Annotated in this window: 49 protein-coding genes and 1 pseudogene (1 of these 50 only partly in view); 13 read left to right on the top strand and 37 right to left on the bottom strand. The window is 55.3% G+C overall.

The genetic code is table 11. The annotated features are described in order from the left end of the window. The 6 genes from ACR3EJ_RS19065 to ACR3EJ_RS19090 all read right to left on the bottom strand — a co-directional run. Nucleotides 1–1148, bottom strand: partial view of an aromatic ring-hydroxylating dioxygenase subunit alpha gene (locus ACR3EJ_RS19065; RefSeq protein ID WP_170542791.1) — the 5' portion only. The gene continues 52 nt to the left of window position 1, outside the view; the window shows 1148 of its 1200 coding nt (coding positions 1–1148); its start codon is at nt 1146–1148; its stop codon lies off the left edge, out of view. Nucleotides 1149–1156: 8 nt separating this feature from the next. After that, entirely contained in the window at nt 1157–3223 is a 2067-nt protein-coding gene (locus tag ACR3EJ_RS19070; RefSeq protein ID WP_170542789.1) for an oxidoreductase, read from the bottom strand. A gap of 93 nt (nt 3224–3316) precedes the next feature. Then, on the bottom strand, nt 3317–4372 hold the full coding sequence (locus ACR3EJ_RS19075) for an extracellular solute-binding protein (protein ID WP_170542787.1): 1056 nt from the start codon (nt 4370–4372) through the stop codon (nt 3317–3319). Continuing rightward, on the bottom strand, nt 4369–5484 hold the full coding sequence (locus ACR3EJ_RS19080) for an ABC transporter ATP-binding protein (protein WP_170542786.1): 1116 nt from the start codon (nt 5482–5484) through the stop codon (nt 4369–4371). Before ACR3EJ_RS19080 ends, ACR3EJ_RS19075 begins: the two co-directional genes overlap by 4 nt. A 20-nt stretch (nt 5485–5504) precedes the next feature. Continuing rightward, a complete protein-coding gene (locus ACR3EJ_RS19085) occupies nt 5505–6299 on the bottom strand; it encodes an ABC transporter permease (RefSeq protein ID WP_170542784.1) in 795 nt (264 codons plus the stop codon). Next, nucleotides 6296–7159, bottom strand: coding sequence for an ABC transporter permease (locus tag ACR3EJ_RS19090; protein WP_170542782.1), 864 nt, complete (start codon nt 7157–7159; stop codon nt 6296–6298). Before ACR3EJ_RS19090 ends, ACR3EJ_RS19085 begins: the two co-directional genes overlap by 4 nt. 189 nt (nt 7160–7348) lie before the next feature. Between ACR3EJ_RS19090 and ACR3EJ_RS19095 the strand changes: the two genes are divergently transcribed. Beyond that, nucleotides 7349–7990 carry a TetR family transcriptional regulator C-terminal domain-containing protein gene (locus ACR3EJ_RS19095; RefSeq protein ID WP_170542780.1) on the top strand — a complete coding sequence of 214 codons (642 nt, stop codon included), beginning with the start codon at nt 7349–7351 and terminating at the stop codon, nt 7988–7990. A gap of 284 nt (nt 7991–8274) precedes the next feature. Here the strand turns inward: ACR3EJ_RS19095 and ACR3EJ_RS19100 are convergent, their stop codons facing one another. From ACR3EJ_RS19100 to urtA, 6 genes are all read right to left on the bottom strand, one after another. After that, on the bottom strand, nt 8275–10317 hold the full coding sequence (locus tag ACR3EJ_RS19100; protein WP_480423268.1) for an amidohydrolase: 2043 nt from the start codon (nt 10315–10317) through the stop codon (nt 8275–8277). A 585-nt stretch (nt 10318–10902) separates the two neighbouring features. Further along, complete coding sequence (urtE, locus tag ACR3EJ_RS19105; protein ID WP_170542778.1) at nt 10903–11598, bottom strand: urea ABC transporter ATP-binding subunit UrtE; 696 nt, start codon at nt 11596–11598, stop codon at nt 10903–10905. Between the two features lie 3 nt (nt 11599–11601). Beyond that, complete coding sequence (gene urtD, locus ACR3EJ_RS19110; RefSeq protein ID WP_170542777.1) at nt 11602–12342, bottom strand: urea ABC transporter ATP-binding protein UrtD; 741 nt, start codon at nt 12340–12342, stop codon at nt 11602–11604. Then, a complete protein-coding gene (gene urtC / locus ACR3EJ_RS19115; protein WP_170703663.1) occupies nt 12339–13568 on the bottom strand; it encodes an urea ABC transporter permease subunit UrtC in 1230 nt (409 codons plus the stop codon). The genes urtD and urtC overlap by 4 nt, the downstream gene beginning before the upstream one ends. Nucleotides 13569–13571: 3 nt before the next feature. Beyond that, nucleotides 13572–15524, bottom strand: coding sequence for an urea ABC transporter permease subunit UrtB (urtB, locus tag ACR3EJ_RS19120; protein ID WP_170542774.1), 1953 nt, complete (start codon nt 15522–15524; stop codon nt 13572–13574). A 61-nt stretch (nt 15525–15585) separates the two neighbouring features. Next, a complete protein-coding gene (gene urtA, locus ACR3EJ_RS19125; RefSeq protein WP_170542772.1) occupies nt 15586–16866 on the bottom strand; it encodes an urea ABC transporter substrate-binding protein in 1281 nt (426 codons plus the stop codon). Nucleotides 16867–17262: 396 nt separating this feature from the next. Here urtA and ACR3EJ_RS19130 point away from each other — a divergent pair, with 396 nt between their 5' ends. The 10 genes from ACR3EJ_RS19130 to ACR3EJ_RS19175 all read left to right on the top strand — a co-directional run bounded on the left by ACR3EJ_RS19130 (nt 17263) and on the right by ACR3EJ_RS19175 (nt 23527). Continuing rightward, complete coding sequence (locus ACR3EJ_RS19130) at nt 17263–18078, top strand: urease accessory protein UreD (protein ID WP_480423270.1); 816 nt, start codon at nt 17263–17265, stop codon at nt 18076–18078. Nucleotide 18079: 1 nt separating this feature from the next. Beyond that, nucleotides 18080–18382 carry an urease subunit gamma gene (locus tag ACR3EJ_RS19135; RefSeq protein ID WP_010437457.1) on the top strand — a complete coding sequence of 101 codons (303 nt, stop codon included), beginning with the start codon at nt 18080–18082 and terminating at the stop codon, nt 18380–18382. A gap of 18 nt (nt 18383–18400) precedes the next feature. Continuing rightward, the gene (locus tag ACR3EJ_RS19140) at nt 18401–18562 is read left to right on the top strand and encodes a hypothetical protein (protein WP_010437456.1); all 162 of its coding nucleotides are present in this window, start codon (nt 18401–18403) and stop codon (nt 18560–18562) included. Then, entirely contained in the window at nt 18559–18891 is a 333-nt protein-coding gene (locus tag ACR3EJ_RS19145; protein WP_010437454.1) for an urease subunit beta, read from the top strand. The genes ACR3EJ_RS19140 and ACR3EJ_RS19145 overlap by 4 nt, the downstream gene beginning before the upstream one ends. Beyond that, the gene (ureC, locus tag ACR3EJ_RS19150; protein WP_170542770.1) at nt 18866–20626 is read left to right on the top strand and encodes an urease subunit alpha; all 1761 of its coding nucleotides are present in this window, start codon (nt 18866–18868) and stop codon (nt 20624–20626) included. The genes ACR3EJ_RS19145 and ureC overlap by 26 nt, the downstream gene beginning before the upstream one ends. A 121-nt stretch (nt 20627–20747) precedes the next feature. Beyond that, nucleotides 20748–20972, top strand: coding sequence for a hypothetical protein (locus tag ACR3EJ_RS19155; RefSeq protein WP_170542768.1), 225 nt, complete (start codon nt 20748–20750; stop codon nt 20970–20972). A gap of 28 nt (nt 20973–21000) precedes the next feature. After that, nucleotides 21001–21453, top strand: coding sequence for an urease accessory protein UreE (ureE, locus tag ACR3EJ_RS19160; protein WP_170542766.1), 453 nt, complete (start codon nt 21001–21003; stop codon nt 21451–21453). Further along, nucleotides 21437–22090 carry an urease accessory protein UreF gene (locus ACR3EJ_RS19165; protein ID WP_170542764.1) on the top strand — a complete coding sequence of 218 codons (654 nt, stop codon included), beginning with the start codon at nt 21437–21439 and terminating at the stop codon, nt 22088–22090. Before ureE ends, ACR3EJ_RS19165 begins: the two co-directional genes overlap by 17 nt. Further along, complete coding sequence (ureG, locus tag ACR3EJ_RS19170) at nt 22087–22716, top strand: urease accessory protein UreG (RefSeq protein WP_170542762.1); 630 nt, start codon at nt 22087–22089, stop codon at nt 22714–22716. Before ACR3EJ_RS19165 ends, ureG begins: the two co-directional genes overlap by 4 nt. A gap of 529 nt (nt 22717–23245) precedes the next feature. Beyond that, nucleotides 23246–23527, top strand: a complete 282-nt coding sequence (locus tag ACR3EJ_RS19175; protein ID WP_170542760.1) for an HlyU family transcriptional regulator — start codon at nt 23246–23248, stop codon at nt 23525–23527. 663 nt (nt 23528–24190) lie between these two features. On the opposite strand, the gene ACR3EJ_RS19180 is transcribed toward ACR3EJ_RS19175, so the two are convergent. From ACR3EJ_RS19180 to ACR3EJ_RS19215, 8 genes are read right to left on the bottom strand one after another with little or no spacing between them, the layout of a single operon-like run. Next, the gene (locus ACR3EJ_RS19180) at nt 24191–25129 is read right to left on the bottom strand and encodes an acetamidase/formamidase family protein (protein WP_170542758.1); all 939 of its coding nucleotides are present in this window, start codon (nt 25127–25129) and stop codon (nt 24191–24193) included. 3 nt (nt 25130–25132) lie between these two features. Next, entirely contained in the window at nt 25133–26161 is a 1029-nt protein-coding gene (locus ACR3EJ_RS19185; RefSeq protein ID WP_170542756.1) for a branched-chain amino acid ABC transporter permease, read from the bottom strand. Further along, on the bottom strand, nt 26158–27054 hold the full coding sequence (locus tag ACR3EJ_RS19190) for a branched-chain amino acid ABC transporter permease (protein WP_170542754.1): 897 nt from the start codon (nt 27052–27054) through the stop codon (nt 26158–26160). The genes ACR3EJ_RS19185 and ACR3EJ_RS19190 overlap by 4 nt, the downstream gene beginning before the upstream one ends. A 1-nt stretch (nt 27055) precedes the next feature. Continuing rightward, nucleotides 27056–27760 carry an ABC transporter ATP-binding protein gene (locus tag ACR3EJ_RS19195; RefSeq protein ID WP_170542752.1) on the bottom strand — a complete coding sequence of 235 codons (705 nt, stop codon included), beginning with the start codon at nt 27758–27760 and terminating at the stop codon, nt 27056–27058. A 41-nt stretch (nt 27761–27801) separates the two neighbouring features. Beyond that, a complete protein-coding gene (locus ACR3EJ_RS19200; RefSeq protein ID WP_170542751.1) occupies nt 27802–28956 on the bottom strand; it encodes an ABC transporter substrate-binding protein in 1155 nt (384 codons plus the stop codon). 29 nt (nt 28957–28985) lie between these two features. Further along, entirely contained in the window at nt 28986–29696 is a 711-nt protein-coding gene (locus tag ACR3EJ_RS19205; protein WP_170542749.1) for an ABC transporter ATP-binding protein, read from the bottom strand. Further along, nucleotides 29689–30330, bottom strand: a complete 642-nt coding sequence (locus ACR3EJ_RS19210; protein ID WP_010437438.1) for a cysteine hydrolase family protein — start codon at nt 30328–30330, stop codon at nt 29689–29691. The genes ACR3EJ_RS19205 and ACR3EJ_RS19210 overlap by 8 nt, the downstream gene beginning before the upstream one ends. Continuing rightward, complete coding sequence (locus ACR3EJ_RS19215) at nt 30327–31100, bottom strand: N-formylglutamate amidohydrolase (protein ID WP_170542748.1); 774 nt, start codon at nt 31098–31100, stop codon at nt 30327–30329. Before ACR3EJ_RS19215 ends, ACR3EJ_RS19210 begins: the two co-directional genes overlap by 4 nt. Nucleotides 31101–31168: 68 nt before the next feature. Here ACR3EJ_RS19215 and ACR3EJ_RS19220 point away from each other — a divergent pair, with 68 nt between their 5' ends. Together ACR3EJ_RS19220 and ACR3EJ_RS19225 are read left to right on the top strand one after the other, a co-directional pair. Continuing rightward, a complete protein-coding gene (locus ACR3EJ_RS19220) occupies nt 31169–32047 on the top strand; it encodes a MurR/RpiR family transcriptional regulator (RefSeq protein ID WP_170542747.1) in 879 nt (292 codons plus the stop codon). Beyond that, complete coding sequence (locus ACR3EJ_RS19225; RefSeq protein WP_375543899.1) at nt 32044–33357, top strand: type I glutamate--ammonia ligase; 1314 nt, start codon at nt 32044–32046, stop codon at nt 33355–33357. Before ACR3EJ_RS19220 ends, ACR3EJ_RS19225 begins: the two co-directional genes overlap by 4 nt. 239 nt (nt 33358–33596) lie before the next feature. On the opposite strand, the pseudogene ACR3EJ_RS19230 reads toward ACR3EJ_RS19225, so the two are convergent. The 17 genes and pseudogenes from ACR3EJ_RS19230 to ACR3EJ_RS19310 all read right to left on the bottom strand — a co-directional run. Then, a pseudogene (locus ACR3EJ_RS19230) lies at nt 33597–33752 on the bottom strand (IS6 family transposase); the annotation flags it as partial. A 130-nt stretch (nt 33753–33882) separates the two neighbouring features. Then, entirely contained in the window at nt 33883–34824 is a 942-nt protein-coding gene (locus ACR3EJ_RS19235) for an ABC transporter permease (RefSeq protein WP_170542746.1), read from the bottom strand. Beyond that, nucleotides 34821–35864, bottom strand: coding sequence for an ABC transporter permease (locus ACR3EJ_RS19240; RefSeq protein ID WP_170542745.1), 1044 nt, complete (start codon nt 35862–35864; stop codon nt 34821–34823). The genes ACR3EJ_RS19235 and ACR3EJ_RS19240 overlap by 4 nt, the downstream gene beginning before the upstream one ends. Continuing rightward, a complete protein-coding gene (locus ACR3EJ_RS19245) occupies nt 35854–37374 on the bottom strand; it encodes an ABC transporter ATP-binding protein (RefSeq protein ID WP_170542743.1) in 1521 nt (506 codons plus the stop codon). The genes ACR3EJ_RS19240 and ACR3EJ_RS19245 overlap by 11 nt, the downstream gene beginning before the upstream one ends. Then, nucleotides 37371–38768, bottom strand: a complete 1398-nt coding sequence (locus ACR3EJ_RS19250) for an amidase (RefSeq protein WP_170542741.1) — start codon at nt 38766–38768, stop codon at nt 37371–37373. The genes ACR3EJ_RS19245 and ACR3EJ_RS19250 overlap by 4 nt, the downstream gene beginning before the upstream one ends. Beyond that, on the bottom strand, nt 38746–39729 hold the full coding sequence (locus ACR3EJ_RS19255; protein WP_170472737.1) for a BMP family protein: 984 nt from the start codon (nt 39727–39729) through the stop codon (nt 38746–38748). The genes ACR3EJ_RS19250 and ACR3EJ_RS19255 overlap by 23 nt, the downstream gene beginning before the upstream one ends. Nucleotides 39730–39768: 39 nt before the next feature. Next, a complete protein-coding gene (locus ACR3EJ_RS19260) occupies nt 39769–41070 on the bottom strand; it encodes an amidohydrolase family protein (protein WP_170542740.1) in 1302 nt (433 codons plus the stop codon). A gap of 337 nt (nt 41071–41407) precedes the next feature. Then, complete coding sequence (locus ACR3EJ_RS19265; protein WP_170472731.1) at nt 41408–42721, bottom strand: TRAP transporter large permease; 1314 nt, start codon at nt 42719–42721, stop codon at nt 41408–41410. Continuing rightward, complete coding sequence (locus ACR3EJ_RS19270; protein WP_170542738.1) at nt 42718–43227, bottom strand: TRAP transporter small permease; 510 nt, start codon at nt 43225–43227, stop codon at nt 42718–42720. Before ACR3EJ_RS19270 ends, ACR3EJ_RS19265 begins: the two co-directional genes overlap by 4 nt. Nucleotides 43228–43285: 58 nt before the next feature. Then, a complete protein-coding gene (locus tag ACR3EJ_RS19275) occupies nt 43286–44299 on the bottom strand; it encodes a TRAP transporter substrate-binding protein (protein ID WP_170542737.1) in 1014 nt (337 codons plus the stop codon). Between the two features lie 55 nt (nt 44300–44354). Further along, on the bottom strand, nt 44355–45161 hold the full coding sequence (locus ACR3EJ_RS19280; RefSeq protein ID WP_170543310.1) for a DNA-binding transcriptional regulator: 807 nt from the start codon (nt 45159–45161) through the stop codon (nt 44355–44357). Between the two features lie 32 nt (nt 45162–45193). After that, nucleotides 45194–46174 (bottom strand): fumarylacetoacetate hydrolase family protein, encoded by a 981-nt coding sequence (locus tag ACR3EJ_RS19285; RefSeq protein WP_170542735.1) that lies wholly within the window; start codon nt 46172–46174, stop codon nt 45194–45196. Beyond that, nucleotides 46155–47642, bottom strand: a complete 1488-nt coding sequence (gene mhpA, locus ACR3EJ_RS19290; protein ID WP_170542733.1) for a bifunctional 3-(3-hydroxy-phenyl)propionate/3-hydroxycinnamic acid hydroxylase MhpA — start codon at nt 47640–47642, stop codon at nt 46155–46157. Before mhpA ends, ACR3EJ_RS19285 begins: the two co-directional genes overlap by 20 nt. Before the next feature lie 3 nt (nt 47643–47645). Then, nucleotides 47646–48614, bottom strand: a complete 969-nt coding sequence (locus ACR3EJ_RS19295) for a VOC family protein (protein ID WP_170542732.1) — start codon at nt 48612–48614, stop codon at nt 47646–47648. A gap of 696 nt (nt 48615–49310) precedes the next feature. Beyond that, nucleotides 49311–50336, bottom strand: a complete 1026-nt coding sequence (locus ACR3EJ_RS19300) for a response regulator (protein ID WP_170542730.1) — start codon at nt 50334–50336, stop codon at nt 49311–49313. Continuing rightward, nucleotides 50329–50670: an Hpt domain-containing protein gene (locus ACR3EJ_RS19305; protein WP_170542728.1), complete on the bottom strand. Its 342-nt coding sequence runs from the start codon at nt 50668–50670 to the stop codon at nt 50329–50331. Before ACR3EJ_RS19305 ends, ACR3EJ_RS19300 begins: the two co-directional genes overlap by 8 nt. 3 nt (nt 50671–50673) lie before the next feature. Further along, a complete protein-coding gene (locus ACR3EJ_RS19310) occupies nt 50674–57663 on the bottom strand; it encodes a GAF domain-containing protein (RefSeq protein ID WP_170542727.1) in 6990 nt (2329 codons plus the stop codon). Nucleotides 57664–57671: the final 8 nt, after the last annotated feature.

Here is a 57671-nt window from a genome sequence, read left to right on the forward strand (position 1 = left end):
TCGGACAGCGGTCCCGGCACGAAGTGGTGGGAGTTCACGCCTTCCTGATTGTGCCGTATGATCCGCTCATCATCGAGCGAAGTGACATGCCAGAGCCATGTCAACGCATCCTTATCGTAGTCACGACCCTCTTGAGCGTCGCCGCGCACATACCAGACTATCTGAATATCCGTTTCCTGCATCGCGCGTGGGACGAACCGGTAACCAACTACGTGATCTGCATAAACCAGGAAGTAGTTCAGTGTGCCGATCCCGAGATCGGTGGCACCGCCATCGTGACCTTTCAGTTCACCCAAAGGTGGCGCCAGAGGCGCTCCATCTTTGCTGCCGGTCACATAGCCGGGAAACAGCGGGTAGCGGCGCCAATAGACATCTGCACCCGGCGCGAGCGCGTTTTCTCCGGTCAGGTCTAGCTCCTCCAAGGGAACTCCGACTTCTCCCATCCGCTCATGAAGAGCCCCGCCGAACTCCAGAACCTGAGCAGGATCCTTCAACGAATGACTGCGCGAATAGTCCTGATGAGACGGGGCGCAGTGATAGCATTCCAGGTAATTCTCCAACGCCAGTTTCCAATTTGCTGGAACCAGGTATGAGGCTTCATGAGCGACCTTCAGGTTTTCAAAGTCGAACGGTTTTGACAGTGGGGCCAACCGCTCCAACGCAGCATCCAGCGGCGGGGCGTCTTCAGCTGCGCAGACAAATATCAGGCCCTGAATTATCTTCACCTGAACCGGGAACAATCCGTATTGGTCCGGGTCGAAATCCGACCCCATTGATCGTCCGTTTCGTAGCTTGCCGTTCAGGTCAAAAGTCCACGCATGATATGGGCAGATGAAATTGCGTGCCTTGCCTTTCCGTTCAATGCAAACCCGCGATCCCCGGTGGCGGCAAACGTTCAGATGCGCGCGCACCTCCCCCTCGCGATCCCGAACGATAATGATGGACTCGAGACCATAATCGAACAGGAAATAGTCGCCCGGTTCAGCGACCTGACTAACATGACCGACCCAGATCCAGTTACGATTCCAGAAGGTACTGATATCGTTCTCGTATACTGCTTGAGACGTATAGAAGTGACGTGGCAAGGCGAAGCCTTCCCGCTGCGCGTCCATCAAGTCGCGCATTACTTGCAAATCATCTTTTGGCATGGCGCACCTCACACAGGTTCAAGGGAAACGAGTTCCCGGCGGAAAAATTCGCGGTCGATGTCGTCCGCGTTGCGTTCGAAATTTCGGGCAGCCATGTGACCCGAATACACAGCATCCGCGATCAAGCCAGGATTGGCGGCATCTCCGATTAATTCCAACGTATTCAGCAAACCCGCATTCGTACTGCAAAGCTCGTCGTAAAGGGTGGTTTCTCGCATTCGCTGCGTCACCAGCACGACGGAGCTGCATTCAATGGAATTCTCTCGTCCCGTGTAGACGCACTGCAATGTCACCTGACCGGGCGCGACATTGGCCAAGGTCTGGGACAGGTTCAGGTGAACGCCTTTTTCCAACAGACTTCGTTGCACTTTAGTCTGCTCCAACGTCAATTCGGTAAACGGCGAAACGAGTGAGGCCGGTGTTACAAAGAAAACCTCTTGCCCTGCTTGAGCCAAATGATCGGCCAAGACTCCACCGAGATAGGCTTGATCATCATCGTAGACCACAACCGGGCCGTCCTCCGGCACGACCCCGGTCATAATGTCATCTGGAGTAAAAACCCGAGAACCTAAACCGATTGATACACCGTGAAATGCAGATTTCCCGCGCCCGTCTCGTCGCCATTTTGCGCCAGTTGAAACAAAAACGTTCGGAATACCCAGCTCGACGACTTCACTGGCTGACAAAGGGCTGTCGGTGAACAGCTGAACGTTCCCGCGTTGTTGCAGGTCGTAGATTCTGTGATCTGTCACGCGCTTCCAAGCGGATAGCCCGGTCAGGCCAGCTTCCTGCAGCACACGGCCGCCAAGCTCTTGCTTTGCCTCAGCCAGAGTTACCTCGTAGCCTCGCCGCGCCAATTGCATGGCGCATTCAAGTCCGGCTGGTCCGCTGCCGACAACAAGAGCAGCTTCTTCTTTTACCCGACGCTCAATGATCTCAGGATGCCATTTCCTCCGCCACTCTTCGCCCATAGTCGGGTTTTGAGTGCAGCGTATGGGGACGCCGAGAGAGTCGGATGAAACACAGATATTACAACCGATGCATTCTCGGATTTCTTCGATGCGACCTTCCTTGATCTTGTTGGGCAGAAACGGATCAGCGATGGACGGTCGCGCCGCGCCGATAAAATCAAGGATGCCCTTCCTGACCAGTGACGCCATCAAGTCCGGAGAAGTTAGACGCCCGACGCCCACAACAGGCTTGGAGGTCACCTGTTTCACAAACTCGATATATGAGGTCTGAAAGCCGTCGCGGGGCTCGAACCGGGTCGTCGCAGAATCGTTGCTCCAATCCGCCACGTTAACATCCCAAAGGTCAGGAAGCTCGGCCAACATTTCGACTACAGCACGGCCTTCTTCCTGCGCTTGCATACCGTCTGACCCGAGCATTTCATCAACCGCAAACCGAAGGGCAATGGCGCAATTGTCACCAACCTCCTCCTTGGTTTCTTCCAGAAGCTCGCGGGTCAGTCGCACCCGGTTCTCCAACGAGCCTCCATATTCATCCGTCCGATCATTGAACTGTGGCAGCAGAAAATGATGCGGCAATGTCATGTGATGCCCGGCATAGACATACACAATGTCGAACCCGGCTTCGCGCGATCGACGAGCCGCTGCGCGATGCCACTGGCGGAATTCGCGAATGTCCGCTTTGTCCATGGCTCTGGCCTGTTTCGGGTATGGGGTCTGCAGGACAAGTTCTGACGGGGCCAGCAGGGGCGCACGGGTCAGGTGGTTTTGGGCATGGTGCCCGTTATGCGCCAATTGGATGGCCGCAAGCGATCCCTTCTCATGAATTGAGTTGGTTATTAGACGCAGTGCGGGAATATCCTGATCGTCCCAAATTCGGTTTTCAGAATAAGGAGACAAATCCGAAGTCGGATGAATCTCGGCCTCCTGAGTGGATACAACCGCCCAACCGCCCTCGGCTTTCATCGCCCGCATGGCAGCTTCGGCCTGAGGTCGCAAATGACCCAAACCATTGCAGTGGGGCACCTGGTAGAACCGGTTTCGAGCCGTCACTGGCCCAATTTGAACCGGTTCGAAGAGTACAGAGTATCCTTCAGCGCCTGACATTGCCGCGCTTCCTCCAAGAAATTCGGAAATAGTTTCGTGGGAATGGAAGGGCTCCTACGTCCCCACCATTCCCGCTATGTTATATAGGCGTCCTTAGAAGCCAGCTTTGATGCGCTCGAATTCCTTCAACATCTTGGCTTCCAGCTCAGGGTTAACCGCGTCAAAAAACAGGCTGCCTTCAAAGAAGCTGTCCACATCCGAGAACCCGTAGGTTTCGATTAGTTCCGGGTCAGCTTGGGCAAACGCGTCCTCGTTAGAGTGGGCGTATCCCCAGCTTTCGATGATGTATTTACCGCTTGCGGCAGAGCTAAGCGCGTTCAGCATGTCATAGACTTGCTCATCCGACTGCTTGGCAGATTTCAGATGCACATAACCGCAGACCCAAGTTGCGATGCCTTTGTCCACATCACGCATCATGACCGCTGGGGTTTCGTTCCAGATCAAGTTCAGTTCCGATTGGTTCCATCCCCAACCCAGCGTGACCTCACCGCTGGCAATTGCCTGATCCAGTTGGCCGGCGTCAGACCAATAAAAGCGCACATTCGGATGAATCGCCCGCAGATAATCCGCTGCTTTTTGAAACTCCTCGTCACTCATATCGGTATAGCTGGAAGCGCCAGTTGCTAATGCCGCCATTGCAAAGGCACTGGAAGCGGCGTCCGGAATGGCGACTTTGCCCTGATAGGCGGGATCGGCAAGCAATTGCAGCGAAACATCGTCAGCCGAAATCATATCGGTTCGATAGATAAGGCCAGTATTGCCCCATTCGAAAGGCACCATGTAGGTCTGCCCGTCGATGGTGATGCCATCGACCTCTTTGATCTTGGGCATCAGTTTGTCCCAATTCTCCAGCTTACTGGTGTCGATCGGCTTGATCATGTCTGCCGCTACCCATTTTCTCAGGGCGTCTGTGCAGGGGTGTGCCAAATCGGCTTCAAACCCAGACTGAAGCTTGGTGAACGCTTCTTCCACGCTGCCAAAATAGGTGTAGCTGGGCGCGCCGCCGTACTTTTCGACATAGTCGCCGTAGAAACCCTGATCCTCATATCCGGACCAGTCAAAAACGGTCAGATCAGCGGCATTGGCGAGAGCTTGACTGGCCGTAAAGGTGGCAACCAATGCTGCCGTAAGTGATGCTGTTTTACTCATTTCTCTCCTCCCAAAGATTCACGTTTACCCAAGTCGATCACCGAGGCGCTTTGAACGCCCAGCCAGACGGTATCGCCCCGGCTGTGATCGACTGTGTGAAAGTAGTTCGGTACGGCGACGGCTATGCTGTCCCTCAAACCATCGACCCGCACATAATAGTGGACGCTTTCACCATAGAAGGCGACGTCCGACACCTCGCCCTGAACAAGAGCGTCGTAACCATCCGGTTTTTCGGCGCTGATCTCCAATTGCTCAGGCCGTACGCCGACCAGAAGCTCTTTAGCGTGCACCTGAACGTTGGGGTTCACCCCGATTGTCATCTGCCCAAATCCTTGAACATTAACCTCCAGCGATTCAGAGTTCTCAGCTGTCACCTCGGCATCCAGAAAGTTCATTCCGCCGATGAAAGAGGCCACTTCACGGTTGCTAGGCTGAGAATAAAGGACCTCGGGCTTGTCGACCTGCTTGAGCTGCCCGGCGAACATGACGCCGATGCGGTCGGACATGGTCATCGCCTCGTACTGGTCATGCGTGACCATGACGAAAGTAATTCCAAGCTTCTGCTGAAGACGGCGCATTTCCAATTGCATCGCTTCGCGCAAATTTTTGTCCAATGCGGATAAAGGCTCATCGAGCAACAACACTTTAGGCCGCATGACTAGCGCTCGGGCAAGCGCTACACGTTGCCTCTGACCTCCCGACAGCTCATTGGCTTTGCGGTCCTGCAAACCGCCAAGTTCAACCATCTCAAGCGCCTCGGCAACGCGTTCCTTGATTTCGTTTCGCGAGAGATTTGTCTTGCGTAATCCGAAGCCAACATTGTCGCCGACATTCAGGTGCGGAAAGATCGCATAGCTTTGGAACACCATATTAGTGGGACGCTTGTTGGCAGGCACCTCTCCCATCGTTCGACCATCGATCCGGATCTCGCCTTCTTCGTGATCTTGAAAACCCGCGATGATGCGCAAGGCTGTTGTCTTTCCGCAGCCCGAAGGGCCAAGCAGCGAAAAGAACTCACCCTCTTTCAAGGTCAGGTTCAGATCGGACACAGCCACAAAGGAACCAAAGCGTTTTTCGACGCCCTTGATCTCGATGATGTTCTGTTCGCTCATCTTACTTGTTTCCTTTGGCTTCAATCGGAGGATTGGATGGAACGGCGGCGGAAGTATTCGGCAATCAACAACAGCAGAACGGAAGAAAGCAAAAGCAGCGATCCCAGCGCCAACGTGTTGGGCAGCTTTGCCGGAAAGCGAATTTGGCTCCAAATATAGACCGGCAATGTCGGGCTGTTCCCGGATAAGAAAAATGCCAGGACGAACTCGTCAAAAGACACGGTAAACGTGACCAAAAGGCTGGCGATGATGCCCGGCGCGACGATTGGCAGAGTGACGCGCCGAAACGTTCCTACAACGCTTTCACCCAGATCGAACGCGGCCTCCTCCAAGGATTGGTCGAAATCGTCAAATGCAGACTTCATGATCGATACGGAAAAGGGCAACGCCACGAACACATGCCCGAGGATCACGGTGGTCAGGGATGGTTTCAAGCCGACGCTGATGAACAGAACCAGCATCGAACTGGCAACGATGATACCGGGAATGACCAGCGGAAGCATGACCAGTCCCTCAGACAACTCGCGCCCCGTGAAACGATACCGAACATAGGCGCGAGCTGCGAAGAGACCCAGAGATGTTGCCATCAGGGCTGTCACGCTGCCGACGATCAGAGAATTCACCATAGCCTGTAGCAGCGTGTCCTGCTGACCCAACTGCGCGTACCATTTCAGCGTGAACCCCTTTAGAGGGAAAGCCACGATGGTTCCGTCATTGAACGAAAACAGCGGCAAGAGCAGAACTGGCAGATACAGAAACACCAGATAGGCGATCGCGTAAACAGCCAACCATGGGATACGAATGACCTTGGTCATCTGATCCTCCGGCCCAATGCGGTGACGGCCACCACGAACACGATTGCAACGCAGCCAACCGAAAGCATGGCAAGCAGAGACAGGGTTGCACCCAACGGCCAGTTGTTGGCGGCGCCAAACTGCACCTGGATCAAGTTCGCTACCATTTTGCCCTGCGAACCTCCGACCAAGGCTGGAGTGACGTAATCACCCACCGTGGGAATGAAAATGATCAGGCAGGCCGCGATGATACCCGGAACTGTGAGGGGCAGAGTCACGCGGACAAACCTTTCGAGTTTGCTGCAACCTAGATCCGTTGCAGCCTCCAACAGGCTGCGATCGATCTTTTGCAGCGACACATAAATCGGCAGGATCGCAAATGGCGCCCAAGCGTGGGCGAGAGTCAGGACGACGGCGAACTCGTTGTAGAGCAGGAATGTCAGTGGCTCTTGTATCAAACCAAGTGAAATCAGCGCTGAGTTCAGCACCCCGTTGAAGCCTAGAATTAGCTTCCAGCTGAACACGCGCAGAAGGTAGCTGCTCCAAAAGGGAATCGTGATCAGCAACAGCCAGAGGGTCTTCTTCTGTGTCCGAAACGCGATGAAGTAGGCAATCGGATAGGCCAGACAAACCGTTGCCAATGTCACCGCACCCGCAATCGCAACCGACCGGATCATCAGATGCCGAACCAGCGGGTCGGTAAACGCCTCTTGGTAATTCGCCCACGTCAGTGTCCGGTCAATCTCGACATATGTCTGGGTCCAAAAACTGTAGGCGACAAGAATACAAAGAGGCACAGCTACAAGCAGCCCCACGTAGAGTGTCGCAGGCGCACTCAGTGCCAGGCCCTTGCCCGTTTCACTTCGTAGTACTCCGGCCATGCTTCCCTGCTGAACTTCGTTTTCGGTGGCGCGACATGTTGATAACAAAATGGACAATCGTCCATTTAAATCTGGAATTTTTGGACTAGTTGTGTCAACTAATAATTTCGCCACCGGGGCTGGCCAATTTCACACCGGCCACTAAAGGACACCGCAAGAGACTGAAAACAAACAGAGACGCCTGATCAAATGACTGGAAGACGACAAGAAATACGCGAACGAAATCGCCTTTCCTTGATCGAGGCAGTACTCGACTCGGTCGCAGAGAAAGGGATTTCCGAGACCTCAGTCAGCGAAATCATTCAACGCGCCGAGCTATCCCGTGGCATGATTCACCTTCATTTTGGCGGCAAAGACAACTTGGTTGACGAAGCCGCCCGCCACTCTTCCGAACAATACTACAATGGCATTTATGACTTGTTGGAAACGACCGGGCAAACCGGGCAGGAGCATATCGAGATGATTGTTCGGGGCGACTTGAGTGAGACCATTCTCAATAAGAAAAACGTTTCCATTTGGTACGCGTTTCGTGGCGAGGCCCGAAACAGAGCAGCAATCGCTGCGTTTTCAGATACCCGCGATGCCAAGCTTCGTAATCTGGTTTTCAACGCTTTCGCTCGAATTGCGAAAGAAGCTGGAACCGAACACCCTAATCAAGTTGCTAGGGATGCCACGCACGGCACACTCGCAATGCTGGAAGGCATGTGGACCGATTACCTACTCCACCCGGATTCATTCGATCGCGACGAAGCAATGAGAATTGTTTTTCGATTTCTGCGCGCAATGTTCCCGATGCATTTTGACCTAAACGGCGCTTTGTTGTTTGAGTAGAGCTTGCGACAGGTTTCCTATCTGACTGCTTTAGAAGTGGACAATCCTCATCTTTCAGTCAACATGATGGAAGCACAGTACGGACGCAAAGAGTTCAATTGAACCACCTGCTATCCGCAACCCAAAGCTGACGAATGTGCCATAACAATCCGCGAACATCGCAGTAGCGGTTTTATGTGAAGCCATCTCCGGTTGAGTGATGGCCGTTCATTGGAACGAGTACGAAAGGCTGCCTCGCGGGACATTCCGGACACTTGATTACGCGATCTCAACTTGGCTCCAATCTAAACTTTGGAGGCCCATTCGGACACGACGGCCCACCCCAACGCATTTGTCCCGCAACAGCTAACTGCAGAGATTTGCCCCGCCGCAGATGTCGTGCACGACTGAGATACGGGTGAAGCGCAACACGAGCATCCGGCAAGCATGCCTTTCTGGGCGATGCCCGATACATCAGCAAGCGCATACAGCGGCTTTGTTGGCGGATTTATTGTATCCCGGGTTGGCGATAATGACGCGCGGTCGAGATCGAAGTCGTCTGACACTGGAAAAATGTCACCTTCAAGTACGGTACCCCAGATACCGATGTCCTTAATCTTGTAGGCTTCCACCTCGAATGGGTCTTCTTCGAGGATGGTGAAGTTTGCCAACTTGCCGGGAGCGATAGAGCCAACCTCATCCTCCAATCGCAAGGACTGGGCCGCATCAATAGTCACAGCCCGCAAAGCGTCTTCGACCGACAGGCGGTGTTCTGGGCCTGCGACACGGCCGGAGAAGGTCGTTCGGTTTACGCCAGCCCAAACAAGGAATAGCGGTTCACCAGGAGCCATTGGTACATCAGAATGGAATGAGATGGGAATGCCGTTGGCCTTAATTGGCCCAAGGGGCACGATGTCATCTGCACGTTCCGGGCCCAGTCCAAGCTCGCTATATCGATCTGACAGCGCGGTTACGTAGTATGGATTGCCGCTGACGATGCAGCCCAACTCAGCGATCCGTTTTGTTTGATCTTCTCTCGCATAACCAAAGTGAACCAATGTCGTGCGGTGATCCGCCCGCGGCTTCCGGCGCATGTTTCGCTCGACGGCGTCCAAAATCAAATCGACAGCAAGGTCGCCGGTTTGATGAACATGTATTTGGTAACCTGCTTCCCAATATGCATCGAATACGGGATTGAACTCGTCGGGTTGCATGATCCACTCGCCGTGGAAATCGCCGCCCACATAAGGCTCCGAGACCTGCATGGCCAAACTGTAGACAGCGCCATCCGCGAAGAGTTTCACCTGCTTCGGCATGAACGCCGTCTTACCTACACCCCAGTCCAGCAGTTTTTCGGTCTCTTCAATCATCGAACCATTTTGAAAGTGCAAGGCAGCCAGGGATTTCCCGTCAGGTATGAAATAGGTCCTGAGTTGGGTATCGGGTCCTGAAAAAACCGCGTTGGTTGCATCCTGCAGAGGTTGAGACAGCACACCTCCCGGTTCTGCGGCAACAGTGACGCCAGAACGGTGCATGTACTCCCGGGCCAGTCTAAGGCCCGCGCCCAAGCGTTCAGGAGTTGCCAATACGGGTGCGACCGCCGGAAGAACGGCGAACATTCCTGCCTCAAAGAAATACCCGTCTTCAAAGCTCGATTGCTCAAGCGCGAGCCCCGCAAAGCCATTAACAAAGTCTTCGGTGATGCCCAGCAGCTCCAATGCGGGAGTGTTAAGGATCAACTCGTGCGCAGATCGGTGGACTATAATGATTGGGCGCGTGCTGCTGATCTCGTCGAGTTGCGCGCGCCTGATCTCGCCATGAAAGAAGTGGTGATACCCCCATGTCAGCAACAAAGCGTTGGGATCATCCATTACCGCTTCGGCGGCTTGCAAACGAGACTTATAATCCGCCTCATCCTCGGCGGCCTTCGAAAAACCAGTCGGAATGTTCCAATCCTCGATGGATATGATCTCGGAGGTCAGGGTCAATCCGGCGAGGAAAGGATGCACGTGCTGGTCTATCAAACCGGCGATAATGACTTTCTCGGAGAATTGATCGTCCAGTCGAAACGGCTGCGAACCAATCCGGTCAACGAGTGTGTCGCGCGGACCGGCGGCCAGAATACGGTCTCCGACCACGGCAACCGCATTGATAGCAGGGTCGTTGTCCTCCATTGTGATGACGCGCTGCGCTGTGTAAACAGTGATTTCGGGCAGTGTTTGAAGCTGGCTTCCAAAATCCTGCAATGACGAAGCCGCTTGAGCAGACGTGGCATGAGAAATAGCGATCATTGACGCGCTTCCAAGGATGGTCAATGCAGTGCGGCGGGTAACATTCAGTTTGGTCATAATTTTTCGATGCTCAGTAAGACGATATTTGTCTGAGCCTAGCATCGAGATGATCTAAGGCAGAAAGGAAAATTAATGCCGATCTTGGATTGCGGGCCAAGTTTCTAAGTCAGAATGATGTTCTGATTTAGCGACTGACCCCGACCGCTTTGGGCTCCTTCGAGACATTCGCGGCGTCCCGGCTAAATGTCAGGTTTTGAGTTCTCAGAGGGAAGGCCTCAGCTAAAAGCCATTGGACATTGCTGAACGGTTGTTACGTGAACAACCTTCTGGTTGCATCGTCACCCATCTGGGTCCTCATCACTCCAGCGACCAATTTCGTAAAAACTGGGCGACGCGATTGTGACTGCCGCTACTGCGAGTGACTTGATTGGTTTCATAGTCTTTCTCCTTTCTCGGATCAGCGGGGTTCATCTGATCATGAGTACTTGCCCTTCAAGGCAGGAGACATCGAACAACGGGATTTCAGAAGAAAATACAGTTTCAATTGAACGTGTTCAGAGGATCAAACCATATCCCGAGCCTAAATTAAGCCAAGTTTTGCGTTTCATTTTTTAATCCTGAAACTAATTTCAAGTATCAGCGCTAGACTGTTACGGCCTGCAACAACTCATCGCGTGTCACGTCTTCCCTGGTGCCGTTGATTAAGACTTCTCCACGTCGCAACGCGACAAATCTGTCGGCAAGATCATAGGCAAAGTCAAAGTATTGCTCCACTAGAATGATTGCGATTTCGCTCGTGGTTCTGAGGTGCCGAATAACTTCGCCTATCTGTTGGATGATGTTGGGCTGAATACCTTCGGTCGGCTCGTCCAACAGAAGCAGGCGTGGTCGCGTTATCAGTGCCCGCGCGATCGCCAGCTGTTGCTGCTGACCGCCAGAAAGGTCACCTCCGCGACGGTTTTGCATCTGCTTGAGAACCGGGAACATGTCAAAAATTTCATTTGGAATGAAATGCTCGCTGGCTGGCAGACAGGCGCACCCCGTTTCAAGGTTTTCGCGAACTGTGAGCAAAGGAAATATTTCACGACCTTGTGGAACATAAGCCACACCTTTCCACGCCATTTGATGAGCAGGCAGGACACCCAAAGGTTCCCCATCCAGTTCCAAATTGCCACCCGAGCGTGGATGCGTCCCCGAGATTGCTTTCATCAGGCTGGTTTTCCCGACGCCATTGGTCCCCATGATGCAAGTCACTTCACCTTGTCTGGCTTCCATGGAAATCCCGTTGAGGATTTGCGAATGCCCATAGTGCAAAGTCAGATCGGTCAGTTTCAGCATTGCTTAGCGCCCCAGATAAACGTCGATGACGTCCTGATTGGAAGTCACGTGATCAAGACTGCCTTCAGCCAAGACAGACCCTTCGTGCAAAACCGTGACTTTGCAGTTCAGACGCCTGACAAACTCCATATCGTGTTCCACTACGACCACGGCGCGAGTTCTGGCGGCCTGAACCAGCAAATTGGTCGTGTGTTCGCGCTCCTGCGGTGTCATACCGGCGGCAGGTTCGTCCACCAGCAAAAGCTGCGGCTCCTGAGCCAGCAGCATGCCGATTTCCAGCCACTGCTTTTGACCGTGGCTCAGTTCGCCAGCTTTGCGGCTTAGGTGCTGATGCAAACCGATCTCGACGCTCAGATCGTCAACTTTCCGCAAATCGTCTTTGGAGGGTCGATAGAAGAGAACGCGAAGCCAGCCGCGTTTGTTCTGAAGCGCCATAAGCAGATTTCCGTGTACGGTCTGGTCTTCGAAAACCGTCGGCTTCTGAAACTTCCGCCCGATGCCAGCCTGCGCGATTTTTGCTTCGGACATTCTTAGCAAAGATACGGATTTCTTGCCCCAGATGACGCGTCCATTATCGGGCCGAGTTTTTCCTGTGATGATATCCATGAATGTGGTCTTGCCTGCCCCGTTCGGGCCGATCACGGCGCGAAGCTCGGCCTCGCCGATCTGGAACGACAAGTTGTTGATAGCACGAAAACCGTCGAAAGTGACCGAAACGCCGCTAACCTCAAGCAAAGTGCTCATTCGATGGCCTCCTTCTCTCGCAGGGCTCCGTCATCCGGTCCCAGATTTGCCCCGTGCCTGTCCGGGTGGCGGCGGTCGGTCCACAAGTCGAACAATCCTCCGATGCCCTGCGGGGCGAACAACGTAACCAACACGAAAGTTACGCCCAGTAGCACCTGCCACCAGTCGACCCATTTGATCGTGTAAAACCCAAGCGAAATATCCGGGGCCTGCCCGCCCGTGAACCACGTACTCAGAAGACTGACAAAAGCTGCGCCAATTACCGCGCCATACAAGCGACCTCGTCCACCGATTGCGACCCAGACGGCCAAATAAATCGAGGCGATTGGGGCCATCTCCTCGGGGTTGATGATGCCCGCTTGCGGGTAATAAAGCGCGCCAGCAATGGCCGCGATACAAGCAGTCAGGGTGAAGACGGCCAGTTTGTAGACTTCGACCGAGTATCCAAGGAACCGCACCCGCGCCTCGTTATCGCGGATGCCGCGAATGACCGAGCCGAATTTGCCCGACACGATCCACGCAGCGAGCAAATAACCTAACCCCAGTGCCAGTGACGAAGCCCAGAGGAACCAGATCGACACCACGTCCTGCGAGGCGGAGACACCGGGCAGGTTCTGCAGGCCGGACAAGCCGTTATTGCCACGTAATCCGCTGTCGTTCTGAAACAGATACAGAGCCAGTGCCAACGTCATCGCTTGTGTCAGGATCGATAGGTACACACCGGTGACACGGCTCCGGAAAGCCAACCATCCGAAGATCAGCGCCAGAAGACCGGGGACTAGCACAATCAGGATCAGTTGCAGTGTCAGGCTATGGGAAAACGCCCAGATCAACGGAAATTCCGACGATCCGACCACGCCAAAAATCTGCGCTCCGATGGCGTCCACCACCTCGGCTGAAGTCGGTGGAATTTCGGCCTTTGCCAGCGAGTCGACCACGATCAGGCGGGTGCGTTCGTACATCAACCACATGCCGATCATGTAGCCCCCCAGCCCGAAGAAGGCGAAGTGACCCAGCGACAGGATGCCGGTGAAGCCCCAGACCAGATCCATCGCCACTGCGATCAGGCAGAGGCACAGGGTCTTGCCCAGCGTTTTGACGAAACTGGTCGAAATTACGCCGATCCCGAACCCTTCGGACAGGATCGTCACGCCCAGGGTAAACAGAGACAGGATCGCCAGAAAGACCAGCACCGAGGGGTTCTTGGCGACAAAGCTACGATCCATGGCTCAATCCCCCGCGGCGCGACCTTTGAGGGCGATGATGCCCCGCGGCCGGAATTGGATGAAAATGATGATGAAAATGATCATGTAGGTTTGGGCTGCAAGAGTGTTCGACGGGTTCATCCACTCGATCCCTTTCTGCAGAAAGCCGATCATTCCGGCACCCGCCAGCGCCCCCCAGATGTTGCCGACACCGCCGACAACCACGGTCATGAAGCTTTGAACGATATAGTCGCTGCCCAAGTCCGAGGTGACCTTAGCGAACAGACCAATCGCAACCCCGGCGACCCCGGCGATACCCGAGCCCAACCCGAAGGTCAGCATATTCACGCGCCCCGGATTGATTCCCATCGACCCCGCCATACGCGGGTTCTGCGTCACCGCGCGCATCTCAAGCCCGAGCCGCGTGCGCTTCATAATGTAGAGGAACAGTCCCAGAAAGATCATCGCAAGCACAAAGATCGCGATGCGGATGTAGCTGATCGAGACCACATCGTTCAGCACCCACGCCCCATCCAGCCAGCCGGGCGCGGTCAGCGGGCGGGCCTGCGTGCCAAAGATGTTTTTGGCCAGTTGCTGTAGCGCAATCGAAATGCCGAAGGTCGCCAGCAGCGTCTCAAGCGGCCGGGCATAGAGCCAGCGGATCACCAGCCGCTCCATCGCGACGCCCATGGCAAATGTCACGGCAAAGGCCATGGGGATTGCCACGATGATCGAAAGCGTGTGGTCAGGGATAAACTGCTGCACCACGTATCCGGTATAGGCGCCCATCATAATAAACTCGCCATGGGCCATGTTGATCACGCCCATCACGCCGAAGGTGATGGCCAGACCAATGGCGGCAAGGAAATAGATCGACGCCAGTGAGATCGCGTCCAGCGTCAGGTCGAGCGTCTGGTTCAGGCCGACCTTCAGCTCGATCTGCTCCAGTGCCTTCTTGGCTGCTGCGGTCACTTCGGACGACGGCTCTGCATAGATTTCAAAGAACACATGGGAGTCCAGCGCGATGTCGACATCAGTTTGCGTGATCAACGCCCGAACGGTTCGGGCTTCAGCTAATTCCGCATACGCCTGCGCGCGGGCGGCGTCGGTGTTCAGTTGCACGACCGGAATACCTCCCACGCGACCTCCGTCGATATTGGCGGCCAATGCCGCGCGAATGTCATCGGGTGATACACGCAGCGCGGCCAGGTCGCTGGCAACCAGCAGATCATAGGCCGCATCACGCGACAGGTCATGCGATCCGGGTTGCAGGAGATTGGCGATACTCACGTCGGACGGCAGGTCTGCCGCCGTTTGCAGTTTGGTCACGACCAGAGGGTTTAGCGCCGCGCGGACATCGACCCCTAGATCATCGGACATCTCTTCAATAGCGGTCACTCGGGCCGAAATATCCGCGTCGTATCTAATGGTCAGCAACCGTTCCAGCCGCTGTTTTTGCGCTTTCAACGCCGCGTCTGGTTCAGCTTCAATGGACGCGCGCAGGGGTTCTAGCAGAGCACCTTCGGGATCGCGCTGGATGGATTGCAGGGCCGCCAGACGTTTCGCGCGATCCGGATCGGTCAGTTGGAACCGGACCAGAGCGGTCCCGATCATCGCGCGGATACCGCTGTTGGGTTTCAACTGCTTAAGCTCGGTTTTCTCGAACGTGCCGACGACTTCTCCGGTGTCGAAATCGGTCAATTCATACGACCGCCCCTCACCTTTCTGGCCAGAAAAGAACAGACCGTCAGACTTGCGCATCCACATATTCTTGGCGGCCCACGTCTCAAGCATCACTTGCGCCTGAGGCAAACCGCTCGACGCAATAGCATCAATCGCTGGTTTGATCGTCTTGCGCGAGCTTTTGGCGATGATCTCCTGATGTTCTTGCAGGATCGGTTGCAGACCGGCCTCTTGCGCGTTGGCGGTCAGGCAGGCGCACAGGATTGCGAGGCCCGCAAGGAATAGTCGTACCATGTGGTGAAACCCGAATGTCTCTTGTGGCAAGGCGGGCGAACAAACCCGCCTTGCGTGTCGGTTAGTAGTTCGACAGGGTCTGAACGCAGGTTTTGGTCTCGGTGTTGTACATACCGCAACCCAGCTCTTTCCAATCCGAGATCAGCACCGCCGACTCCGGCAAGAAGTCGGTCCAGGCGTCACCCGGCACGACGTCGGTTTCGCTGATGATATCGAACTGACCGTCTTCCTGAATTTCACCGATCAAAACAGGTTTCGCCAGGTGGTGGTTCGGCAACATGACCGCAGTGCCACCAGTCAAGTTCGGGAATTCCTGCCCGTACATCGCCGCGCGTACAGCATCGACTTCGGTCGAACCGGCCTCGGTCGCGGCATTGACCCACATGTTGAAGCCGATGTAATGCGCTTCCATCGGATCGTTGGTCACGCGTTCATCACCCATGGTGGCTTTCCATGTCTCAACGAACTCTGCGTTGACGTCAGTGTCGGCCGATTGGAAGTAGTTCCAAGCGGCAAGGTGACCGACGAGGTTCGTGGTATCCAGACCGGACAGTTCTTCCTCACCGACCGAGAAGGCCACGACCGGAATGTCATCTGCCGATACACCAGCCGCTGCCAGTTCCTTGTAAAACCCGATATTGGCGTCACCATTGATGGTCGAGATCACACCGACTTTTTTGCCATCCGCGCCCAGCGCGACCACGTCAGCCACGATCTTGGACCAGTCGGAATGGCCGAAAGGCGTGTAGTTGACGAAGATATCGTCATCAGCAATACCCTTCTGCTTCAGATAGCTTTCAAGGATATTGTTGGTAGTCCTGGGGTAGACATAGTCCGTGCCGAGCAGAGCGAATTTCTCGACCCCCAGTTCCTCCAGGAAATAGTCGGTCGCAGGGATCGCCTGCTGGTTCGGGGCCGCTCCGGTGTAGAAGACGTTTTTCGAGCTTTCTTCACCCTCATACTGTACCGGATAGAATAGAAGGCCGTTCAGTTCTTCGATCACCGGCAGGACTGACTTACGACTGACCGAAGTCCAGTTGCCAAAAATCACATCAACTTCATGCACAGTCAGAAGCTCACGCGCTTTTTCCGCGAACAAAGGCCAGTCCGATGCGGGATCCACTACAACGGCCTCAAGCTGCTTGCCCAACAAACCGCCCTTGGCGTTTTGTTGATCGATCAGCATTAGCATCGTGTCTTTCAGCGTCGTTTCCGAGATTGCCATCGTACCCGAGAGCGAATGCAGTACTCCGACCTTAATAGTGTCTTCGGCCGACAGCGCAGCGGTGGCCATGGCAGCAAATACTACTGATCCGGCGAGCGTGGATTTGAGCGATTTCATCTAATTCTCCTGGCGAGGCCAGCAGAGAAGGCTTGCGCAATTGCGCATTATTCATCTACCTGATCCCCGCAACTGTTGTTGCGTTCCGTGTGGCGGTTGTGATCGAGGTCCAATTCGCGCAGCCGTCACACACCCTACGAATTCTTTCCGCGGTGGCACCCATACGGTTTCTGCATTGCAGCATGCTTGGCAACGTACGTTTGCCTCGATTCTGGAAATCAGTGAGATGTGCCCATTTTTTGATCTCGCGCTGACACCACTGTCTAAAATTTAGCCACACGACATGGAAATATACAGTTTTCGACACTGTAGATTAGAGTTCCGGCGCCTCAACAGAGAAACAAGTCGCACGATCCGACGCTCTAAAGGTGCCCTATTACACAAGCTGCAGTCATATTGCCCACGCACGGCGCAGTGCCGCCACGTGCTGCAGGTGCCGTCAGCCTGAGCACCAAGAAGCTGGGCAAAAAGACGGTGCTGGACACGTTTCGCCAGTCCGGGTCATTTAAATGCCTGTTTCCCAGAACCACGACGCCTGATCTTGATGCGGTTCTTCTAAATACTGCAGGCGGCGTAACCGGAGGGGATTCGTTCCGATTTTCTGGCAAGGCTGCGGAAGGTACGGCGCTGACCTTGACAACTCAAGCCTGCGAGCGGGCCTATAAGGCCCAACCCGCCGAATGTGGCCAGATTACCAATCTTTTGACGGCCGGGGCTGGGGCCCGTTTGAACTGGTTGCCGCAAGAGACCATTCTGTTCAATGGCAGCGCATTGGATCGACGCCTCAGGATTGATATTGCACCGGATGCCGAGATGCTGATGGTCGAGCCGCTGATCTTCGGTCGCGCCGCCATGGGTGAGACGCTGACCAACATTCGTTTGCGCGACCGGATTGAGATTCGGCGCGCAGGGACGCCAGTGTTTTTGGATGCGATTCGATTCTCTGGTGACTGGCACAAGCATTTGTCCCGGCCGCATATTGCGAACGACGCGGGTGCGATGGCGCTGATCGTCTTTGCGTCGAAGGCAGCGGAGGGTCATCTGGATTCTGTTCGCCAATTGCTGCCCGAGGACGCCGGGGCGACCCTGCTCGGCAGTGACCTGCTCGTCACGCGGGTTCTGGCCGAAAACAGCTTTACCCTTCGCCGGACGTTAATTCCGGTTCTTCGCAAACTGAACAAAGACACCCTCCCCCGATGCTGGATGCTCTGACATGAACCTGACACCTCGTGAAAAAGACAAACTGCTGGTCGCCATGGCCGCCGAGGTCGCCCGCAAACGGCTGGACCGCGGCGTCAAACTGAACCACCCCGAGGCTATCGCCCTGATCACCGACGCCGTGGTCGAGGGCGCGCGCGACGGTCGTTCAGTCGCCGACATGATGCAGTCCGGGGCTGAAGTGATCACCCGCGACCAATGCATGGAAGGCGTGCCCGAGATGATCCACGAGGTGCAGGTCGAAGCCACTTTCCCGGACGGCACCAAGCTTGTGACTGTTCATAACCCTATTCGTTAAACTTCAGAGGAGTTTCCCATGTACCGCATGCTGTTTCCCGCTCTTATTCTGGCTAGTCCGGCCGTGGCCCATTCGGACACCCATGTTCACGCTCATAGCAGTGACTATGCCCTGCTTGCAGCAGGGCTAGCATTGATCGCGGTCATCGCCATCACGGTGATAATGAAGCTGCCAAAATGACCCCCGGTGAGATCATACCCGCCGAGGGTTCACTGACGCTCAACGCAGGACGCAGCAGTCGTCTTGTTGTTGTCGCCAATACCGGTGATCGACCCGTGCAGGTCGGAAGCCATTACCATTTCGCCGAAGCGAACTCCGCCTTGGATTTCGATCGCTATGCAGCCTTGGGGATGCGATTAGACATCCCTGCAGGTACCGCCGTGCGATTTGAGCCGGGTCAGACTCGCGAGGTTATTCTGGTGCCATATGACGGGCGCCGTCACATCTACGGTTTCAATATGCACATCATGGGGGCTTTGAAAGATGCCGGGCAAGATCAGCCGGAGTGACTATGCCTCCATGTTCGGCCCCACGGTCGGCGACAAAGTACGATTGGCAGATACGGATCTGATAATCGAGGTCGAGAAAGATCTGATTGTTGAGCGCGCAACGGCAGCCCGTTTCAGCGAAACCGGCCACCGCGAAGACGTTTACGGGGAAGAGGTCAAGTTCGGCGGTGGCAAAGTCATTCGTGATGGGATGGGGCAATCTCAGTTCACGCGAGCCGAAGGGGCGGTGGATACGGTGATCACCAACGCGCTGATCGTCGATCACTCCGGCATCTACAAAGCGGATGTGGGGTTGAAAGACGGGCGTATCGCCAGGATCGGCAAGGCCGGGAACCCCGACACTCAACCCGGCGTGGACATCATCATCGGTCCCGGTACCGAGATCATTGCAGGCGAAGGTCGCATTCTGACCGCAGGTGGGTTCGACAGTCATATCCACTTCATTTGCCCGCAACAGATCGAAGACGCGTTGCATTCCGGCTTGACCACTATGCTGGGTGGCGGCACCGGTCCGGCGCATGGAACGTTGGCGACCACCTGCACCCCTGGCCCATGGCATATCGGGCGGATGATGCAAGCGGCTGATGCTTTTCCGATGAATCTAGCGTTTGCAGGCAAGGGCAATGCCTCGCTGCCCGCAGCTCTTGAAGAGCAGGTCAAAGCCGGTGCCTGCGCTCTGAAGCTGCACGAGGATTGGGGCACCACCCCTGCCGCCATCGACTGCTGCCTGTCGGTGGCAGACGCGATGGATGTACAGGTTATGATCCACACCGACACACTCAATGAATCAGGCTTTGTCGAAAACACCGTGGCGGCCATAAAGGGTCGCACAATCCACGCCTTCCACACCGAAGGTGCGGGCGGTGGCCACGCCCCGGATATCATCAAGATCTGCGGCGAGAACCACGTTCTGCCGTCTTCGACGAACCCGACGCGGCCCTTCACCGTGAACACGGTCGAGGAACATCTGGATATGCTGATGGTCTGTCACCACCTCGACAAATCCATCCCCGAGGACGTGGCCTTTGCCGAAAGCCGTATCCGGCGCGAGACGATTGCGGCCGAGGATATCCTGCATGACATGGGCGCATTCAGCATTATCGCGTCTGACAGCCAGGCCATGGGTCGGGTCGGAGAGGTTTTGATCCGCACGTGGCAAACCGCGGACAAGATGAAGAAACAGCGCGGGCGTCTGCCCGAGGAAACCGGTGAGAACGACAACTTTCGCGTCCGCCGCTATATTGCGAAATACACCATCAACCCGGCCATTGCACATGGCCTGAGCCACGAGATTGGTAGTATTGAAGAAGGCAAACGCGCTGACCTTGTCCTTTGGAGCCCGGCCTTTTTCGGTGTGAAGCCCGAGATGGTTCTGCTGGGCGGCACCATAGCCTGCGCGCAAATGGGCGATCCCAACGCGTCAATCCCTACTCCGCAGCCGGTTTACAGTCGCCCAATGTTTGGCGCTTACGGACGGTCGGTGGAAAACTCGGCGATCACATTTGTCTCGCAGGCCGCCTATGCGGATGGGATCGGTGATACACTGGGATTGGCAAAACAGACCGTCGCCGTCCAAAACACACGAGAAATTGGCAAGCAGAATCTTCTGCTGAACAACATGACGCCGCAAGTCGAAGTTGACCCGGAAACCTACGAGGTCCGGGCAGATGGTGAACTGCTAACCTGCCAACCCGCCGAAACGCTGCCCATGGCACAGCGATACTTTTTATTCTGATCAAAAAGTGTGCTGCGTTGCGGCACATGCAAGGCAGAAATGACCAAACACGCTCTACTAAGTGAGGCCGACATGACAAATATTAGACCCCATGGGAGGACCACCGTTTACGAGGGTTCAAATGGCACACTCAGCAACACAGACAAACTCACGCTTTTCGCTGCCCGGTCTGATCGCATCCATCGGGTCATCCATCAACTCGGCTTTGATCAGCGTGGCCCAAGCCCAATCGCGTGTCAGACAAGTCGAATTTCTGCAATCGCTCAGCGACGAAGAGCTGAAAAACCGTGGTCTGACGCGCGAACGGATCGTGCACCGGGTCTTTGCGGATTCGATCTGGCTCTGATCGTTTCCGTTGCAGAGGAGGCGATGGTATGACCGCCCTGCTCTGCACTGCACGCCAATATTCGGATCACACACACGGCGATCCGACAGACTGCTTGTCTTTGACTTATGATGACCGCTTTTTGCGCCGCAAGGTTCTTACATGTGAAAGTGGCGAGCAGATCCTCATCGATCTGGCACAAACGACCTCATTGAACCACGGCGGCGCGTTGGTTCTGGACGATGGTCGCGAAGTGGAAATACAGGCTGCACCCGAAGCGTTGCTGGAAGTAAAAGCCCCGGACCTGACGCGCATCGCATGGCATATCGGCAATCGCCATACGCCTTGTCAGATCGAAATGGATCGCCTGTTAATCCAGGTCGATCACGTTATCCGAGATATGCTTCTCAAAATCGGGGCTACCGTGCGAAAGGTGCACGAGCCGTTTACCCCCGAAGGCGGGGCCTATGGCCACGGCAGGACCCATGGCCACACCCACTGACGCCGATGTCCTGACACTGACCCAATGGTTGTCACCCGCCTATCCTGTGGGGGGGTTTGCCTACTCTCACGGGCTTGAGGCAGCGATTGACCGGGGAACTGTCGCGAATTCTCAGGATACCGAAGCCTGGATTTCAGATGTGCTGGAATATGGCTCTGGGTGGAATGATGTTCTGTTCGTCGTGGCCGCCTTCAATGCGCGGGACAAAGAAGAACTGATCAACGTCGATGTCACGGCACGGGCCTTTTGCGCGACATCCGAAAGGCTCATGGAAACCGATTTGCTGGGACAGGCCTTCGGAAATGTCACCAAAGGTGTCTGGGAATTGAACCTTAAGCGGTTCACTTACCCTGTCTCGATTGGACGGGCCGCAAGACTACAAAACCTTCCATTGCTGCTGACGACCAAGATGTTTCTGCAAGCATTCGCAAGCAACCTTGTCGCATGTGCGACGCGCCTTGTGCCACTGGGACAGACTGATGCTCAAAGGCTGATCCGCCGGCTGACGCCGCTGTGTTCCCAGATTGCTGAAAGAGCACAAAAGGCAAGTTTGGACGAGTTAAGCTCTACCACGTTTTTGGTGGACATCGCGTCCATGAAACACGAAACACAATATTCGAGGATATTCCGCACATGACGAGTATGAACGGCCCGCTTCGCGTAGGTATTGGTGGTCCGGTAGGCGCTGGAAAAACCACTTTAACCGCCGCCTTGTCTGAGGCGTTGCGCGATGTCTGCTCGGTGGGCGTTATTACCAACGACATTTATACGCAGGAAGATGCTGAAGCGCTAATGCGCATGCAGGTCCTGCCGCAGGACAGGATCATCGGCGTCGAAACGGGTGGTTGCCCGCATACAGCAATTCGCGAAGACGCCTCGATCAATTTGGCCGCTGTCGCGGAAATGCAGACACGTCATCCGGATCTCGACGTTGTTTTGATTGAAAGCGGAGGCGACAATCTATCGGCCACGTTCAGCCCGGAACTGGCGGATCTGACCATCTACGTGATTGATGTCGCCGCAGGCGAAGAAATCCCCAGGAAAGGCGGGCCGGCGATTACGAAATCGGACATCCTTGTAATCAACAAGACCGACCTTGCGCCGCACGTTGGCGCTTCGCTGCAAGTTATGGAACGTGATGCGAAAATGATGCGTAAAGGACGGCCTTTCTTGTTCTCGTCACTTCGCCACAGAATCGGGGTCGACAAAATTGTGGATCTGCTTGTGAAAGGGGGAGGTTTAGAGGTTTCGAAAGCGAGTTAATCCCTGGGATGAAGAGGCCAAGTTATCGATGCCCAAAGCCGATTGGAGAAACCGAAAGCACTACTATCATTTTCGCATTTGTCTGAATGTTACATTATGTTTTTGTTTGCAGGCTAACTGAAAACGAAATTCACCACGGCATTTTTGACAAAGTTGGCATGCAAAATCTTTTCCTTGCCCCTCTTGTTGCGTATCCCAGTTATCAATAACCAGCGCATCAATTGGCAGGTTTTCGCAACCATTGGATGACTGGCGGCGCCACAACAAACTGTGGTCATCTTTGAATGGGTTTTATGTGAACCGCCTTCTGATTGAGTGCTGATCGATCAGAGGGATCTTCGCAAATGGTGGCTGTCTCGCAGACAAATCCTGCTTGATTCCTGCAATGACTGGGTGCTCTAGGTGCTTCGGGTTGGCCGCGAGAGTACAATTGGATCGAGAAACCGGTGAATCAACCACACAGCGCGCTTCAACCCCGTCCCGAGCAGCGTTAGTCTCTGATCTGAGCAACGCTGAAAGGAGGCGGTCCGTGTCAATCTTTACAAAACTCTTCGGCGGCGGCGAAAAATCGGATCCTGAGCCGGTCGGATACAAAGGATTCGATATCTTCCCCGACCTGATTGCTGAAGGTGGCAAGTATCGCCTTTCGGCCCGTATCGAAAAGACCATCGACGGAGATCGCAAAACTCATGCAGTGATCCGGGCGGATGTCTTTGAAAGCCGAGATCAGGCTGAGAGCTTCAGCATCACCAAGGCAAAGCAGGTGATTGACGAACAGGGCGAACGCATATTTGATACAGTAATCCGGTAGCTGTTTTGCCCACAATGCGATCGACGATTACCATGTGATCTGCGTTTGGCGGTCGACACACCCCCGGCTTTGTCCGCAAAGCAGCAATTAACAAAGATCCAATCGAACGTCAGCGCTGAACTGTTTTTGCACCTCTGCTGACGGCCGGACTTTGATATGCTAGCTGAAGTCAGATCAAACGAAACAGTCTGCGGGCTTATGACAAGGGGTTGTTAGGTCAGTTTATGACGCGAAAGTCAAAGTCGCCTGACGTTCAACAAAAGTGTGGAACGTCACTTATATTCGACTCAATCGACAGCCAAAACCTCAATAAATCGGTCAATCACGTCATTCAATTCTGACCCAATCGTCAAGCATTTCTGACCCAGAAGCGGCTATCTTTTCAAATGCGTCCTTGAGAAACAAAGGCTCAAGCCATCTGGCTGGCGGCTGAATTGTGCCAAAAAGAGGGACGCAGCGGAGTGACGGATTTGGGGTCTATCGCCGTAAACACAAGGTGTAGTAGGTAGAGTTTTTTACCAACATCAATCGTTTTCGATCCCTAAACTTCCGGGAAATTCGATCGGAACATGCGCGTGCAGATTTTCTTCGGAACCGGTAGTTTCATACATCGCCTAGGCTCAAGCACGGACCCAGAGCAGGGTCTAACAGTCGTTTCATTCTTTAGTCTAAAACGGATTTCGGAAAGTAGAACGACACTGTCCAGTTCGGAATATCCACGATCTCACTGATCCGGAGATCGCCGCACACCGAGCAGAGCATATAGGCGTCGAGCGCAGACATCCCCGTCGTGGCCGCGATCCAATCGACCATTCCCGAGACCGCATCGCGAGCAGCTTGCATCAGGTCCTCGCCGATGCCGGTTGTCGCCTTGTACCCGGCAGCATCGAAATGGCGAGTGACGGGGCCATTGGTTTCAAATCTTGGGAAAGGTAGGTTTTCGCCTTTGATGAGGTCGACCTTAAGTGCCACGTCCATTGGGCTTTCAATGGCAGTGCCGCAAATCTCTCCATCACCTTGCGCGGCATGGGTATCTCCCAACGACAGCATCCCACCAGCCACTTCCACCGGCAGGTATAGCGTTGTGCCCACGCAATTGTCGCGGATGTCCAGATTGCCGCCCACCCGACGCGGCGGAACGACAGAATGTAGACCCGGCTCGGCCAGCGCCAACCCGATTGTACCGACGAACGGCTTCAGCGGCACCTTCCCGCCCGGGCCAAACAGGGTGGGTGTCATCGCATTGGTGTCATAATTCCAGATATGCAGGGCCGCCTCGGGAAACTGATCGGTCAGCAGGCCAAAGCCGGGGATGTTGGCGGTCCAGCCCCAGCCCGAGGGTTTGAAATCCAGGAAGGTCACAGCAACCGTATCGCCGGGCTGGGCTCCCTTGATGTGGATTGGCCCTGTGACCGGGTTGACCGCGTCGAAGGACAGCGTATCCAGATCGGCCACTGTCGAGGAAGCGTTCAACTGCCCGCCCGAGCTGTCTATGGTTTCGACCTCGACGGTCTCGCCGGGGTCGACGCTCAGAACGGGTTCGATGGAGTTGTCCCAGCCGAAATGATGGTTGTGTTTGTGAATAGTGTGGTTGCAACCCATGACTTACTCCTGTTTTTTTAGAACCAGGTCTTCGATTTCTTGATCACCCATGATCCCTCCGGGGCGCAGGGCCATAGTCAGTACGATGACCGTTCCCAACGCAATGCCTGACAGGCCAAGCACTTCGGGCAGGTCTATACCCAAGACGACTGGGCCAGTTTCCAGCCAGCGCACGCATTCCAACCCGAACGAGATCAGAAGCGTGCCCAGAACCGCACCTGTGACCGTTCTCATTCCCCCAAGGATCAGCATGGCGAGTGTCAGGAAGACGTGGTTGAAATAGAAGGGCCGCGCGCTAATCGTGCCAAGGAAATAGGCGTAAGCAATCCCGGCGACCGCAAGCAGGATGGCTGACAGGACCCAGGCAATCAGGCGCAACCTGCGAATGTTCACACCCATTGCGGCGGCACCGACCTCGTCATCGGCACAGGCACGCAGCTGGATACCCCAACGGCTTTCGCGAAACAGGCGCACGATGAACACAACGAACACTGACAAGATCACGATAGACGTCAGTGAAAACACCTGTGGAATGCCGAAAAACGCCTGGTTCCCTTTGAAAATGTCGGTGCGGTACAGGAATACAGAATGCACGATGACCAGTACGGCAAGGGAAAAGATGGTCACGCCGGACCCTGTTAGGCGCACGACAAATAGTCCGACGATCAGGGCCAGAACGGCGGTGATCGCAATGGCAAGTAGGGCCGAGCTGACCGGATCCAGCGAGAAGGCATTCAACCCCCAAGGCGCATCCGGCAAAGAGATGGATTTGACCGTCACCGGTGTTACGCAAATTGCGGCCACATAGGCACCGATCCCCATGAAGGCACTGTGGCTGAGGTTGGTCAGGCGCGCATTGCCCATGAACACCTGCATGGCCAGAACAACCAAAAGGTTCACGTAGGCGCTGTAGACCAGCCGGAGCTGATAGCGAGAGCCGAAATACGTCACGATCAGCCCAATCGCGATCAATACGGCGGTCAGGATCGCAGCGCCTACCAGCCCTCGTTTTTGACTGGGATTCAGGATCATATCTTGTCCCCTTTCTCAGTCGGAGGCGACAGGATGCCATCAGGCCTCCAGACCAGGACAAGGGCGATGATTCCAAACACAAAAGCGTCTTTCATACCGCCATATTCCTGCGGTAGCAGGACCAGCATGGCAACCTCAATCGCGCCGAGAAGAAAGCCTCCCAGCACAGCTCCGGGCAGGCTGCCGAATCCTCCGACAACGCAGGCCACGAAGGCCTTGAGGACTGGGTTAAACCCCAGATGCGGATCAACCGACCCACGCCGCGCCATGATGAAAATACAGGCCAGCCCAGCCAGAAGGCCCGACACCATGAAGGCCACCGCAAACACCTTGTTGGATCTGACGCCGACCATGCGGACCATCTCAAAATCCAGCGAGGCGGCGCGCATTGCCAGACCCAGTGTCGTGCGCTTGAGAAACAGCATCAGCCCGACGATCACCAGCACCGTTGTCACCGCCTCGAACACTTGAAGGGAAGATACCTGAACGCCCAAAAGCTGGACGGGCCAGTCTAGGAAATAAAGCGACGTCACAGCCACAGGGCGTGGTGAGACCGCAAGCAGAAACACGTTCTGAAGAATGATTGAGACACCAAAGGCGGTCAGCAGGCCGGTTGTCGAATCTGCGTATCGCACGGGTCGGAACGCCACACGCTCTAAAAGCAAGGACATCAGGATCGCAGCCGCGATAGCTCCGCCTATGACGATAAACGGGTTGTTCAACGCCAGCGCAGCAAAGGCCACCATCGTGTAACCGCCAACCGCGATCACCTCACCATGGGCAAAGTTCACCAGCCCCATGATCGAAAAGACAATCGCCAGGCCGAGTGCAATCAGCGCATATTCCGCACCAAAAGCGAGCGCGTTCATCATCTGCTGGGCCACATATTCCATGTCAGGCGATCCCCGTCAGTTCCGCCATAAGCGCGCTACTCTGGCCCAGTGTTTCTTTCGTGCCCTCGGCCACGATCCGCCCGTTGTTTAGTAGGTAGGTGTAGTCCGACAGGCGCAACGCCTGCGTTGCGTTCTGTTCAACCAGCAGGATCGTCATTCCCTGTGCTTTCAGCTGTTCGATCATCTGGAAGATCTGGCTTACGATTTTGGGGGCCAGACCCAGGCTGGGTTCGTCCAGCAGCAGGATTTTTGGTCGTGTCATCAAGGCGCGGGAAATGGCCAGCATCTGCTGCTCACCGCCCGACAAGGTGCCTGCGGGTTGGTCTTTGCGTTCGCCAAGGATAGGAAAGATCTCAAGCCAGTGGGCGATGTCGGCGTCTTTGGCCGCGCGGTCAGAACGCGTGGCACCGCCCAGAACCAGGTTTTCCTCGACGCTCAGGTTCGAGAAGATGCGGCGTCCTTCGGGGGCCACGGACATGCCCGCCTGCACGCGTGCTTCCACAGGCAGCGAAGAGATATCGGCCCCGTCAAAGGTGATCCGGCCCGAGGACTTGACCACCCCCATCAGCGCCGAGATGGTCGAGGTCTTGCCCGCCCCATTGGGGCCCAGCAAGGACACGCAGCGGCCCTTCTCCACGGCGAAAGAGATGCCGTGCACGGCCTCGATCGGACCGTGAGAAACTATCAGGTTTTCAACATTCAGCATGGGATTGGAAACGGGGGCTGGAACCGCCCCCGTCTTTTGGCTCAGTTCCAGTCTTTCGGTGTGTTTTCGGGAATTTCGTTCGAGATCAGAACCCGCTTGCCATCTTTGTAGCCAATCACAGGGATCGTGCGTTGGGCATAGGTTTTCGTGTCCTTGAACGAAATGCTGTCGACTGTCAGAACGGGGATCGACTCCGCTGTGCGGATCGTTTCTGCAATCACCGCCGGGTCACTGCTGCCCGAGGTTTCAACCGCCCAGGCAACGGCCTTGACCGTGTCGGCACCGGTGGCCGGGAACAAACCGGGGACGTCGTGGCCCAACTCCTTGCAATCGGCCATGAACTTAACCACGGCGCTTTCGTTATGGCTGGGGGCCAGCGTGGCAAAGAAAACCTTGTCGAGGATCGCAGGATCATCAGCCGCGACTGCATCCAGGGATGGATCGTCAAACCCATCCGAGCCGACCACCCAGGCGTCGATACCAGCGCTGCGCAGCTGCCGCACGAGTACACCGATATCAGGCATGATCGACGAAATATAAACGGCATCGATCTCTTCACCCAGTGCTTTCATGTCCGCGATCTGAGGCGACCAGTCCGATGTGCCAAAGCTGAAATTCATCTTGGCCAGCACCTTGCCGCCGCCCTCTTCGATCACTTGACCGAACCACAGCGGGGTACGCGCGGACCATGACCCGCCTTCGTCCGAGGTCAGCAGAACCACGTTCTTAACCCCTTCGCTGAGCGCGTGGTTCGCAGCCGCCGTTGCCGTGAATGGATCAGGTGAGACGCCAGTAAAGAAGTTGTCGACGATGCCCGCGTGCATCTCGACCTGCGTGGATTGCGGCTGGAAGATGGAAACGCCGTAAGGTTGGGCGATCTGAGCCACCGGGATCATCGTGTCCGAGAACGGCGTGGTGCCCAGCATAACGACCCCTTCGTCCAGAAACTTCTGCGCCAATGAAATGGCGGCCTGCGTGTCGCCTGCGGAATCCTGCACCAGAACTTCGATCTTCTTGCCACCTGCGCCGCCTTCGGCGTTGATCATATCCGCCATGCAGCGCGCGCCCAGGTATTCGGAATAGATAGCCAGATCACCAGTCATCGGTACACCCAGTCCGATCTTGATCGTATCTTCGGCGACCGCGGGTAGGGCCAGGCTCATGGCGGTCAGAGTCGTAAGGGTCAACTTTTTCATACTTGTTCTCCTGTTGAAAGCCGCCTGCGTCACGCGGCACGTTCATCGGTTTCGCCAAGATAAGCGTCGATAACCTCTTGGTTCTTGGTTATTTCTTCGGGTGCGCCTTCGGCAATGATGGCGCCCATATTCAAAACGGTGATCTTGTCACAAAGCGACATGATGAATTTCAGATCGTGGTCGATTACCAAAATCGCGCTGTCCGAATGTGTTCGAACCCATGTCAGAGACCTGCCTAAAGCTTCCGTTTCCTGTTCGTTCATCCCCGCGGCGGGTTCGTCCAACATCAGGACACGTGGGTTCAGCGCCAGCGCGCGAACGATCTCTAACCGCCGGAGTTGACCATATGCCAACGACCCGGCGTTCTGGTTGAGCTTGTCCGAAAGACCGAACTCCGGGATCGCGGCCTCGACGATTTCAGCGCCCCGGCCGGAATAGCGGGCGACGTCGATGTTCTGCGCGACGCTGAGGCTTGGAAAGACCCGCAGGTTCTGAAACGTCCGCGCCACGCCGCGCGCCGCGCGTTCGTGGGCGCGGAGGTGGTCCAGCGGCTCGCCATCCAGCAACAGGCTTCCTGCCGAATGGGTCAGCAGACCAGAGATCAGGTTGACCAGCGTTGTCTTGCCCGCACCATTGGGGCCGATCAGACCACGCACCTCGCCTGGAGCGACGGACATGGTCACATCCTCGACGGCGTGGACCCCCCCAAAAGTCTTGGTGATGCCGTTCAGTTCAAGCACCGGCCAGTTCCTCGACCAGTTCCTTTGTGGTGATCTGTCGGCAATAGCCCTTGATCGCACGCAGAGAATTATCGTGCCGATCCTGCGTGTGGGTTAGGCAGGCATCTTCGACCTGAGTGACAAGGTAGCCCAGATCACACGCGTCCCTGATGGCGCTTTCCACGCATTGGTCCGTCAAAAGACCGGACAAAACGATCTGACGGACTCCAAGGTTGCGCAGGATATAGTCAACATGCGTGGACACAAAAACCGACGAGGACGTCTTCGGCAGCACGATCTCATCCCTTTGGGGCGCGATCTGGTCAATGACCATTCCATCCCAGCTGCCCTTGGGAACATGAAACCCCGTAATTTTGTAGTCCAACGACCGGTCGCGCCCGTCGAGTGTCAGGCTTTCGATATTGGTATACATGACCTCGACACCGGCGGCGCGGCAGGCAGTTTGTATGGCCTGCATGTTCGGGATCACGCGGGCGTCCAGTTGGTCGAAGAACCAGCCGTATTTCTCGTTGAATTCAGCTTCGGGAAGGTCCTTGAATTCGGCACCTTCGCGATGCGCCGAATAATTCTGCACGTCAATGAACAACAGCGCGGATTGCGACGGGATCAGTGGAACATTGCGGGTCAAGGTCACGTCTTGGTCTCCAATATCCGGGTAAAGGCCTCGGAGAGAAGCTGCGCCCAATCCTCGACGCCTTTTGCATCGCGGATCAGGTCATTGCGGATTTCGACCAGCGAATGCGCCAGTCCGCGCGGTTCGGCGAAACGCGGTATGAACCAGTCGCTTTCACTGTCGATCTGATAGGGCTGGTTTAACGCCATGTGCAGTTCGGGACGTAGGGCCGAGATATGGTCGATAGCGGCTTGTCCCGTGGTCGGGTCAACGCGGGTTAAAAATCCAGCGTGCCAAGGTCGCGTCTCACCATCGACCTGTGCGGCGAAGGAATGGATCGACACCGCAAGCACGCGCGGCGCCCGGTCCAACATATGTTCAATGGCACCGTTCAGAGGAGCCATGATCTCGCGCTGACGCGCCGTGCGATCCGCAGTGGTCAAGTTCAGATTGGCAGGGATCTGCTCTCCAAAGCTCTTTGGCGGAATTGAATCCGGGGCCTCGATCGGGCGGTTGCAATCAATCACAAGCCGGGAATAGCGCTGCAAGATCAATGGGGCCCGTAGCCGGTCAGCCAATTGCCGGGCCACGGCCTCGGCCCCGATATCCCAACCGCGATGACTGGCTTGCACCTCTTCCGAGACACCCAGATCGCCTAGCTTTTGTGGGATCGCGCGCCCGGCGTGTTCGCAGAGCAGCGCGATCTTCGCATCACTGTCACGATTCACCCATTCTACCGGGGCGGGATCCCCGGTGACCAGCAGTTCTTGGGTTGCGGCTGATGTCTTCATGCGGCCTACGTTAGAGAACAAGTTTTTTCAGAGTCAATAAAAAATAGATTGACTGAAATTTTTATTCCATGCGATCCATTCAGATCAGGAGGTGCCGTTTGCTTGTTAGGCAGAGAATTGAAGCGAAGGCTGAACGCATGACCGCGAGCGAGCGCAAGCTGGCCGCTGCTTTGCTGAGCGACTACCCCTATGCGGGTCTGGTCACGATCCAGGAACTCGCCCGGCGCGCCGAGGTCTCGGCCCCGTCGATCTCTCGGTTTGTTACCAAGATCGGATTGGGGGGCTATCAGGAATTCCAGCGGGCTCTGTTGTCTGAATTGAAAGAGGGCCAACGCTCACCCACCGATCTGCACGGCGAAGGGCGCAGTGTCGATGGCGGGTTCTTACGCGACTTCATCGCGCGGGCCTCGTCTCAGATGGCGCTGTCGGCAGAAGGTATCACCGAGGCGCAGTTTCAGCGTATATGCTCGGTACTGAGCCAACCTAAGAGCGATGTCTATATATTGGGCGGTCGGATCAGTGACACCATCGCGCAGCATTTGTCTTTTCACCTGCGCCAAACCCGCAGCGGCGTGTATCATCTTCCGGCCAACAATGAGGTCTGGCCGGAATACCTGCTACGGATGAAGCCTGCGGATATCCTGTTTCTGGTCGATTTTCGCCGTTACCAACCTGCATTGGCGCGATTGGCCGCGACAGCCGCGCAGGATCGAGGGGTTCGCGTTGTCCTCATGACAGACAAATGGTTGTCGCCCATATCCCGACATGCGGCAGAAATCTTGCCAGTTCCGATCGAAAGCGGCACGCTCTGGGATACGTACACAGCGGCCCTTGCCGTCACCGAGGCGCTGGTGACCCGCGTCGCCGAAGACAACTGGGATCAGACGAAATCCCGCATCGAAGCCTGGGATGCCATGCGATCCCACAATCAGGACCCTAACCCATGATGCCCAAAACCCCCTTGATGTTTGTCGCCACCTCAGACCTTGCCGGGAAATTGCGGGGCAAGGCCTTTCCGGCGGATCAACTGAACAAGCGGTTGCAGCGCGGGGTCGGGTGGACACCCACCAACGTTCAGATCAACTGTTTTGACGGAATTGCTGAAAGCCCATTTGGCGCGCTGGGCGATCTTCTTCTGATCCCGGACGCCACGGCCGAGGCAAAGGTCGAATTCGGCGAAGACTCTGGTCTGCACTTTCTTATGGGCGATATCGTCACGCTGGACGGAGACCCGTGGGACTTCTGCACGCGCAGTCTCTTGAGGGCAGCGCTGGAGCGGCTGCACGAGGTCTCAGGAGCAAATTTGCTGGCCGCCTTCGAGCATGAGTTCCAGTTGAAAGATCCGCCAACTCAGGCCAACGAAGCCTATGGCCACCGGGGCTTTGGCCTGCAGCGTGATCTGTGTGAGACTTTGATCAACGCGATTTCTCAGGTCGGTCTGAAACCGGATTCGATCATGAAGGAATATGGCCCAAACCAATATGAGGTCGTCATCGGCCCCGAACTGGGGGTGCGCGCGGCGGACGCGGCCGTCATGGTGCGCGAACTGACCTATGCGACTGCGCAGGCCTATGGCGAGCGGGCCACCTATACCCCTATTCGCGATGTCGCGAGCGTTGGTAACGGAGTCCATATCCACATGAGCTTTGTGGATGATCAGGGCGCGCCGCTGACCTACGCCAAAGATGGGCCGTGCGGCATGTCGGACCTGACGAGTGCTTTCGCTGCCGGAATTCTGAAGTATCTGGATGCGATTTTGGCCCTGACTGCGCCTTCGGTGATCTCGTATGAACGCCTGACACCACATCGTTGGTCTGCTGCTTTCAACAATCTGGGATTCCACGACCGCGAGGCGTCGTTGCGGATTTGCCCTATGACGGTCAAGGATCCGACCTCAATCGCTCGGCAATTCAATATCGAATACCGTGCTGCCGACGCGGCAGCCTCGCCCCACCTGGCATTGGCAGCTATTGTTTTCGCCGGAGCACAAGGCATCGAAGAAGGCTTGGCTGCGCCGACCCCGACAGAAGATGATTTATCGCTTCTGAACGCCTCTGAATTGGCCGAAAAGGGCATCGTGCGACTGCCGCAAACCTTAGAAGAGGCGCTGGACCGCTACGCGAGCAACCCAGTGGCAACAGGTTGGTTCCCGGACGGTTTTGCGCAGGTCTATCGCACACATAAACAGTCTGAGATTACAAGAACTGCAGAATTGGAAACGGATGCTCGCTGCCGTTTGTATGAGGAGACGTATTGAGGAAACAAGGAGAACCTTAGTTTAGTATTTTCCGTGTTTTAGGGTGTACTGGGTTTAGGGTCGACAGTCCTTCACTATCACCGCATATACATCTTCATCGATCAAACCTTTGGGATTAAACATTGGCATGGCAACGCACACGTAGTCGAAAATAGAGGTCGCGTAGACAACACTCTTGATCTAGACGGTGCTGTCAGACGAATTCGAACCAGTCTCAGTTTGCCTAAGAAACCGCGAACCTATCCGGAACAAAGTTGACGCCATTCGCTAAGAGCGGCGGTGCGAGACAGCTTGAAGGTGTCTCTGCTTGCTAACGATCTTTCCTGGTTGAAGTGGTTGTAGACAGAGGAGTGGGCGAAAGCGAACTTCTGCAAACTTCGCATCCGCCTGAAACGTTATATCGCGCGCTCGGAGGTCTCCGGAATTCGGTCAAATATCGAATATCCAGTTTTTCATGATCACCTTGAACAAATACTTTTCCCTGGAATTTCGTTGGTGCTGGCCAATATGAGCGAACGAATGCCACTAACGTTCACCGCGTCGATAGGGTGCCATCAACGCTGCGGGTACTTCGGCTCTGCGGGCGACAAGGACGAGCGCAACGATCGAAAGTACATACGGCGCCATAAGGAACAACTGATATGGCACACCCTCAACCGTTGTCTGCAATCGCAGTTGGTATGCATCGAAGAAAGCGAACAACATCGCGCCAATCAGAGCCTTACCGGGCCGCCAGCCAGCGAAGACTACCAATGCAATGCAGATCCAACCGCGCCCCTGCACCATGCCCGGGAAAAAGCTGTTGAACGCCGTTGTGGTCAGGAAGGCCCCGCCCACCGCCATCAAAGCCGACCCGACAACAACTGCGCCGATACGGATACGGATCGGGTTCAGCCCCTGCGCCTCAACCGCATGAGGGTTCTCACCGGTCATACGAATGGCCAACCCCAACGGCGTGCGGGCAAGAACATAGGCCATCACAGCCACCGCAGTGAGCGCCAGATAGGTCGGCAAAGCTTGGGAAAACAGGATCGGTCCCAAAACGGGAATATCTGACAGGACCGGAATATCGAGCGGCTTAAAAGCCTCGATCGTGGGGGGAAGATCTCCTACCTCAACAAGCAACCTGTACAGGTAATAGGCTAAAGCGGATGCAAACAACGTTATGCCCAGCCCTGAGACGTGTTGCGAAAGCCCAAGTGGAACTGTCAGTATGGCATGAAGCAATCCCATCATCGCGCCGCAAACCGCTGCAAAAATGAGGCCTACAAGCAATGGTGCGCCCATGTAAACGACAAGCCAACCGCTCATCGCCCCCATGGTCATGATCCCCTCGATTCCCAGATTGAGCACGCCCGAACGTTCGCAAAGCAACGCGCCAAGAACACCAAATATGAGCGGTGTCGCAATACGCAGCACGGAAGCCCAAAGACTGGTATTCAGCAGCAGATCAATTGCATCACTCATCGGCGCACCCGGTAGGTTGTGAAAAGAAGGGCCACGATCATGGTGAGTAGGCACAGCGCCACAATCACATCGGCAATGAAACTGGGAACACCCGTCGCACGGCTCATGGCGTCGGCCCCGACAAAGACGGTAGCGACGAAAACAGCGGCAGCGACCACTCCAGCCGGATGCAAAGCAGCGAGCATCGCGACGACAATGCCTGCATAACCAAATCCGGGGCTCATAGTGGTGGTGACACCCGCAGTGACCCCCATGACTTCGACAGACCCGGCAAGCCCTGCCAAAGCGCCCGAAAGCAGGGCTACACCCATGATCGTTTGGGGCAAAGAAATTCCGGCAAAGGCAGCGGCACTGGCGTTTAAGCCTGCTGCACGTGTTTCAGCACCAAAAACAGTACGCGCAAGGATCAGCCAAACAGCACCTGCTGCAGCAATAGCAACAAGCAGCCCGATATGAAGACGTGTACGGGGGATCAGATCCGGAAGGCGGTAATCCCCGTCTACGGGCACCGAGGAGGGCCACCCAAAGGCCAGCGGATCGCGCATAGGACCCTCAATCATGAGGCCAACGAAAAGGATCACGATGAAGTTGAGCAGCAGGGTTGTCACCACCTCATCTACGCCGAAGCGCAAGCGTAAAAAGGCAGGTCCTGCCAACAGGGCCGCTCCCGCCGCCATGCCTGCCAACATCAAGATCGGAAAACCGATCCACCCTGGAACCTCGAGTGAATGACCTATCCAAGCGGTGATCAGCGCCCCAACAAAGAACTGTCCCTCGCCCCCGATGTTCCAAAGCCGCGCTCGGAAGGCGACAGCTGCGGCAAGCCCCGTAAAGACAAGCGGAGTAGCGCGGGTCAGCATCTCGGCGATGGAAAGGCGCGAGCCAAATGCGCCATTCACCATTTCGCCATAAGCCGTTAGCGGATTTACGTCAGCAGCAGCGATGAGACCCGCGGCCAAAAGCAATGCAGTTAAGATCGCGGCCAGTGGCGCAATGATCGCAAGGTGCAGCGGCACGTGCGAGCGTCGTTCAAGCCGCATCATCATTTTCCTTCCAGACACCTGCCATCATTAGGCCAAGGCGTTGTGGGTCGGCTTCATCAGCCGATATCGGTTCTGAAAAGCGACCTTTTACGATAGCCTGTATTCGGTCTGACAGGGCCACAGCTTCTTCCAGTTCTTCCGAGATGAGCAGGATCGCGGCACCTTCGGCCCGTGCTGCCAAAAGCTCGGCATGAACCGAAGCAATTGCCCCTTCATCAAGACCTCGCGTCGGCTGGTTTGCGAGCACAAAGCGCGGCCCGTTGGTCAGGACCCGACCAAGGATCAGCTTTTGCATATTACCCCCGGACAATAGCCGCGTTCGCGTATCAGGAGCGGCGCCTCGGATATCGAAACGTTCGATCAAGCCCGAAGTGTATTCGCGGGCCGCGCGTTGCCGAACGAAGCCCCTACGCGAAAATTCCGGTGTGCGCAGCCGTTCAAGCACCACGTTTTCCCACAGGCTCAACTCACCCACGACACCTTCTGCGTGCCGGTCTTCCGGCACCCGACCTGCGCCAGCGCGGATCATGCCGCGCGGCCCCAGATGGCCGATATCTTCGTCCAGCAGTGTCAATCTTCCGGCAATTGGGTGAACCAACCCAGACAGCAATCCACCAAGCGAGGCCTGCCCATTGCCTGAAACACCGACGATACCGAGGATCTCACCAGCATGGACGGTGAATGACACTTCATCCAGCCGTACCTCACCGCCCTCTTCCACGCGCACATTGTTAGCAACCAGAACCGGTGCGCCGATCTCGTGGTCATGACGTACAGGCCGTTCCACCTTGCGGCCAACCATCAGTTCCGCCAATTCTTCAGGTGTGGTTTCAGGTGTATTGCGTTCTGCGACCAACTTACCGCCACGAAGCACCACAACACGGTCAGAAGCTGCCATGACCTCATGCAGCTTGTGGCTAATGAAGATAAGCGAGAGGCCCACTTTCGTCATATCGCGCAGTGTCTCGAACAGGCGCATCGCCTCGGGCCGGGCCAGAACGGCTGTAGGTTCATCCAAGATCAGTATGCGCGCGTCGCGATAGAGCGCTTTGAGAATTTCGACGCGCTGGCGCTCACCCACGGACAGTGACCTGACCTTGGCTTCGGGGTTCACGGGCAGGCCGAACCGCTCTGCGATTTGCAACAATTTCTTGCGCGCCTCACTCCGGGCAGAACGTGCGCGCGTCAAGGGTTCGGAACCAAGCATAACGTTTTCCAGAACCGAGAGGTTGCCCGCAAGCGTAAAGTGCTGGTGTACCATCCCCACACCCACCTCGATCGCTGCGCGCGGCAGGCCCGGGGGCAGCTCTTTTCCAAATACCCTGACCGAGCCTTCGTCGGCTGCGTAATGGCCGAACAGGATATTCATCAGCGTCGTCTTACCCGCACCATTTTCACCCAACAGCGCAAGGATTTCCCCTTCCTCCAGTGTGAGGGTCACATCGTCATTTGCAGTAAGCGCACCAAAACGCTTGGTAATGCCGTGTAGTTCCAGAACTTTAGTCATGCGGGCAATCCTGCGATTGGGTGCGGAAAAGGAATTGCGGGCGCGCGGGCCTCGATCAATGCACCAAGTTTCAGCAACGCGAAATCAGCGCCGGTTGGACCGACCAGCTGAACACCAAGCGGCAAGCCGTTAGCCATGCCAAAAGGCAACGCCAAAGCAGGCAGGCCCGCGACATTGGCAATTGCCGCGTTTGGGGCAAAAGCCTCCAGCTGCGCCATGTGTTTATCGGGAGCAGTACCAGACAGGTCCAAAGCACCAACTACGGGCGGCGCAGACGAAAGGACCGGCATCAGGATGGCATCAGCAGACCTGAAAAGTTTGTTAGCGCGATTTGTCAGACGTGCGAGCTGTCGTGAGGCCGCAAAAAGCGCTGTGGCGGGTGTTGCCCGACCCTCGGCAGCCATGGCCGCGGCAAGCGGTGGAATCTTATCATCGGGGATCCTGAGCGCTGTCAGCCACTCGGCCAACGAAACAGCCAGTATGGTTCGCGCAATTGCATGAGCTTCGGTCCCCAGCCGGTCGGGGGCGCGAACTTCATACACCTCACAACCTGAATCGCGCAGCGCGTCTGCAGCAGCTTTCGCGGCCTGGCACTGGACTGCTCCGCAACGCTCTGGCAATGCCACTGCGACACGGGGGCGTTCCGGCAGATGGACCGGGGCCATGGGCTGGGCTACCGCGTCAAAGGCGGTCTTCACATCGCGTACTGACCGCGCCAGGACCAATTCAGACGCGATCCCCATCAGGTGATTGGCAAAATCAGGGCCACCGGGCACCGCACCACGAGAAGGCTTGAGTCCGGTCAATCCACAGCAAGCAGCGGGTACCCTGATAGATCCGGCTGCATCCGTGGCATGCGCAATGGCAACGATTCCCGCAGCAACTGCCGCCGCGGCACCACCGGATGAACCACCGGGCGTCAGCGAGGAATTCCATGGGTTGCAAGTCGCAGCCATACCATCAGGCTCGCATGTCAGGGATAGGCCAAACGGAGGTGTTGCGGTCAGGCCGAACGGGATCAGCCCGGTCTGGCGGAGACCTTGCAGCAGATGGCTGTCATTCTCGGGTTTGCGCCCCTGTGCGCGGATTGCCGAGGACCCCGCCGTCGCAGGAAGATCTTTGGCAAAACCACCAAGATCTTTTACCAAGAACGGAACCCCGTGAAGTGGTCCGCGTTGGTCTGGCGGCAATGCGTCTGCCGCCTTTGCCCCGGCGCGCGCCATATCTTCGTCTAGATAAACCACGGCCCCCATATCCGCCCGTTCGTAGCAGGCGGCAAGACTGGCTTCCATCACGTCGTAGGCAGCGATCTGCCCCGCCGAAATGGCAGCTGCAAGAGCCGTGGCATCGGTCACCTCAAAACCCTCGGGATCAGGAGGGTTCGCTTTCGTCAATCGGCACGTCCCATTCGCCGGATTGGATCGCGGCTTGTTTGGCCTCCATCCCAGGTATGGCGTCGGCAGGTACTTCGTCGGCGACATAAATCAGCTCATTGCCGCCATGGGCCATAAAGGAATATTCCGTGTAATTGCGCCCGGTTGGATTGCCGGCCTGAACATCAGCCACGATTGCCTCAATGGTAGGACCGTAGTTCCAGATCGCATTGGCAAAGACCGTGCCTGGGTAGCGCGGCGTATAATCGATAAGCGAACCGATGGCCTTCACACCTCGCGCTTGGGCCGCATCCGCAGTACCAATGCGTTCGCCAAACAGAATGTCCGCACCCGCATCGATCTGGGCAATCGCAGCTTCCTGCGCACGGGCCGGATCAAACCACGCACCTATAAAGCCATTGACGAATGTGGCGTCCGGGTTCACTTCACTCACACCCATGCGGAAAGCGTTAATCAGCAGGTTCACCTCGGGGATCGGATAGCCACCGACCGAGCCATAAACGTTGCTTTCTGACATTTGGCCCGCGAGCATCCCGGCCAGATAGGCTGCCTCGTGATTGCGGGTCCCAAAGACACCAAAGTTGTCACCTTCCGGCCCGCCGGAAGACCCCATCAGAAACGCAGTGTCGGGGTAATCACCCGCCACTTCGCGTGCTTCGCGTTCCACGGCGTAGGACTCACCCCAAATGATTTGCGCACCACCTTCGGCATATTCACGCATCGCGCGGGGATAGTCAGTCGGAGCCACACCCTCTGAGAACTCATACTCGATCAGACCAGCATCGGCAGCCTCCTGCATCGCCACATGGATACGGCTGTTCCATGCGTTTTCAACCGGAGACATATGCACGCCGGCGACTCGGGTCGCTGATTGTGCATTCACGCGGCGGACATAAGCCGGCAGGGCCAGCGTGGCCGCAGCGCCGACCATCAGTTGACGGCGGGTTGTGGTGAGTTTCATTGGTAGATCCTCTTCTGTTGGTGGCAATTGTTCTTGTTATTAAGCTTCGTGAGTATTGGGCCTGGGCGCATAATCGGCAGGGTCCAGGGTCGTGGGGCGACCGGGCAACGAAAGCGCGGCCATTCGGGGTTCTGTGCGGGCCAGCACCTTTCCGTTTTTGATGACGGCAAGGCGGGTGGCTTTCATGCGAACAGCTTCAATCGGGTCACGCGCTTGCAGTACAACCAAATTGGCAGGGCCGCCCTTGCGGATTGTGGGATCAGGCAGGCCCATAGCCTTGGCGCCGTTCTGGGTGACGGATGTAAAAGCCCACTCCATCGCCTCTCGGGATGTCATGGGCACTGCATGTACGCCCATATGGGCCACTTCCAACATGTCGGCAGACCCAAGCGAATACCATGGATCCATTGTGCAATCTTGCCCGAAGGCGACGTTTACACCTGCCGCGCGCAGCTCTGGCACTCGGGTCAGCCCCCGACGGCGCGGATAGGTGTCTGAGCGACCTTGCAGCGTTATGTTGATGAGCGGGTTGGGCACCACGTTCATGCCGCTTTCCGCAATCAGAGGAATAAGCTTCGAGGCATAATAATTGTCATAGGAATGCATTGCCGTGACATGGCTTGCTGTAACTCGCCCGCCAAGCCCAAGGCGCGTGGTCTCATAGGCCAAGGTTTCCACGTGTCGCGACATTGGATCGTCGCTTTCATCGCAATGCAAATCCAGCATCAGGCCACGGTCCGCCGCTATCTCGGCCAGTCTCCTGACCGACCGGGCACCTTCCGACATCGTACGCTCAAAATGCGGGATGCCACCTACCACGTCGACACCCATATCAAGGGCTTGGATCAAGTTTTCTTCCGCATTTTGTGCTCGGTAAAAACCATCTTGCGGGAATGCTACCAGTTGCAGATCAATATAGGGGGCGACCTGCTTGCGGACCTCCAACAGTGCTTCAACGCCAACCAAAGGTGCGGATGAAACATCCACATGCGAACGGATAGCCAATAACCCTTGCGATACGGCAAGGTCGCAATATCGCATGGCACGGTCAATCACTGCTTCAGGTGTCAGCAGGGGCTTCAGCTCACCCCAAAGCGCAATGCCTTCCAATAGTGTCCCCGAGACGTTCATGCGAGGCGATCCAAGGCTCAGGGTCGCATCCATATGGAAGTGTGGGTCGGTAAAGGGGGGTGAAACCAAGCGCTCAGCCGCATCGATTTCTTCGCCCGCGTTAGCCTCGATCTTGGTGGCAATTTCTGCGACGCGGTCACCCTTGATCGCAATATCCAGCGGCCCTCGGCCATCTGGCAGGTGGGCTTGTCTGATGATAATGTCGAGCATTCATCCTCCCCCAAATTTGACCACATGGTAAAAGCATTCTGATAAAATGCTATATATTTTTGAGTTTTTCAGAAGCCAGCGCATCGGATAGTCTGACGCAATTCGGATGCCTGTGGACGCGAGACCGTGAGGCGTCGATCGAATACAAACAACTGCAAGGCGGAATACGGACGCAGCAATTCATCGTATCGATGGATGACGGCTATGGGCCGTTTGGCTAAGTCGTGGAGAACTGGGCAGGCACTTGTGCTGCTTCAGCACCGAGGTCTGCAGTGAGCCCAAAACAGACAACTTGAAAGGCAATTTCAGGTTTGAAAACCAACCACCCAGAGCTAGCCTACATTGAATTAGGTAAGAAGAGTACAAGCCAAGGAAAAATGACGATTATCAGCAGTCGAAGGATATCCACTAGCCAGAAAGGGGTGACGCCTCGAAAAATTATTGATGTAGGGACATCCTTAACGACACCTTTTAGTACAAAGACATTCAAACCGACGGGCGGGGTGATCAGGCTGATCTCGGTGACTACGACGACGACAATACCAAACCAAACCGGATCAAACCCGAGACTGGTCACTACCGGAAAGAAGATGGGCACCGTAAGCAGCAGCATCGACAAGCTTTCAAAAACGCAACCAAGAAGAACGTAGACCAGCAGGATCAACACAATGACCAGTGTCGGCGATAGCCCCTGGGAAAGAACGAAGTTGCTAAGTGCCTCGGGCAGCCCCGCAAGATTGACAAAGTTCGAGAATATCCACGCCCCGATCAAGACCGCAAATAGCGTGGCGGCTGTCTGCACAGTTTCGATCAATACCTCCATGGTCGATGAAAAACTCAAGGCTCTTCTGGACAATGCAATCAGGAAAGCGCCAGCGGCCCCCATTCCTGCAGCCTCGGTCGGGGAAAACGTTATGAAGAAGGGCCAGACATCCAACACTCCGTAGAGCCCGCCAATCACAAGGAAGAACAGTAGCAGCACTGCCCAGATATCCCTGAGCGACAAAAGCCGCTCTCGCCAGGAAACCCATTCGCCCGCTGGTCCGGCGTCAGGGTCTCGGGTCACCGAGAACCTGACAGCCACAAGATAAAGCAAAACGCCCAGCAACCCAGGAACAACACCGGCGATAAAAAGCTTCCCTATGCTTGTTTCCGTCAACAGGCCATAGATGACCAGGATTACCGAGGGTGGTATCAGGATGCCCAAGGTGCCGCCCGCCGCGATTGAGGCTGTCGCCAAACTGTCTGAATACCTGTATTTTCGCATCTCGGGCATGGCGACCTTCGACATTGTCGCCGCAGTGGCGAGGGAAGAACCGCAGATAGCCGAGAAGCCAGCGCATGCCACGATCGTCGCCATAGCCAATCCACCGCGCATATGGCCGAGAAATGCGTAGGACGCACGATATAGCTCTTTGGAAAGGCCGCCCTTGTTCACGAATAGACCCATCAGGATAAAGAGAGGCACCACCGACAACCCATAATCCTGAGCCGTGTCAATTATCAGTCGGCCCACCATCGAGATAGCAGCGCGAAACCCGCGTAGCTCCACAAAACCCAGGAAACCGACAAGCCCCATGGCTATGGCAATGGGCATGCGTAAGAAAACGAGAACTAAGACCGCTCCGAGCCCCAATAGCGACAGAGTCATTCGGAGACCTCTGTTTTAAGGAACAGGCGCACAACACTGCGCGCAAGAAAAGCAATTGCGGTCAGCGCAACAAAGATCGAGATAAACCACCCGACATAAAATTGTGGCAGCTTCAGGTATTCTGTAACGTCACCATACTGACGCGACCGTTCCGCAAGTTCCCAAACCCGTATTGCTGGCCATATCAGAACGATCCCGCAGATTGCATCGATCAGACTATCGCGCAACTGGGCCATTCGTGCGCTGAAGAAAGGGTCAAGCAGGTCCACAACAATGTTCTCACCCTTCCAAGACACCAGAGGTAATGCAGAAAATACGATGACCGCCATAAAAAGCCGGGTCAGTTCGGTCGCACTTTCGATAGGATTGTTGAAAGCGCTCCGAAAAACCACGTCCAGAAATGTCATGCACATCAGCACGAATAAGGTGCCCGCTGCGATCCATGTAGGCAGATTGAGAACAACGTACCAGGGATCGCGCAGCTTCAGTTTCTGAATGTCAGCCATGCCTGCCTCGCAAAATTGCGGGCCCTAAGCCAGGGCCCGCAGAGTTTCTTATTGTGGTTCAGTTGCCTGTCATCTGCTCGGCAATAAAGGCTTGCACCGTCGCCGCGTCAATTCCCTTGTCTGACACCTCGGCCAGAACGCTTTCGATGATTGGACCCGTCATTTCGTTCCAGGCTGCGACGTCAGCTTCGCTGGCTTCCGTCCAGGAATTGCCCTCGTTGCCGTCAATGGTTTCGATGCCGATCTGGTCAATCTCGTCCCACATGCGCCCGGCCACCTGAGAAAGCGCTTCGCCTGCTATTGTATCCAAAGCAGCACGATCTTCATCTGACAAGCTGTCGTATTTGTCCTGGTTCATCACGATTGCAAACGAGCCGCGATAGAACCCGCCGGGTACAGAATAACTGTGCGGGGCAACCTCAAACAGTTTGAAGCCTGCGCGGGCTTCCATGGGCATCATGACACCGTCGGCCGCCTTGGATGCCAATGTTTCATAAACTTTCGGTGCTGGTACCCGGATGCCGGTGGCACCGAGCGCTGCGCCCACGTCCCCAGAAACCCCGCCACCAAGTCGCAGCTTCATGCCAGAAATATCATCCAGCGATGTCACCTTAGTTTCGGAATGCAGGATGCCAGGACCGTGGGTCATCATGGCGAGAACCTTTACCCCGTCATGCTCGTTTGCCGTGGCAAGATACTCTTCGTATGCCCGCCAATAGGCCACCGATGCGGCCTCGGCGTTGCCTTCGTAGCCAGGCAGTTCGATCATTTTGGACGCCACAAAGCGCCCTGGATTGTAGCCGTGAAAAATCCACGTGACATCGGCCACCCCGTCGAGAATAAGGTCGAACTGCGCTGGCGGCGCCCCCAATCCGTATTTCACCTCTGCGCTCACACGACCATCTGAGGCTTCTTCGAGCATTTTCGTGAATTCAGGCCAGAGCTTGGCGTTCATGCCATGCGTTGGCGGCGCCCATGATGAGATTGTAAGAACAGTATCCGCAGCCCAAGCTGCGCCGACCGTCAACGAAATTCCAAAGCTCAGCACCGTAGATCTGATGAGATGTTTCATGATTCCTCCCGGTTTTTCCTAAACCTACCGCTTCCGAGGAATTGCTTACTGTGCTTTAGATCTTTTTGTCCGCTTGGCGGACAGGTGCACCTTCTACCATTTGCGCCGCGATCTGATTGGCCAATTCCTTCATCGGGCTCGCATAACGGTTGATTGCTTCTGTCATGGAAAACGCACTGGCGATCCAAATGATCGACAGGCATCCCAGAACGCGATCCTCACAGATGATTGGAACCGCCAAACTGGATGTGTCGGGTCGAAAAGTGCGCGAACTGCGCGTAGCGTATCCTTGTTTGCGATATTGAACCAGACGCGAGGCGATCCAGCTTTCCAGCAAAAACCGCTCGTCCTCGGGGTCGTTATTGTTGCGCAGCAGGTCCAGAATGATGCTTCTTTCCTTGTCTTCCAGAAAGGCCAAAAAGGCGCGCCCGGCCGACGACCTTAGTATAGGCAGGGACAGTCCGGCCATGTTCCGATCAATCGAGAACGGGCTGCGCCAGTGCGTTGTTTCTTCGATGACCATGTGCAGATCTCGATAAACCGAAAGATCAAGCGGCCATGAATGCACATCGGTGAATTCCGCAATGCCTGGGGCCGCGACACGGCAAATGTGCGAGTGCGCAGCATAGTTGTCGCCCAAGCCGGAGGCGCGCGGCGAAACTCTGACCCGAGTGTCGGACGCCGACATCAGAATGTACCCTGCTTCCTCAAGAGTGTGGAGCAACCGATAGACAGTTGGTCTCGGCACGCCAATCGCGGTAGCGATTTCGGCAGGCTTTGCCGAACCCTGACTGTTCACGAACCGCAACAAGTCCAGACCGCGTAGCAAGGCACGAATGTTGGGTTGGTTGTCTGCCACCATCCTCATCCTTCAGACCGTCCTATTGCACATTCTCAGGCGGCGACGACCTTTTGGTCAATAGCCCCAAAAACTGACTGCCCTGAGGGGTCGTGCATCTCGAATCTGACGGTATCTCCAGGCTCCATGAAACGCGTCTCTGCCCTGCCATCGGCAATGACTTCGATCATCCGCTTTTCGGCCAGACATGACGACCCGACACGTTCGTGATCAGTGTTCGACACCGTGCCCGATCCGATGATAGTGCCTGCGCGCAATTCTCTGGTCTTTGCGGCATGCGCAATCAACTGGGCAAAATCAAAATTCAGGTCAGTGCCAGCTGGAACCTTGCCAAAGGTTCTGCCGTTGTAAACGGTTTCGAGCGGCAGAGTAACTTTTGCTCCGGTCCAGTATTCACCCAGTTCATCCGGAGTTACGCAAACAGGCGAAAACGCACTTGCAGGTTTTGACTGGTAAAAGCCAAACCCCTTGACCAGTTCCGGTTTCATAACATTGCGCAACGAGACATCATTGCACAGCATGATCAGTTTGATATGGCCAACCGCGGCCTCGGTAGAACATCCGATAGGCACGTCATCGGTAACCACGGCAATCTCGCCCTCAAAATCCAGTCCCCAGTCCACGTCAATGCAGGGAATGTCATCGGTCGGTGCCAGAAAATAGTCACTGCCCCCCTGATACATCAGTGGATCAGTCTCAGCTCCGGGGGGCATGGCAGCCCCGCGGGCTTTGCGTACAAGGCGCATATGGCTGAGATATGCACTTCCGTCGGCCCATTGATACGATCTCGGCAATGGACTGGCCAATTGGTCCACGTCATAGGCCAAAGTCTCGATCTCATTTTGTTCGACCAAGTCCGAGATCTTTTTCAACGCGCTGGCTGAACTTTCCCAGGTTTCGATCGCTTGCTGCAAAGTTTGCGCAACTGATGCCGCAGATGCCATTCTGGTCAGGTCTTTTGATACGACGACAAGTGATCCATCACGACCACCGGATTTAAGTGATGCCAGTTTCATATCTATCTTTCTTATTTTTCGGCTTAAAAAGGGACAAGGCTTGTTCTGGAAGTTCAAGAAGGGTTTCCGCTACAGCCGCGACGTACCGGTCGGGTCGCACCCAGACGGCATTTGTTCCAATATCTGTCAGCACGGCGTCCAGCTGGGAATGATCGCGCGCATTCAGTGCGACGGCATCATCGCTGCATTCCGGCAATGAGGTGCGACTGACAAGAAGGTGCTTGTGTCCAACAGAATCGTCCAGCTTCTGTCCCTCGGTATCAAGATGCACTTGGGGAAAGGGACGCCCGACATAAGGGTTGTTTGTCTGCACCTGCATCAGTGCGCTCTGACCAAGCTTGGGCGCAATAGATCGCATGGCACCTGAACGCGAACCGTCTGCAAGTTTCAAGGCACTTTCCCGATCAAGCGAGTTGATCAGGCCACCCAGACGAACCGCAGTTTCAATATAACTGCGTGCGTGGGGCTGTCGTTCATCCTGATAGCTGTCAAAGAGCATTTCTTCATCGCCGCCATTGAGTGCTTTGACGAGCTTCCATGCCAAATTCGCAGCGTCTCGAATGCCAGTGCACATTCCTTGGCCCATGAAGGGTGGCGTCAGGTGGGCGGCATCTCCTGCAATCAGAACCGGTCCCTTTCGCCAGATTTTCGCGACCTGTGAACGGAACGTATAGACAGCACTGCGCTCAATCTCGGCATCATCAGGCGTAATCCACCGCGATAGCAGATCCCAGAGACGCGAATGTTCCATTATTTCGGCGTCGGTTTCACCGTCCAAAACCATGATTTCCCAGCGGCGGCGAATACCGGGGGCCCGGCAATAAGTCATCGGTCGGTCTGGGTTGCAGAATTGAATGGAATGATCGCCAAGCTCTGGCATTGGATGTTTGAGACGCAAATCGACAACCAGCCAGCGTTCTTCAAACCCCAGATCTTCCATTTCGCCGCCGATCCAGCGACGCACGGACGAATTGGCCCCGTCGCAGCCAACAACGTATCGAGCTTCAAATGTGGACTTGCAGTCGTTTGTCTTATCCAGTGCGGTTAACTCTACGCCATTCCCTGTGGCTTCAAGATTTATTACGTTGTGAAGTTCCAGCGTGGTGGCCGTCGGGGAACGCGCCAGTTCGGCTCTCAACAGTGTTTCGAGATCAGGCTGATGCAACCTGTAGCTTGCGTGCCACCCATGTTTCGTAACGCTCTGTGGTCTTGGCCAGTCCAGCAGCAACGCATTGTTTTCATCGACGAACTTCATGCCCGGGTTGATGTGCACCAGCTTATAAAGCGCGTCAGCTATCCCGACGGTCTGGAAAACGCGCATCACTTCGTCATCGAAGTGCACGGCGCGGGGCAGATGGTACATCTGGGCCTCGCGGTCCAGAACCACAACCGAAACACCGCTTTTGGTCAGGAGGTTGGCAAGTGTCGCTCCGGTAGGACCGAACCCGATAATCGCAACGTCATACATCGTTCAGACCTCGGGGACTTGTCCGTAGAGCCACGGGCAATTCACAACGCTAGGTGCCCGGTGCCCCGCGGCTGCGGTTGCCAGTCGCTTGTCCCGAAATGCGGCGCGTTCCTGTTCGTTCAGGTACAGCCGTTCGTGGCCCCAAAAGCTGGGCCCGACATTTGTTTCGCAAGGCTCCCAGGTGGATGGGTCGATGATCCTCCCGCCCCAACCGCTTTCCACGAAAAAGCCCGACGGCGTATGGGCATAAAAGCTTGTCATGTAATCATTTGTGTGCCGCCCCAATGTATAGGCGATTTCGGCAAGACCATTCTGTGCCAGATCATATCCCTGACCCACGTCGTCTAGATTGTCGTATTCCACCATGAAGTGATGAAACCCCTCCTGCCCCGACCCGACGATTGCAAAACTATGATGCCGGCCGTTGACATGAAAGAAATAGAGAGGAATGGGCCGCAACCCATAATCGCTTAATTGAAAGCCAAGTACGTCGCGGTAAAAAGGTACAAGCGCTTCGGCGTTGGACACGTGCAAAACAGCGTGCCCCATGCCATATGGGCCGGTCTTGAATCCCTCGATGGGTCGACCCGGGATAAAGGGATCGGTTGTTTTCTCCGGCTTCCAGACGAACTCAAGCCGATTCCCGGCAGGATCGACACATGTAATGATTTCAGTCACATAGCGGCGATCGGCCAGTCCGTGATCTCCCGGGCTCACATTGTGCCCCGCCGCCTCCAGTTTAGTGGCAAGCCTTTCCAGGTCAGACTTCTCGCCAACCTCCCATCCGATGTAGGCCAGGGTATCGCCGGGCTCGTCTGATATGATCAACCGCTGGTGCTGATTATCCATCCGAAACGCCGTATTGCGACCCCCGCGATCCAAAACCTGCATGCCCAGCATATTGCCAGCGAACTGCCGCCAATCGTCTGACTTGTTGGAACGAATACCGATGTAGCTTAGCGCGGTGATCATACTAATCTTCTCCCGAAGATATTGCTTCCCCAATTCATGGTAATAAGCATGCCACAAAATACTTTTGTCCATCAGGCGGACAAGAGGGACAGCAAGGTTCTGCCTAGCTGGCTCGATTAGTTTGGATGCTCGTTTTAGATTGCCAATAAATTACAACTCAGGAAAGGCAAACCGTGCTCTGATGTAGTGGAGTAAGGCTCTTCTAACTTGGAGCGAATATCGCTGACGGCCACCGCAATTAGAGATGGATAAATAATTTTCCCGCCGCCCAAAAAAGTTCGAATGCCTTCGGCGATGAAGTTTCCATCATTTCATCCGAAGCATACGGCAGCTTTGTCCCGTGCCTTTCCCATTCAAGGACCTCGAGATTTCGCTATCGCGGCGAATGGCCGCAAAGCGGCCTGCGACCCCAGAAATTTAGGCGGGTGGCGAATGTCTCTTATGGGCCGCTCCTAATCGGTTCAAGATGGCCCGAACGACAGGTTGCCGCGGTCGCTCCGATGGCGGCATAGAGTCCACTTTGGCCGATGCTGCGCGATGCCCCAGTTGCAGCAATGCGCAGAAAGCGGACTTTGCGAAGTTTGACAATATCTAGTCTCCAATCACTGAGCCACATATGAAAATCATCAGGCGAAAAGTAAAGCCACAAGCGCAACTATACCCGGCGTAGATGCGCTTGCCAGGTTGCATGAATGGTCATAGCGCATGGATATCGAACGGATCGGAGAAACCTTTGATCATAGTTCCACCAAATGTCTCCAACACATTGGCCCCTTCCAGCAGGTCGAAAGTTTCTTGGTCGATCAATATACGGCTTCCGGTTTTCTGCGTTTCTGCCTCGAGGCGAGCAGCAAGGTTTACGGTCGATCCTATGCAAGTATACGTCGCTCGATTGTCCGTACCGGCATAGCCGGCGACGACTTCGCCAGTCGCGATTCCGATGCCGATTTTCAGGTCACTTTTCGCTTCTGAGCGCCTTTCGAGATTTAACATCTCGATCATGGTGTGCATTTCATGCCCTGCCGCCACTGCACTTTGCGCAGTATTGGGCAGTGGTTGCGGAACTCCAAAAAGAGCCATCAAACCGTCACCCAGCATCAGGCTGACAATTCCGCCATTGCTGGTAACCGCCTCGAACATCAACGTGTAGAACGTATTGAGCAGGTCAATTGTTTCCTCGGGGGCGAGATTTTCCGACAAGGTCGTGAAACCGCGAATGTCACAGAAGAGGACCGAAGCATTGGCACGCTTGCCACCTATCGCAAAGCCAGACTCTTGCAGGTCTTGTGCAACCTCCGTTGTTGCAAAGCGCTCTAGCAGACGTTTCTGCTCGTCCCTGAGTCTTTTCTTTTCAAGGCCGCTGGAAACGCGCGCACCGAGAAGTGTCTTATTGACCGGTTTTGGCAGGTAGTCTTCCGCACCCAATTCGATACAGCGCACGACATTGTCGAGCCCCTCAACAGATGACGTCACGATCACCGGCAGATCACGCAGGTCGGTGTCTGATTTGATGGCTTCGAGAACCTGAAAGCCGTCCATTTCAGGCATTTCGATATCCAGCAAAAGCAAATCAAACGGCTGGTTAGACAACATTTCCATTGCGACCCGGCCGTTTTCCGCGACCGACGCCTGGTGACCCAAAAGCTCTACGCTGCGCGACAAAAGCAAGCGGTTCACCTTGTTGTCATCAACGATGAGCAAATGACCCGGGGCGTCAGACATCAATCAGGCTCCGTAAAGCAGCTGCAGCAATGGTAAGGTCGGCTTCCAGCGCCGTCGCGTCTGTAAGGTCCCCGGCTTCAGGCAGCTCTCCGAGCTCGATTTTCCTGGCCCGTTCGGCGAGAGCAATCGCCCCAAAGGTATTGGCATTCGACTTAATGGAGTGTGCAGCACGGCGGTATCGGTCGGCATCAGCCGCGCCCGCAGCCGCTTTCAATTCGTCAATCATGCCAGGCGCTTCGTCGAGAAAGGTGGTCACAAGCTCGGCTGCAAAATCTTCGCCTGTAGCGTCTTTAAGCTCCATGAAGATTTCATGATCAATCGGGCTGTCTGTCATGGATCACCTTCTTATTCTGGGGGAATTTAACAGGGCTTCAATTAGGACCGATACGCGGATCGGTTTAGTGATGTAGTCGTCCATCCCTGCTTTCAGGCACATCTCACGGTCGCCCTGCATGGCGTTCGCGGTCATCGCGACTATGCGAGGACGACTGCCATCCGGATGCGCTTTATTGATACGACGAGATGCTTCAAGCCCGTCCATCTCGGGCATTTGCACATCCATGAAAACGACATCATATGTTTGCCGGTTGACGCTTTCGACCGCTTCAACACCATTGCTGGCCAAATCAGCGCGATAGCCCATCTGTTCCAGCAGTCGCAGCGCAAGTTTCTGGTTCACCAAATTATCCTCAGCCAGCAAAATCCGCAGTGGATGTCGTGTGGCCATATCCGGATCTGTTTGTGGTTTGCCCTGAGGTTTGGACGGCTCTACGCGCACCTTTTCAGTCGCGAACAATGTGACCAGGGTATCGAACAGGTGGGATTGGCGCAGAGGTTTGGCAAGGTTGGCGGCGAAGAGCCCATCCTCAAGGTCTATATCGCGCGGGCCAAGTGAACTGAAAAGGATGAGTGGCAAGCCCGGTTTCTTGGCGCGAACCCTTTTTGCGAGCTCTGCTCCATCCATGTCAGGCATATGCATGTCGAGAATGGCCAAATCGAACTCGACGCCTTCTTCAAGTATGCTCAGCGCCTCTGACGGAGATCCATACGTCGTTGTCTGCGTGCCCCATTTCTCGGTTTGCAGAGAAAGGATTTTACGATTGGTGGCATTGTCATCCACCATCAAAATTCGCTTGCCTTCGAGTTCAGGCTGAACACCAACAAGATTGCGAGAAGACGATTTAACTGGCTTTGCAGGTTTGGCCTGGATCTTGAAAACAAAGGTGGAACCGCTCCCCTCGCCATTGCTTTCAGCCCACATGGTCCCACCCATAAGTTCCGCAAGGCGTTTCGAGATCGCAAGACCCAGACCAGTGCCGCCATATTTTCTGGTCGTTGAACTATCTGCCTGACTGAAAGACTGAAATAATCGGCTCATGCCCTTTTGGGATAGGCCGATTCCAGTGTCTCGGACTTTGAACGTTAGTTCGAGCGATCCCTGTACCTTGGCGGATTGTTCAACAGACAGAACCACTTCGCCGCTTTCGGTGAACTTCACTGCGTTAGAAAGCAGGTTCAGCAGAATTTGCCGCAATCTGGTCAGATCCGCGCTAATCGCCAGTGGTAGCGCGTCATCGAACTCATAGGCTAAATCCAGTTGTTTCTCGGCGGCTTTGCCACTGACTAAGTCGAGTGCGCTTTCTATGCATTCGCGCAGGTCGAACGGATGGTTTTCGATATCCATCTGTCCGGCTTCAATTTTCGAGAAGTCGAGGATCTCGTTGATGATACCCAACAGCGCGTCACCACTATCGCGGATGGTGTTTGCATAGTCGCTTTGCTCTGCATCCAACTCTGTGTCCATCAACAGGCCGCTCATCCCGATCACCGCGTTCATGGGCGTGCGTATCTCATGTGACATGGTGGCCAGGAATGCGCTTTTTGCTTCGTTGGCAGTTTCAGCAGCCTCGCGCGCTTCTTCAGCTTCGCGGAAAAGGCGTACGTTCTCGATGGCAATAACAGATTGATCGGCGAAGGACTCGGCCATTGCAATATCGTCATCCGAGAAGGGTGTTTTGGATTTCCTGATGAAATAGAGGCCGCCCAGACATTTGCCTCCGCGCATCAATGGCACGCCAAGGAAAGCTTCAAACCCGCTTTCTTCGTGAAGCTTCTTTGCCAACCGCGGCAGGTCACCCGACGACAAATCATGCACATGCATGGTTTTTCCAGACAGCAATACTGACGACAGAAAATTGTCTTGCGTATCCAGCGGGTGCCGAGTTCTTCCGAAATCACGTATCAGCCCTTTGGGCGAGGCCAAAGCCACTTGCCACCAGAAACTCTCATCCGACAACGCCGCACCGGCCATGTCGCACGAAACGAGCCGTGTCGCGGAATCTACGATCACCTCAAAAACAGGCGTTGTATCCGTGGGCGATTGGCTGATCACCCGCAATACATCAGCACTCGCAGTCTGACGTGCCAAGGAAGACTGAGTTTCATTGAACAGGCGTACATTTTCCAGCGCGATTATGGCCTGAGCGGCAAATGACTCGGCAATGGACACTTCGTCTTTGGTAAAAACCTTGGACGTCTTTCGAATAAAGACCAAGTTGCCGAAACAGTCTTTTCCGCGCATCAAGGGCACCATCAAAAACGATTTAAAGCCCTTCTCGCGAAATATCTTCTTGTCGCGCCGCGGTAGTTCATCGTAGCGCCAATTTGGCATGTGTAGCGTCTTGCCGCTTTTGATTGCCCAGGACGGCAGGTTGTCTTCGGGGTCAATCGGAAGTCGATCCGTCCACTCGACTTTTTCCACACCTGCTGGCGTTGCGACAGCAACCTGCCAAATTTCGGTTTTGTTGGCTTGAATAGCAATTGCCAGGTCGCAATCTATCAGCGTCGTTGCCAGTCCAACAATCTTCTCAAACACGGGTTTGGTATCGGTTGGGGATTCAGAAATTACCCGCAGCACATCTGCACTGGCGGTTTGGCGGGCAAGCGCGGTTTGCGTGTCATTGAAAAGCTGCGAGTTCTGAATAGCGATGATCGCCTGTGACGCAAATGTCTCCATCTGCTTGATTTGCTTCTCGTCGAAAGCCGCAGTTATTCGGCTGCCCATGCTGATGACACCGATTGTGACACCATCGCGGATCAGTGGCACGGAAAGGACGGATCGATAGCCCTCGAGATTGGATTTGAGCAGCGGATCGTAATTGGGGTCAGCTTGCGTATCTTCAACATAGTCGGCCCGTCCATGCAGAAGCGCACGTGCCGTGGCCGATGTTTCCCCGGGCTCAAAAGGATGCGCCTTTAAAAAATCCGCGAATTTGCCCGACAAATTGTGCCCGGCAAAATAATGGTACTTCCCATCTTCGGGTGCCTTAAGCGCAACGAAGGCATCCTGCAGGCGACAAATGCGAGACGAAACGGCCAGCAACGCCTCCAGTACAGGCTCCAATGCATCAGGAGATCGGGAAATAACTTCGAGCACCTCGCTTGTGGCTTTCTGGTAGGCTAAGGATTCCTCAACTTCCTCAGTTCGGGCTGTTACCTCGTCGAAAAGGTGCGCATTTCCGAGCGCAATTACCGCTTGCGAGGCGAACGTTTCAACCAAAGCTATCTGCTTGTCCGAGAACGCCCCAATTTTCGAATGAGCAAGTGAAATCACGCCGAGCGTGACCCCATCCTTTACCAGTGGGACCCCTAAAGCCGAACGAAATCCGGCACCCAGTGCTTCTTCTTTCCAAGCATAGTCCGGGTCGTGCTCAAAATCTTCAATATACACCGTTTTGCCTGTCAGCGCGGCGCGTCCCGTGGTCGTGCCCTTGTCTGGAACAAGCACCTGACGGGTTATGACGTCGTAATGAGCTGCGGCGGAATTATGGGTCGCAGCAATGTCGTATACTCCGGTTTCTTCATTCAGTAGTGCGACGTAAGACGCCTCGGGTTTGCAGATGCGAACCGCCACTTGCAAAATAGCTTTGAGTACGGGATCGAGTTCATTTGGCGAGCGCGAGATCACTCCCAGCACTTCAGACGTGGCTGTTTGATAGTCGAGCGCTTCTTCAACTTCTGCTGTACGGGCCTGCACTTCTTTGAACAACCGAGTGTTGTTGATGGCGATCACAGCCTGGGATGCGAATGTCTCTAACAGGTTGACCTGTTTTTCGCTAAACGCCCCGGGCTTCCGGTGCGCCATGACGATAACACCAACGGTCACGCCTTCGCTGACTAAGGGGACGCCGAGGGTGGTAAGGTAATCACCGATTTCCGCCGCCACCTTCCATGTGTAAGTTGGATCTTTACTTGTATCTTTTATGTAAACAGTCTTGCCATGAAGGGCTGTGCGGCCGATGCACGAGCCTTCCTCTGGGGCAATAGGGTTGTCTGACAAATAGTTAAGAAACGCATCACTCACGTTGTGGGACATGGCCACACGGTACAACCCATCGTCAGCATCCCGCATTGCAAAGAATGCATATTCTGGGTCGCAGATGCGTGAGGAAACTTCCAGGATTGCATCTAGCACCCGTGGAAGATCGTTAGGCGAACGAGAGATGACATCTAAAACCTCTGACGTGGCAGTCTGGTATTCTAGTGACTGCACGACCTCGGCAGTGCGTTCCTCCACTTCCCGGAACAGGTTGGCATTTGTAATGGCGATAATCGCTTGGTCGGCGAAGGTTTCTAACAACTGAATCTGCTTGGTGGAAAATCCCGAAACCTCGGTTGACCCGACCGAAATTACACCCACAACCTCGCCATTTTTGACCAACGGGACCCCGAGCACGGACCGATATTCCCCGACGCCGCTATCCTCCATCCAAGTATAAGACGTCTCGGTTTCGACATCTTCGATATAGATGGTGCGTTTCGACAGTATGGCACGCCCGCTTACACCGCTTTCATCAGGCGAAATAGGATGCGCTTTGACATATTCCGCAAAGGTCGTGTCCTGCGTAAGTATTGCAAGAACATGAAAAAGCTGATCGTCGGGGTTCAACATTGCAACATAGGCATCCTGCAATTCGCAGATGCGCGACGCTTCTTTGAGGATAGCATCGAGAACAGGCGCCAACTCATTTGGTGACGCCGAAATAACCCGCAGCACTTCGGATGTAGAGGTCTGATATTCCAAAGCCTGCGTAACTTCCGCTGTGCGATCCTGAACTTCGCGAAACTGTCGGACGTTTTCCATTGCGATAACGGCTTGAGCCGCGAAGGTTTGGACCAGTGCCACGTCGTCGTCTGAGAATGGCGCAACTTCACGACGATAGAGCACGATCACCCCTAGACCGGTGCCATCCTTCATCAACGGAACGGCCAGAACCGAGCGGGCTCCTTCAATCTCAACCATCTGAACCCGTTTCGGATCACGATCCCTGAGGTAAAGGGGATCGTCCGCGATATCGTCCTGGCGAATGACCTCGCCATCAATCATTGGTTTGATCGCAATTAATTCAGTGCGTGTAAGTGGCTCCATAAAATTTTTGAGCGCTTCGTCAAAATCGATTCTCGCACCAATATTGGCTGGGATCGTTGCGATCCCGCGTTCGTGATCAGCGATACACAAGAAGGCGAGTGGCGCTTTGCACAGACGGCTGGAGTTTTCGAGAATGCTCTGGAATACAGGTCTTTCGTCGTCGCGGCTACGGCTTATGACTTCGAGGATTTCTCGCGATGCTTTTTCGCGCTCAAGTCGTTCCTGAACCTCTCGAAATTGGCGCGTATTTTCTATCGCTATGACTGCGTGTTTGGCGAACTCTTCAATGAATTGCACGTCGGGATCGGAAAACGGGCGGACTTCGCGGCGGCTGACTGCGATCGCACCAATCGCCTGTTCCCCCTGCATCAATGGCACAACAACCCGTGACCTGATGCCTTCGACCTCGACCATTGTAACAGCAGTAGGATCACCCGAGCGGTAGAACTCAGTGTCGGCGATGTCCTCGACGCGTACAACCTTGCAATTTCGTATCGCCGCCGCCGCCGTGACTGAACCATCAAGAGGCCACTCTTCTCCCAATTCGACGTCGGTTCTATCGTGCCCCCATGCACCGGCCAATTGAATATGGGTTCCTGCAGCGTTGACCAAAACCAGTGCCGCCTGATCCGCGTCACAGATTTCCGTGGCCTGCTGCAGCACCGCTTCAAAGACGCGTGCATCGTTGTCCCGGCTTTTGCTGATGACGCTCAGTACCTCCTGCGTCGCCGTTTGGCGTTCTAACTGGGTGTGCAGCTCTTTCATTTGACGGGTGTTATCTATTGCGATCACAGCCTGCGCCGCAAAGCCCTCGACCAAAGAGATTTCATCTTCAGTAAATGGCCGCACTTCACGCCGGTAAATCCCAATGACACCGACGGGGTCTCCATTTGCCGACATCAAAGGAACCGTTAGAAACGAACGGACACCTTCCTCATCAACCAGTTGCCGGCGCCAAGGATCCCCGTTGATGTAGTGGTCTGTCTCGCGCAAATCGACGTTGTGAATAACGCGCGCTTCCCGCACGGACTCGGCAATTTGTAAATTTGACTCCAAAGACCAGCGATCAACGCCGACCTTGTACGTAGCCAATTGATCACCAAAATGGGCCGCGTATTCCAAATGAGTTCCTGCCTCATTTAGCAGGCTCAACGTGGCTACATCTGTTTCGCAAAGCCGGGCCGTGTTTTCCAGGATCGTCTGAAAGACTGGCGCTTCATCTTCCCGAGATCGACTGATCGTCTCCAGCACATCGCGCGTTGCCCCTTCACGAGCCAGACGGACCTGCAACTTGCTAAACTGGCGAACATTTTCAATTGCAATGACCGCCTGCGCGGCGAAAGTTTCAACCAGCTGGACCTGATCGTCGGAGTACGGTCGCACCTCATCCCGTGCCAGCATCAGGCATCCGATTGCACTGCCACCCACTTTCAAAGGAACAAACAGATTGCTTCTGCACCCATGCGTGTCGACAATGAGTTTAAAGCGCTCATCGCCCGATTTGTGGAAATCGGTGTCGCCCATGTCGACAACACGCCTGATCTTACCGCTGAGAATAGTGTCCGTCACGATGGAGTTGCCTGGCTCCATCGTGTATTTGCCGTCGAGCCACAGCTGCTGAATATCCGGGTGCAGATTGACGCTGGCAATCAGTTGCTGACGCGCATCCCCTTCTTGCCCGAGAACCAGACCAGCAAAAATGGCATCGCAGAGATCTTTTGCCAGCGTTAAAATCAAGTCGCATACTGGTTGGATGTCATCCTTGGTCTCAGAAATCGCCTGCATAACCCGCGCAGTAGCTTCGAACCGCGCCTGCTGATCATCCGCGCTGAGCCCCGAACTTTGCGCAGTCGACGACGCTGAACTTTCCGTCTCTTCCGATGTCCTCTTTCCACCCACCTGCGTTC

The sequence above is a fragment of the Ruegeria sp. AB11 genome, assembly GCF_056536325.1.

Excerpts from the sequence above, each read along its gene's own strand:
- ACR3EJ_RS19100 (WP_480423268.1), bottom strand. The coding sequence starts at position 10,317 with ATGACCAAACTGAATGTTACCCGCCGCACTGCATTGACCATCCTTGGA.
- urtC (WP_170703663.1), bottom strand. The coding sequence starts at position 13,568 with ATGGATCGTAGCTTTGTCGCCAAGAACCCCTCGGTGCTGGTCTTTCTG.
- ACR3EJ_RS19165 (WP_170542764.1), top strand. The coding sequence starts at position 21,437 with ATGGCCACACCCACTGACGCCGATGTCCTGACACTGACCCAATGGTTG.
- ACR3EJ_RS19270 (WP_170542738.1), bottom strand. The coding sequence starts at position 43,227 with ATGGCTGACATTCAGAAACTGAAGCTGCGCGATCCCTGGTACGTTGTT.
- ACR3EJ_RS19245 (WP_170542743.1), bottom strand. The coding sequence starts at position 37,374 with ATGACTAAAGTTCTGGAACTACACGGCATTACCAAGCGTTTTGGTGCG.
- ACR3EJ_RS19235 (WP_170542746.1), bottom strand. The coding sequence starts at position 34,824 with ATGAGTGATGCAATTGATCTGCTGCTGAATACCAGTCTTTGGGCTTCC.
- ACR3EJ_RS19190 (WP_170542754.1), bottom strand. The coding sequence starts at position 27,054 with ATGGAATATGTGGCCCAGCAGATGATGAACGCGCTCGCTTTTGGTGCG.
- ACR3EJ_RS19140 (WP_010437456.1), top strand. The coding sequence starts at position 18,401 with ATGTACCGCATGCTGTTTCCCGCTCTTATTCTGGCTAGTCCGGCCGTG.
- ACR3EJ_RS19070 (WP_170542789.1), bottom strand. The coding sequence starts at position 3,223 with ATGTCAGGCGCTGAAGGATACTCTGTACTCTTCGAACCGGTTCAAATT.
- ACR3EJ_RS19275 (WP_170542737.1), bottom strand. The coding sequence starts at position 44,299 with ATGAAACATCTCATCAGATCTACGGTGCTGAGCTTTGGAATTTCGTTG.
- ACR3EJ_RS19285 (WP_170542735.1), bottom strand. The coding sequence starts at position 46,174 with ATGAAACTGGCATCACTTAAATCCGGTGGTCGTGATGGATCACTTGTC.
- ACR3EJ_RS19135 (WP_010437457.1), top strand. The coding sequence starts at position 18,080 with ATGAACCTGACACCTCGTGAAAAAGACAAACTGCTGGTCGCCATGGCC.
- ACR3EJ_RS19265 (WP_170472731.1), bottom strand. The coding sequence starts at position 42,721 with ATGACTCTGTCGCTATTGGGGCTCGGAGCGGTCTTAGTTCTCGTTTTC.
- ACR3EJ_RS19145 (WP_010437454.1), top strand. The coding sequence starts at position 18,559 with ATGACCCCCGGTGAGATCATACCCGCCGAGGGTTCACTGACGCTCAAC.
- urtD (WP_170542777.1), bottom strand. The coding sequence starts at position 12,342 with ATGAGCACTTTGCTTGAGGTTAGCGGCGTTTCGGTCACTTTCGACGGT.
- ACR3EJ_RS19155 (WP_170542768.1), top strand. The coding sequence starts at position 20,748 with ATGGCACACTCAGCAACACAGACAAACTCACGCTTTTCGCTGCCCGGT.
- ACR3EJ_RS19075 (WP_170542787.1), bottom strand. The coding sequence starts at position 4,372 with ATGAGTAAAACAGCATCACTTACGGCAGCATTGGTTGCCACCTTTACG.
- urtE (WP_170542778.1), bottom strand. The coding sequence starts at position 11,598 with ATGCTGAAACTGACCGATCTGACTTTGCACTATGGGCATTCGCAAATC.
- mhpA (WP_170542733.1), bottom strand. The coding sequence starts at position 47,642 with ATGTATGACGTTGCGATTATCGGGTTCGGTCCTACCGGAGCGACACTT.
- ACR3EJ_RS19185 (WP_170542756.1), bottom strand. The coding sequence starts at position 26,161 with ATGATCCTGAATCCCAGTCAAAAACGAGGGCTGGTAGGCGCTGCGATC.
- ACR3EJ_RS19240 (WP_170542745.1), bottom strand. The coding sequence starts at position 35,864 with ATGCGGCTTGAACGACGCTCGCACGTGCCGCTGCACCTTGCGATCATT.
- ureE (WP_170542766.1), top strand. The coding sequence starts at position 21,001 with ATGACCGCCCTGCTCTGCACTGCACGCCAATATTCGGATCACACACAC.
- ACR3EJ_RS19200 (WP_170542751.1), bottom strand. The coding sequence starts at position 28,956 with ATGAAAAAGTTGACCCTTACGACTCTGACCGCCATGAGCCTGGCCCTA.
- ACR3EJ_RS19225 (WP_375543899.1), top strand. The coding sequence starts at position 32,044 with ATGATGCCCAAAACCCCCTTGATGTTTGTCGCCACCTCAGACCTTGCC.
- ACR3EJ_RS19295 (WP_170542732.1), bottom strand. The coding sequence starts at position 48,614 with ATGATCACCGCGCTAAGCTACATCGGTATTCGTTCCAACAAGTCAGAC.
- ACR3EJ_RS19195 (WP_170542752.1), bottom strand. The coding sequence starts at position 27,760 with ATGCTGAATGTTGAAAACCTGATAGTTTCTCACGGTCCGATCGAGGCC.
- ACR3EJ_RS19180 (WP_170542758.1), bottom strand. The coding sequence starts at position 25,129 with ATGGGTTGCAACCACACTATTCACAAACACAACCATCATTTCGGCTGG.
- ACR3EJ_RS19080 (WP_170542786.1), bottom strand. The coding sequence starts at position 5,484 with ATGAGCGAACAGAACATCATCGAGATCAAGGGCGTCGAAAAACGCTTT.
- ACR3EJ_RS19095 (WP_170542780.1), top strand. The coding sequence starts at position 7,349 with ATGACTGGAAGACGACAAGAAATACGCGAACGAAATCGCCTTTCCTTG.
- ureG (WP_170542762.1), top strand. The coding sequence starts at position 22,087 with ATGACGAGTATGAACGGCCCGCTTCGCGTAGGTATTGGTGGTCCGGTA.
- ACR3EJ_RS19255 (WP_170472737.1), bottom strand. The coding sequence starts at position 39,729 with ATGAAACTCACCACAACCCGCCGTCAACTGATGGTCGGCGCTGCGGCC.
- ACR3EJ_RS19260 (WP_170542740.1), bottom strand. The coding sequence starts at position 41,070 with ATGCTCGACATTATCATCAGACAAGCCCACCTGCCAGATGGCCGAGGG.
- ACR3EJ_RS19220 (WP_170542747.1), top strand. The coding sequence starts at position 31,169 with ATGCGATCCATTCAGATCAGGAGGTGCCGTTTGCTTGTTAGGCAGAGA.
- ACR3EJ_RS19280 (WP_170543310.1), bottom strand. The coding sequence starts at position 45,161 with ATGGTGGCAGACAACCAACCCAACATTCGTGCCTTGCTACGCGGTCTG.
- ACR3EJ_RS19085 (WP_170542784.1), bottom strand. The coding sequence starts at position 6,299 with ATGACCAAGGTCATTCGTATCCCATGGTTGGCTGTTTACGCGATCGCC.
- ACR3EJ_RS19305 (WP_170542728.1), bottom strand. The coding sequence starts at position 50,670 with ATGACAGACAGCCCGATTGATCATGAAATCTTCATGGAGCTTAAAGAC.
- urtA (WP_170542772.1), bottom strand. The coding sequence starts at position 16,866 with ATGAAATCGCTCAAATCCACGCTCGCCGGATCAGTAGTATTTGCTGCC.
- ACR3EJ_RS19215 (WP_170542748.1), bottom strand. The coding sequence starts at position 31,100 with ATGAAGACATCAGCCGCAACCCAAGAACTGCTGGTCACCGGGGATCCC.
- ureC (WP_170542770.1), top strand. The coding sequence starts at position 18,866 with ATGCCGGGCAAGATCAGCCGGAGTGACTATGCCTCCATGTTCGGCCCC.
- ACR3EJ_RS19300 (WP_170542730.1), bottom strand. The coding sequence starts at position 50,336 with ATGTCTGACGCCCCGGGTCATTTGCTCATCGTTGATGACAACAAGGTG.
- ACR3EJ_RS19090 (WP_170542782.1), bottom strand. The coding sequence starts at position 7,159 with ATGGCCGGAGTACTACGAAGTGAAACGGGCAAGGGCCTGGCACTGAGT.
- urtB (WP_170542774.1), bottom strand. The coding sequence starts at position 15,524 with ATGGTACGACTATTCCTTGCGGGCCTCGCAATCCTGTGCGCCTGCCTG.